The sequence below is a fragment of the Devosia sp. Leaf64 genome, assembly GCF_001421945.1.
In the GTDB taxonomy this organism is placed as follows: Bacteria; Pseudomonadota; Alphaproteobacteria; order Rhizobiales; family Devosiaceae; genus Devosia.
On record NZ_LMLO01000018.1, the window covers coordinates 114,135 to 170,730 of the forward strand.

The window sequence follows — 56,596 nt, forward strand, 5'->3', positions numbered from 1 at the left end:
CTCAAGGGGCTGACGGCTTATTATCTGCTGTTCATGACCTGGAAGGTTGAAGCCGGGCAGACCATCCTCTGGCACGCAGCTGCGGGCGGAACGGGCCAGATCGCGACACAATGGGCCAAAGCCCTGGGCGCAACGGTAATCGGCACGGCAGGCGGTGCCGAAAAAGTGGCGCTGGCGCGGGCCAATGGTTGTGATCACGTCATCGACTATCGGACCGAGGACTTTGCGGCGCGGGTCAAGGAGATTACTGCGGGCAGGGGCGTCGATGTCGTTTATGACGGCGTTGGCAAATCGACCTTCGATGCTTCGCTCGATTGCTTGCGGCCGCGCGGGCTCATGGTGAGCTTTGGTAACGCCTCGGGGGTCGTGTCGGTGCCCGATTTGGGCGTTCTCGCGCGCAAAGGCTCGCTTTACGTCACAAGACCGACAAGCGGGTCCTATCTCGGCGATCGGACAGTCTTGCTGGCCGGCTCTGAAGCCTTATTCGGGGCCATCCTTTCGGGCGGCATCAAGGTCGATATCTCCGCCCGCTTTCCGCTGGCCGATACCCGACAAGCGCATGAGGCGCTCGAAGGGCGGCAGACGACCGGCTCGGTTGTCCTCATCCCATGATTTCCCGCGTCGCGCCCTCTGGACAGGGCGGCGCGGCGCGGCTACACGGGCAGCCAACGGGTAGGTGGCAGAGCGGTTGATTGCTCCGGTCTTGAAAACTTACCGCGGTTTAGTGGTGAAGCCTAAAAGACGGAATAAACATAATCGCTTACACAATGCCTTTGTATCCGAGGCGTTTCTGGTATAGCGCACTATTAGCCGAAAGGCGAAACGGATGGGTGGCCGAGCGGTTTAAGGCTCTAGTCTTGAAAACTAGCGTGCGGGGAACCGTACCGTGGGTTCGAATCCCACCCCATCCGCCAATACCCTGTTGAACTTGCTTTGCTTAATCCTGTTGCCGGCCGGGTTTGTCCCATTTCGTTCTGTAGCGCCATTGACGCTCCGAGCGTGACCAAACCACATCGCCGTCAGAAGTTAGTTTGTTGAATGCTGCCAAGATTGGCTTTGCGATAGCTAGATTGCCGTTGGCATTACTATAGGTCAGAGACTGGTCCATCTTGTGAAGCTGCCAAGCGACCGTTTCCTGATCCAGATAACGCTTCGCGGCGAGCTGCTCCACCATCCATTGAGCAGCTTGTGCTGGAGTCATTTCTGGTCGTCCGAATAGATTTCAATGGATTCTTCGGTGAAATTTTCGGAGTTGTGTTTTGCCCCGGCAAACCACGAACAGCGATATGACTCGTTGTGAGGCGTGAACTTCTCCACGACCATCTTTGGGCCGCCGGCCTTCAGTTGAACGAGATCACCCGCCTTAAATTTCTTCCCTGCCATAATATACCTCATTCATTTTGAAAATATATGGAGAATATTGTGAGGGGATTCAAGATATTGCTCGGCAAATAATTTATTCCTAAAGTGTTATAGTCAGTTACAGAGGCGGCGCCCGATCTTTCCTTCCGGCTAGAGTAGCCTGCACCGGGGCATGCAACGCCGACAGCATAATCTGCTGACCACACGCGCCGGTTCGACCAAATCGCATTTGCCCTGCAACCTGAAACCCTATGTCGCGGTAGAGACGGAGGGGCATGCGCGCGAGCTTGAAAAATATTTCAAGTCGGGATCTGGTAAGGCAATTGCGTTGAAGCGACTTCTGCGCCTCGACCACCTCTCAGGCTAGATAGTGAGTTCACGACTTTGACCACGCTCTTCTCCGGCCTGCTCAATGTTCAATATGGCCAGTTTTATCTTGAGGCTGGAACACGGTTCGACGGCGATATGGCGCGCTGCTTCAAGGGTCAGAGCAATGGTCTGATGGGCGCCCGCGTGCCCGGTCTTCTCTATGCAACAACGGGCCTCCACACCGGCATAGTCGGCGTCACCGTTTTGCTCGAAGGGGCCGAGCCGAGCGTCGACAATAGCTGGGACGAAATCGTGGAAATTTCGCTGCAGGCCTCCGGCCGCGAAGTGGCGCTGCTGGAATGGGCGAGCGATGAGCCCATCCCGCTGGCTGTTATGGCTGGTCCTTATCGCGTTCGCTATTCCGCTCGCGCCATGGACGAAGCTGCGAAAGCCGACACCAACGACGGGCCGCACCCGATCGACACCTATAGAATCGTAATATGGCCCGCCGCGCCGGCGCCGGATCGGGTGATCAATCAGACCAGCGAGACGGCACGCTACTGGCACGATTGGGCTCGGGGGCTGGCCGAATAGCCAAAACCCCTTGAGCGGCCGGGCTTGATCGGGCTAAGAGGCGGCTTCACATCCCGCAGTGAGGACAGATCGCCATGAGCCGCAAGGAATTCGACGCTTCGCGCATGCGGCGCATGAAACGTATCGCCGGGCGTCATGGCCTGACAATTCTGACCAGCGAGAAGATGAAAGTGCTCGGCCAGCCGGGCGGTCACGCGCTGCGCGACGACAAGACATTTGCCATTGTTTACGGGGACATACCCAAGCCGTTCTCGGCGAGTCTCGACGATATAGAGACCTACATCGAAAAGCTTGAGGCGGGGGAAGAGTAAGCGGGACTGACCTTTCTGGCAACCGCCTCAATGCCCCGCACTGGGACATTCCGTTATTTATTCCGTAACAGGAATCGGCACACATTGGTCGGGTAAGCACTCGAGAGACGTTCATTGTTCTCTGAAACGCTGAACGGCCTTTGGTTGCTTGGATCGCGTTTTCGAACCGGGAAGGTGGTTTTCACGTTCCCCGAAGACGCTCTAATGGAGGCGCGCACCGTGTTTACCCTGATCAACGCAGACGCCGACGAAGACGACGCCGAAATCACCGATCCCCAAGAAATCGCAGAATTGTTCGCGGCCATCGCTGCCGTAGCAATCGAAACCATTGGCGCCGCCAATGTCCGCGAGCTTTTTGATGCGGTCGTCGAACAGGAGGGTCGCGATCCCAATTAGAGATTTAATTTTCAAACGACGTGCCGGATTGACGATCTGACACCATCATTCGGCCAAGCGCCGAACCTGCTTCCCGCCTTGGCGAAGTGTTTTCAAACACTTCGCCAAGGCGACAACGGACGGAAGGCAGATTTGACCGATCAAGCTCATATCTCGCCCGAACGGCCCATGCTTCAGCCCCTTGGCGACAGCGCGCTTCTCGTCCGCTTCGGCAGCCATCTCGATGAAGCTGCCAACAGCCGGGCGATAGCCTTCGCGCAAGCTGCGCAAGCCCATCCCATCGACGGCGTCGTCGAAATCGTCCCAAGTCTTGTGTCGGTTCTCATCCGATACAACCCAATCATCTCGCGCTATCAGGACATCGCCGGCACGGTTCGGCTGCTTCTCGGCCGCACCCAATTTAGCGCTGATGGTCGCGAGTGGCGGCTCCCAATCCGCTTTGGCGGCGAGCATGGCGCCGATCTTGATGAAGTCGCAGGCCTACTCAAAATGTCAGCGGAGGCTTTTATCGCCTACCACAACGCAAACCCGCTTCGCGTCCTGGCGACAGGCTTCGCGCCGGGCTTCGTCTATTGCGGTTTTCATCCAGACACGCTGATACTGCCGCGTCGCAATTCTGTGCGGCCACTGGTGAAGGCTGGAAGCGTTCTCTTCGCCGCCGGCCAGACGGCGATTGCCGCAACCGATGTTCCAACCGGCTGGCACGTGATCGGCCACACCGCCTTCAGCAATTTTGACCCCAAGGCGGTCCCACCGACACAGCTCAAAGCTGGCGATCGGCTGATCTTCGAGGCCGTGTGATGGTCGCCACCATCACCATCGAGCGGGCAGGGCCGCTCACAAGTATCCAGGATGCTGGCCGGTTTGGCCATCTGGCAGACGGCATCAGTGCCTCCGGCCCGATGGATCTTGCAGCGTTTCATCGTGCGGGATTGCTGGCGGGGAGCGGAGGCCAGGCGGGGATCGAGTTTTCGATGCTGGGCCTTGATATCCGCGTGGACGACAGCATTCTCAGCACCGGTTGGGACGGTGGCCACTTCGATATTTTTCTCAACGACACGCCGCTTTCATGGCCCGGTCAGGCCGAACTGCGCCCCGGAGACAGGCTGCGTATTGGTCCGGCAAAGGCAGGCAATTATGGCTATCTCCGCTTCGGCGGCGAGATCGACGTATCTGAAATCATGGGGAGCCGGTCGACCAGCTTGAGAGCGAAGCTTGGCGGGCTAGATGGACGCGCGCTGAAATCGGGAGATCGGCTGCAGATTTTTGGCTCCGGCGCCGAGCCGCAAACTGTGGCGCCGCTACTTCGAGAGCATGCTCCGATCCGTTTCATCTGGGGGCTGCATGCCGAAGTCTTCTCTTTGGACTTGCGACAGAAATTCGTAACCGAAGCGTTCCGCATTGCCTCGATGATGGACCGCATGGGCGTGCGCCTCAAAGACGAGGCCAGCGTCTTCGCCGATAGCCAAATCCTTTCGCTGGTTTCCGATCCGGTCATCTGCGGCGATATCCAGATCCTCGGCGATGGCACGCCGATTGTGCTCGGACGCGATCATCAGCCGACCGGCGGCTATCCGCGCATCGGCACCATAATTTCGGCCGATCTTGACCGTTTCTTCCAGCTCAGGCCCAATGCAACAGTCATGTTCCAATCGATTGGACTTGACCATGCGCAGGCGCTGTTGCGGAGCGGAACGCAGTGATCACCGTGGATCTCAACGCCGATCTCGGCGAAGGCATGGGCACCGACGAGGACCTGCTCGAACTCGTCTCGAGCGCCTCGATCGCGTGTGGCGGGCATGCCGGCGATGCGGCAACCATCCGGCACGTGCTGAAACTCTGCAAAGCGAGGGGCATCCAGGCCGGCGCCCATCCGGGCTATCCCGACAAGCCGCGCTTTGGCCGCTTCCGCCTCGTCATGCCACTCGATCAATTGATCGGCCAGGTGCGCAACCAGATCTTTCTCGTTCGCCACATTGCGGCCGAGGTGGACATGCCGCTTTCCTATGTGAAGCTGCATGGCGCGCTCGCCAACCAGACCGCCGAAGAGCTGACCATGGCTGTCGCGATTTTCGCCGGCATCCAGGCCATGGACCCAAAGCTTGCCGTGCTGGCCCTCGACAATTCCGAACAGGTCCGCGCCGCCAAGGCGGTCGGTGTGCCGCTGATCCGCGAAGCCTATGCGGATCGCGCCTATACGGCTGATGGTCTGCTCGTCCCGCGCAGCCAGGAGGGCGCGGTCATCCACGACATCGATGCGGTCATCGAGCGCTGTCTGCGGTTGGCGAAGGCCGAGGAAATCGTCGCCATTGACGGGACGGTGCTGAATTCCGGCGCGCGCTCGATCTGCCTTCATGGCGACACGCCGGGCGCCGTCGACCTGGCCCGCGAAGTGCGCGATGCGCTCGAAGGCGAAGGCATAAAGATCGCACCAGCACCGCTCGAAATGGAGTTACCCTGGGCCTCTCGGGAGGGAGAGGGTGAAATCGGCATCATGCCTTTGGGACCAAAAGACCCAGGGTAATTTTTTGGGCTTTTGGGCCCGTGTTTCTTTCACACACCACCGCCTGTCATCCCGGCCTTGAGCCGGGATCCATCTTGAGATCTCGGGATGGGCCCCGGCCTTCGCTGGGTGACAATCGAGTGTGGGGTTGTGTCGTGAAAACGCTAAATCGCCAGATACTCATGCCGCAGTTCGGCGTTATCGAGCACCTCCTTGGCCGTGCCGGCAAAAACCACTTCGCCTGTGTCGAGAATGACGGCCCGATCCGCCAGCTTCAGCGCCGCGACCGCATTTTGCTCGACGATGATCGTCGTGATCCCCAGCGGCTTGATCGAGTGGAGGATGCGTTCTATTTCCTGCACGATGACCGGGGCCAAGCCTTCATAGGGCTCATCGAGCAGCAACAGCTTCAGGTCCCGCGCTAGAGCGCGCGCAATCGCCAGCATCTGCTGCTCCCCGCCTGAGAGGGTGACACCTTCCTGCGTGCGCCGCTCGGCGAGGCGCGGAAAACTCTGGTAGATTTGCTCGAGGCTCCAGCCGTTGCCCGGCGCGACCTTGGCGAGCGTCAGGTTTTCCTCGACCGTCAGGCCCTGAATGATCCGGCGATCCTCGGGCACGAGCTGGATACCCGCCCGCGCCGCCTCAAAACTTTTCATCTGGTGGACCGGCGCGCCATCGAGCCAGATTTCGCCTTGCCGCATCTGCGGGTTATCGGTCCGGGCAATGGTGCGCAGAGTGGACGTCTTGCCCGCGCCATTGCGGCCGAGCAAAGCGAGAATTTCTCCCCGCCGCACATCGAGCGATACGCCCTGCACGATATAGCTCTCGCCGTAATAGGCGTGCATGTCGCGCACCAAAAAGAACGGGCGGGTGGCTTCGATCTCGCTGGCCTGGCTGACGGTGGTGTCTGCGGTCATGGCAATGGCGCTCATCAGTGGGCTCCCCCGAGATAGGCTTCCTGCACTTTGGGATTGCCACGCACCTGATCGGGCGTGCCATCGGCAATGATACGCCCCTGCGCGAGGACGGAGATTTTGTCGGCGAGCGAGAAGACGACATGCATGTCGTGCTCGATAATGACCTTGGTCATGCCGCGGGCCTTGATCTTCTTCAAGAGTTCGATCGTCGTATTGGTGTCATGCCGGCTCATGCCGGCCGTGGGTTCGTCGAGCAGCAGCAGGCGCGGATGCTGGATCAGGCACATGGCCAGTTCCATCCGCCGCTTGTCGCCACGGCTGAGGCTGCCCGCCAGCATGTCGCGGCGGTTGAGCATGCCGACATCTTCAAGCATGTGTTCGGCCTCGGCACGAATGCCGGTCTCGCTCTCGAGCGAGCGCATCATGTTGAGCGTAAACATGCCATCGCGCTTCGCGAGGGCTGGGATCATCACGTTGTGGAGCACCGAAAGGTCCGCGAAAATCTCCGGCGTCTGGAACACGCGGGCAATGCCGAGCTGGTTGATCTGATAGGGCGTTTTGCCGGTTAGCACATTGCCGTCGAACACCACCTGGCCGCTCGATGGCGCGAGTTTGCCGATGATGACATTGAGCAGTGTCGATTTGCCGGCCCCGTTAGGACCGATGATCGCGTGGGTCTTGCCTTCCTCGATCTGCAGATCGATGTCGGAGAGGGCGTGGAGGCCGCCGAAGCGCTTGTGGACGTCGGCAACATGAAGAACGACATTGGGATTGGCCATGGTGCGATCCTACTCTGCCGGTTGGGTTTGCGGGGCCGTCTTGGCGCCCGATGAGCCAGAGCGGCGGAAGAGGCCGGCGACGCGCCGCACGCCCTCCATGATGCCGCCGGGCAGGAAGATCACGACGATGACGAAGGCGAGGCCCAGCGTCAGGTGCCAGCCATCGCCGACGAACTTGCTCGTCACCTTGACGAGAACATCGGCCACGCCATCGGGCAGGAAGCTCCAGAAGCGGGCGAGGATATTGTCATTGAGCGCCGAGAGGATGTTTTCAAAATATTTGATGATCCAGGCGCCAATGACCGGCCCGACCAGCGTGCCCACACCGCCAAGTATGGTCATGAGCACCACTTCGCCCGACGCCGTCCACTGCATGCGCTCGGCGCCGGCCAGCGGATCGGTGACGGCGAGAAGCGCTCCGGCGAGACCGGCATACATGCCAGAGATCACGAAGGCCGATAGCGCATAGGGGCGGGTGTTGAAGCCGGTAAACTGCATGCGCGTCTGGTTGGATTTGATGGCTTTGAGCATCATGCCGAATGGCGAGCCGGCAATGCGCTGGGCGATGAAGAAGGCGAGGATCAGGAAGCCGGCGCAGAAATAGAACCCGGCATAGCCCGAGAGTTGCTGGCCGAGAATATTCGGCACCGGCTGGCCGACAAAGCCCTGGCCAACTGCCGCATCGATCACGCGCGGATCGCTGAGCGTCAGCTGCAGCCCGGTCTCGCCATTGGTGATCGGCGTCAGCACCGAATAGGCAAGATTATAGCTCATCTGCGCGAAAGCCAGCGTGAGGATGGAGAAGTAGATGCCCGAGCGCCGAAGGCACAGAAAGCCGATGACGAGGGCGAAGAGGCCGGAGATCACGACCGCGAAAATCATGGCCGGGATGGCATCGAGCGTCAAAAGCTTGAACGACCATACGGCGGCATAGGACCCAACACCGAAGAAGGCTGCGTGGCCGAAGCTGAGATAGCCGGTGAGCCCAAAAAGGATATTGAAGCCGACGGCAAATATCCCAAAAATCATGAAGCGCTGCAGCAGATCGGGATAGCCGGCGCCAAAAGGCGCCAGCCAGATCGGCATGGTGAGGACGACGAGGGAAAAACCGGCGAAAAGCAGAAGGTCGTTGCGGGACATGAATTTTGGCATGTCAGGCCTCCATTACGCCGCGCCGACCAAAGAGGCCGCGGGGGCGAACGAGAAGAATAATGACCGCCACCAGGTAGATGATGATCTGATCGATGCCGGGAAACACGGCTTTCACCTGGTTCATCGAGGCGAAGGACTGGAGAATGCCGAGCAGGAACCCGGCGGCAACGGCGCCGGGCAGGGAGCCCATGCCGCCCACGACGACGACCACAAAGGAGAGGACGAGAAAGTCCATGCCGAGGTGGTAATTGGGCGGGAGGAGGGGCGTGTACATGACGCCTGCGATGCCGGCTACGACGGCGGCTAGCCCGAACATGATGGTGAAGCGGCGGTCGATATTGATGCCGAGAAGCCCGACCGTTTCGCGATCCGCCATGCCGGCACGGACCACCATGCCGAAGGTGGTGAATTGCAGGAAAGCAAAGACCCCGCCGATGACGATCGCGGCGAAGACGAAATAGATCAGCCGCCAGATCGGGTAGGTGATGATATTAGCCTGCATGCCGAGGAAGGCGCCGATATCGGCAGCCCCGCGCAGATCCGTCGGCATGGGCTGCGGAATGGGATTTGGCCCGTAAACGGACTTGATGACTTCCTGCGCGACGATGGCGAGGCCAAAAGTGACGAGGATCTGTTCGGCATGGCTGCGCTTGTAAAAGTGCTTGATGATGCCGCGCTCGAGCGCAATGCCGACGACCAGCATGATCGGGATGGTGATGATGATCGAGAGCGGCACGGAGTAATTCACCAGCACCGCACCGAAATCGCCGAACCAGGCCTGCACCAGCGGCTCACGTACTTCGAGCGGCGAGCCCCAAGGCGAGAGCTTTTCGGGATCGACCGTCACGGTTTCCATGGTGAGGAACATGCGCACGGTGACAGCGCAGAAGGCGCCGAGCATGAACACCGCACCATGGGCGAAATTGACGACGCCCAGCGTGCCGAACACCAACGTCAGGCCAAGGGCGATCAGCGCATAAGCCGCGCCTTTATCGAGCCCATTGAGAAATTGCAGAAAGATGACTTCGAACATCGGATGCTCCGGGTCGACCGATAGGCACTGAATCTCACGAAGTCGTCACCGCCCGGCTTGTCCGGGCGGTCCATGGGCGCGGCGGCATCCCATGGATTTTTNNNNTTGAGAGTTTGACTACTGTTTTACGCGCACATCGGTACCGGTTCAGCTTCGCCGAGCTCGCCACCGAAAATGGTGGGATCATACGTCACCGTATCCCGATCGATTTCCTGGAACACGTTGAGCACGTCGAACTCACTCGTCGGGCTTTCATTGCCCTGAACGACGAGCACCGATTTGATGCATTGGTGATCGTCGGCGCGATAGAGCGTCGGTCCATTGCCCATGCCGTCGAATTCAAACCCTTCGAGCGCCTTGATGACTTCGCGCGGATAGAAGGTCCCGGCGCGTTCGACGGCATCTGCGTAGAGCAGCGCCTGCACATAGGCCGTGTGCGCGGCCTGGGATGGTGGGGAGCCATATTTGGCGCCAAAACTCTTGGTGAAGGCGATCGAGCCAGGGTCCTGCAGGTTCCAGTGCCAGTTCGAGGTGCCGAAAATGCCTTTGACGCTTTCGCCGGCGCCCTTGGCCATCAGCTCGGAAATCAGCGGCGTGACGATCTGGAAATCCTTGCCATTGGCCTGGCGGTCGCGCATGCCGAACTGCACGGCCTGGGTGAGCGAATTCACCATGTCGAGGCCATAGTGATTGAGGATCAGCACGTCTGCGCCGGAATTGAGGATCGGCGTCAGATATTGCGAATAGTCGGTGGCGCCGAGTGGCGTACGGACAGCCGCGACGGTTTCCCAGCCCAGCGCTTCGGTGGCGTTTTTGATCGATTCTTCCTGCGTCCAGCCCCAGGTATAGTCGGCCGTCAGGTGATAGGCGCGGCGATCCTTGCCATAGGAATCCCCGAGGACGGGCGCGAGGCCGATGCCGGACTGATAGGCGTTGAAGAAGTGGCGGAAGCCGTAGCGGCGCTTGTCCTTGCCGGTCGTGTCGTTGGAATGGGTGAGGCCCGCCATGAAGATGACGCCCATTTCCTGGCAAAGGCCCTGCACGGCGATGGCTTCGCCTGATGACGAGCCGCCCGTAATCATGATGGCGCCATCGCGCTCGATCATGCGGGTCGCGCCGGCGCGGGCCACGTCGGACTTGGTCTGGCTGTCCGAAGACACATAGGTGACCTTCTTGCCGAGGATGCCGTTCCCCTTGAGGGCGGAGGGCTGCAGCACGTTCAAGAGGCCGCCATCGCCTTCGCCGTTGAGATGGGCGATCGCCAGTTCATAGGCTTTCTGCTCATCCGCGCCTTCTTCGGCATAGGTGCCGGTCAGCGGCAGGTTGAGCCCGAAGACCACTGTGTCGCCGGTGGGATTGTTGCAGAACTCCTGGGCCCAGGCGCCCTTGGAGAAAACGACAGGGGCAACGCCGGAGCCGATGATGCCGGCCATGCCGGTCTGCAAGACACGGCGACGGGACAAGCCACGCTTCAAAATAGTCATTGATCTCCTCCTGATGCGCGGGCCACCGGTACATTGCCGGAGCCTCAGCGCTGCCCGATATTTGCCCCATTTGAAAACGCCCGCAATATCCCATTGTAATCGTTCGATTATTCTGTAAATACTTGTTCTGGATTGACTGTCTTTCAGTCAATTCGTTTGCAAATCGCAGTTTCGGGGAGGGAACAGCGATGCGGGCGCCGATTGGTTTCCGGATATCCAACCGCAGGAAATCGCTGGGCATTTCCCAGGCGGCTCTGGCGCGTCTCGCCGGCATTTCGCCGAGCTATCTCAACCTGATCGAAAACAACAAACGCGATGTCGGCGGCATCTTGCTGCAGCGGATCGCTCAGCAATTGCGCATCGAGATTGCCGATCTCACGGGCGACGACGAACAGAAGCTGCTGCAGGACCTGGAAGAGGCCTATGCGGATCCGGTGGTCGAGTCGCTGCGCTTCCAGCCCGAGGAACGCCGCCATCTCGTCGCGCAATATCCGGCGAGCGCTGCAGCGATTGCGCGGCTACATCGCGCCTATACTGGCGCCGTCGCCAATGCCGATATCTATGCCGACCGCCTGCGGTCTGACCCACTGCTCAGCCAGCTTCTGCACCAGATCCTGTCCGGCATTACCGCCGTTCGCTCGAGCGCCGAAATTCTCGAAGATGTGCCCGATCTCGACGATGCCGAGCGCAAACGCTTCGTCGACGCTATTGGGCGCGAGGCGCGGGCGCTCAGCGATGTGGCGCGGAGCCTCATCGGCCAGTTCGAAAGCAGCAGCAAGGTGATGGGCAAGGCTTCGGCTTTGCGCGAGATCGACGATCTCATCATCGAGCAGGAGAACTATTTTCCGACCCTTGAAGCTGTTGCGGCGGACCTGCGGTGGGAGTTGGAAAGCGAAGGTATATTCGGTCCCGCGCTACTCGTCGAAACGCTGGAACGCCGCTTTGGCGTCACGACCCGGATCGGCGGCGATAGCGGTGTTGCCGAATTTCCGGGTCAGTATCGCTTCGATTCCAGCGCTCGGGTCATGTGGTTTCAGGGCTCGACCACGCTCGCAACGCGCCAGTTCCAACTTGCTCGACTGCTCGGCGAACTGAGCGCCGCCGACGTGCTGCGCGAAACGCTCGATGCGGCCATGCTGACCCGTCCGACGACGCGACGCCTGGCAGCGCGGGCGCTGGGCTCCTATCTCGCTGGGGCCATCGCTTTTCCCTATGGGGCGTTTCACGAAGCGGCCGAAACGTTGGCCTACGACATCGACCAACTCCGGCAGACATTTAACGGCAGCTTCGAACAGGTGGCGCATCGGCTGGTTTCCCTGCGCAAGCCGGGCCAGGAGGGCGTTCCTTTCGGGTTCCTTCGGTCCGACCCTGCCGGGCGCCTCACCAAGCATTTTCCTCTGCCGGGCCTATTGCTGCCGAACTCTGGCCATGCCTGTCCGCTCTGGCCGATCTATAGCGCCTTTCGTCACCCCGAGACCCTCCAGCGCCAGGTGGTTCAGTTCACCGATCGCTCGCGCTATCTCTTCCTCGCCCGCTCTCTGCAGCGCCGCGCGGGCGCATTCCAGGAACCAGCGACCCATATCTCTATTATGCTCGCCTGCGATGTGCTCCACGCCGATCGCACGGTCTATGCGCGCGGCCTCGATCTCGCCTACCAGTCGGCCGATTTGCCGGTCGGTCCGACCTGCCGGCTCTGCACGCGAAAGAGCTGTCCGGCGCGGCAGGAGGAGATGCTGACGCCGGGCGAACAGCGCTCGGCAACGCGCCAGCCGCTGATCCCGCAAGAATTCGGCCTTGGCGATTCCGGCTGATTGCGCTTTAGTGACGCAGCTTGCGGAGGGGAGACCGCAGGCGAGGGGGGAGATTTGGCTATCGATATCCTGATTGCTGAGGATGAACCGTCGATTCTTGAATCGCTGGATTTCATCCTGCGTCGTGCCGGATGGAGCATCAGTTCGGTCACCGATGGCGACGCCGTGCTCGATGTCGTGCGGCGGCTGCGACCGCGCATGCTGGTGCTCGATGTGATGCTGCCCAAGCGCAGCGGTTTCGACATTCTGAAGCATCTACGCGCCGATGCGGACACAGCAAACTTGCCCGTCCTGATCCTCACCGCCAAGGGCCAGCAGCAGGATCGACGCACAGCCGAAGAACTCGGCGCCAATGGATTCGTGACAAAACCCTATTCCAATGCCGAGGTGGTGGGCGCGGTGCGCAGCCTTCTGGGTGAAGATGCCCGACCGGCATAGGATCGTCGGCGGCATGTTCCTGCTGACGGCAGGCGGGCTGTTGTTGCTCGTGCCGCCGCTGGTGCATGTCTTCAATCACGACATTGCCGTCTTTGGCGTACCGCAGATCGTTTTCTACCTTTTCGGCGTCTGGCTGGCGCTCATCGCAGGCACCGCCTGGCTGACCAACCGCATCCCAGCTGAGCCGCGGCAAGAGGAGGGCGAGGGGTAATGCTGTCGGCCGATTTCGTCATTGCGACCGCGATCGGCTATGTCTGTCTGCTCTTCGTTCTCGCCTATATCGGCGACCGCCGCGCCCGCATCAATCAGCGCTCCTGGCTCCATTCGCCCGCGGTCTATACGCTCTCGATCTCGGTCTACTGCACCAGTTGGACTTTTTACGGTGCCGTGGGAAATGCTGCTCGTAGTGGATTGGAGTTCCTCACGATTTACCTTGGACCAACCATAGTCTTCGTCGGTTGGTATTTCCTCCTCCGCCGCCTCGTCCGGATCGGCCATCTCTACCGCATTACGTCGGTAGCTGACCTCCTGTCGTCCCGTTTCGGCAAGTCGAGCCGGCTCGGCGTGCTGGTCACCTGCATCGCCGTCATCGGCATCGCGCCCTATATCGCGCTGCAGTTGAAGGCCGTCACCTCGTCGATCCAGGCGGTCGCCGGCTCCTCCGAGTTCGGCCAGGGTAGCCTCCGCGGCATCGACGATGTCGGCCTCGCGTTAGGCGTCGCCGCCGGCATGGCGCTCTTCACCATTCTTTTCGGTACGCGCCATGTCGATGCAAAGGAGCAGCACCATGGCGTCGTCGCCGCCATCGCTTTCGAGGCCGTCGTAAAACTCGCGGCGCTCGTCGCCGTCGGCATTTTCGTCCTCTATATCGGCGGCGGCTTCGAAGGCATTTTTAGCCAGGCGGCAGCGCGAGGCGTCGTGGTCGACACCTCGGCAAGCTTCGACAGCCGCTGGATGACCACGCTCGTCCTCTCCATCGCCGCCATAGTCTGCCTGCCGCGCCAGTTCCAGGTGACGGTCGTCGAGAACTCGAACGAAAACCATCTTCGCGTCGCCGGCTGGGCCTTCCCTGCCTACATGTTCCTCATGAGCATCTTCATCCTGCCCATCGCCATCTATGGGCTGACGGTGATGCCGGCCGATGCCAATCCCGACATGTTCGCGCTGACCCTGCCATTGGCTGCGGGCCAGAACGGTCTTGCGCTCTTTGCCTTCATCGGCGGCTTTTCCTCGGCCACCTCGATGATCATTCTCGAATCCATCGCGCTCTCGATCATGGTCTCGAACCACATCATCATGCCGCTGGTGCTGCGCTTCAGCCGCCCACAATTCGGGGAAGGCCAAGGCATGAGCCGCACGCTGCTTGTGGCCCGGCGCTTCTCGATCATGCTGATCCTCTCGCTCGGATTTTTCTATTTCTTCTTCACCCGCGACTCCAACGCGCTGGCGCCGATCGGCCTTATCTCCTTCACCGCCATCGCCCAGTTTTTCCCCGCGCTCCTCGCCGCCATCTTCTGGCGCGAGGCATCGCTGAAAGCCGTTACGGCCGCGATCTTGGCCGGTTTCGTCACCTGGGCCTGGTGCTGCTTCCTGCCGTCTTTCGAATCCGTTTCGCCTGCCGTCTCCCAGCTTCTGGCCGACGGTCCCGCGGGCATTTCCTGGCTACGGCCCGAGGCCATGTTTGGCCTAGACGGTTGGGACCCGCTCGCCCACGCCGCCTTCTGGAGTCTTTCGGTCAATGTGCTGACGCTGACCCTCGGCTCGCTGCTGACAACGCCTTCTGCCCTTGAACGCATCCAGGCGGCAGCCTTTGTCGATGTCTTCAAGCGCCCGAGCCTCGCTTTGCGCGGCGTTGCGCCGGGCTCTGCCACCGCAACCGATCTCTATTTCGTCGCCGAACGCGTCCTCGGCGAGCGCCGCGCTGCCGCGCTCTTTGAAGTCGCGGCGCGTGAGCGTGGCGTCGACCCGGTCCTTCTCGAACCGACGCCCGAATTCGTCGGCCGCCTCGAGCGCGAATTGGCCGGTTCGATCGGCGCGGCCTCAGCCCATGTCATGCTTTCAAAAGTTGTCGCTGGAGCAGATGTGTCGCTCGAAGAGATGATGCAGATGGCCGACGAAACGCAGCAGGCCATCGAATATTCCCAGGAGTTGGAGCGCACCTCGGCCGAACTCCGCATGACCGCACAAAAGCTCGAAGACGCCAATCAGCAGCTCCGCCAGCTCGATAGCCAGAAGGATGAATTCTTGAGCCAGGTCAGCCACGAGGTCCGAACCCCGATGACCTCCATCCGCTCCTTCTCGGAAATCCTGCTCGATGGCGATCAGCTCGACGACACCCAGCGCCAACGCTTCGTTTCGACGATCCATCAGGAAAGCCTGCGGCTTACCAAACTTCTCGACGAAATCCTCGATCTCTCGGCGCTCGAACGGGGTGAAAAGAACTGGACGAGCCAGGCCGTCGATGCCGACGCCGTGCTCGACCGTGCCATTTCGGTTTGTGACGCGCTGTTGCGCAAAAGGACCATTCGTCTTGACCACGGCCCGCGCGCCGGTCGCACCATGATCGAGGGTGATCCCGATCGGCTCTGTCAGGTCTTCATCAACCTGATTTCAAATGCCGTGAAATACAACACCTCGTCCGATCCCGTCGTCCGCATCAGCTCGGCCCTGCGCGCCGGAAATTTCGTCGCCGAAGTGGCCGACAATGGCCCCGGCATCGCCAAGGGCGAGCGCAAGCTGATCTTCGAAAAATTCTCGCGTGGCCGGCGCGGCGCTGCCGATCAGACAGGGGCGGGCCTGGGCCTCGCCATCAGCCGCCAGATCGTCAAGCGCATGAACGGCACGCTTGATCTCGCGCCCAGCACCTTGCCCGGCGCCTGCTTCCGCCTGCGCCTGCCAGTCATCCGCCGCTAGAGCCCATGCCCTTCGTCGGGAATGTTGAGAAGATGTCCGCACGCCTTGCAGTGCACCGCGTCCGGCTCATGCTTGGTCAGCCCACATTGTGGACAGGGAAAATGCACCTTGGCCGGCCGGAAAATGAGCTGCGCCAGCCGCACGAAGAGCGAAATGCCCATGATCATGATGACGATGGATACAAGTTTGCCAAACGTGCCGGGCAGGGTGAGGTCGCCAAACCCCGTCGTCGTCATGGCCGTGACGGTGAAGTAGAGCGCGTCGACATAGCCCGAAATGCCGGATTTTTCACCGACAAAAGCCGTGTAGACGAACCCTGTCACGACGAAAATGAACACCAAGAGGTTGATGACCGCCTGGATGGTTTCCTTATACCCATCAAGCCCGCGCTTGCTCAGCGGCCGCCAGATCAACGGCGATTTGCTCAGCGTCCAAAGCCTCAGAATTCGGAGAAAACCGAGATTGAAGAGCCAGGTGGGCGCGAGCAGCGTGATCAGGATAAAAATGTCGATGACGACGGGAAGCTGACGAATCCAGCGCGGAATATCGTTGGTCGCCAAGGCCCGCGCGCACAATTCGATGAACACCAGCGCAGCGATCGAATAATCGATCCAGAGAAAATATTCGCGCCCCTTCAGCAAGGGACTCGCGATGAAAAACGCGATGATGGCGAGGTCGACGACAAGGATCGTCGCCTGGAAGCGCAAGGCGGCCGGTTGCTGGCTGTGATACAAAATCCGGAGTTTTGAGCGCAGCCGCGGCAACCAGCCCATCTGCGTGTCGTCTTGGGCCGCGTCTGGTTTGGAGGCAGTCAGAATTCACCTCACGGACCACTCGGCCCTTGGTTGATTGAAATGCTTCTTAGCAAATGCCCCAAGGCATGGAAACTCGGGCCATTGCCTCACGCACCTGAAGGTTGCCCCGCTCCGCTTGTCGCGCTATGAGCAGCGCCACCCCAGCGCTGGCGGGTTTTGGCCGGCAGAAGGAGTGCCATGAAGCTGGCTTTCGTCATCCCGGCCTATAACGAAGAGGCCCTGATCGGAAAGTGCCTGGAATCGGTTCTGGCCGAAATCAAGCGCTCCGGCGTTCCTGCCGATGTGATCGTGGTCAACAATGCCTCGACCGACCGGACCGGCGAAATCGCCCGCAGCTTTGCTGGCGTCCGCGTCGTGGATGAACCCAAAAAGGGCCTCGTCAATGCGCGCGACGCAGGCTTTGCCGCCAGCGAAGGCTTTGACCTCATCGCCAATATCGACAGCGATACGATCGTGCCCGAAGGCTGGCTGACGACGGTCATGCGCGAGTTCGAGAAGGACGCAAAGCTCGTCTGCCTTAGCGGCCCCTATGTCTATTATGACATGGCCCCGCACAACCGGCTCATGATCGAGATGTTCTATGGCCTGACCTACGTGATTTACCTGCTCAATCGCTTTGTGCTGCGGGTTGGGTCGGTAGTGCAGGGCGGCAATTTCGTCTTCAAGCGCGAAGCCTGGGTCAAGGTCGGCGGCTATGACCGGACCATCGAGTTTTTTGGCGAAGACACCGATGTGGCCGTGCGTCTTTCTCGCGTTGGCGGGGTCAAGTGGCTCACGAGCTTCAAGATGAAGACCACAGGCCGTCGTCTCGAAAAAGAAGGCGTATTCCAGACCGCCGCGACCTATACGCTCAATTTCTTCTGGGTCACCTTCCGCGGTAAGCCCGCGACCATGGAATACAAGGACGTCCGCAAGGATTGACCCTCTGAGGAAACCTCGGTCTTCCACATTTTAGAGAATCATCGATAGGATCGATCTTGGCCGCATTTGGCGGCCAGGATGCGTTACGGATGTCGATTGCCTCGCAGTTCCCCGTCGTATCACCGGCCCAATCAGGCTCGGCCCTCCGTGCGCTCGCGCTGGCACCGGGGCAGGTGATCGAGGGGCGCGTGCTTGGCGCCGGGCAGGGCGGCGCAACGCTCGTCCAGATTGGCCGCCAGCCCATGGCCCTGTCACTGCCCGGGGGCGCGACGCCCGGCAGCATCCTCACGCTCAGCGTCCAGCAGACCGAAGGCCAGTTGCGCCTCGCGCTGGTGTCGAGCCGTCCACCGCCCACGACGCCCGCGCCCCAGGCTCCCGCAACCAGCGTCGAAATCGCTCAGCGCCCAGTCGTTCAGGGCCCGATCACCTATAGCCCGCCAAGCCTGACGCCGAGCGGCGGCAGCTCTTCGCCTGTCATCGCAGCGCCGATCACTGCCCAGCCTACACCCGCTGCTCCGCAGCCAGTGGCCCAACCCGCCATCGGCTCGCCAATGGCTACGCAGCCCGTCGCGCCAGGCATTCAGCAACGGCCGGGCGGTGCGCCTTATGGCATGCCGCAGATGACCGGGGCCCAACAGACCCCGGCGCCTGCCGCCCAACCGGGCCCGCAGGCGTCTCTCCTCGCCCAGATGGTCCAGCAGTCGCTCCCGATTCAAGGCAGCATCGGCGCGGTCACCAGTCTTCTGGTCGCGGTCGCCGGCAAGACCGCCTTGCCCGAGCCTGTGCTGAAAGCTGCGCGGCAAATTCTCGGCAATCAGTTGGACAGTGCCGGCAAGCTGGATGGCGCCACCCTTAAGGCCGCGATCCGCAATTCGGGCATTTTCCAGGAGGCGCAATTGGGCCAGGGCGCGCCGGGCGCGGCCGCGACCGATACGAAATCGAGCCTTATGGCCATGCGTCACGGGCTGGGGCAGTGGCTCGGCAACCAGGCGCAGATCGCGCCGGCAACGCAGATCCCGCCGCCCCTCAAGCATGTCTTGCCCCGCGCGCGTCTCCCCGAGGCTTTGCCCGATGAGCTTCCCGATGATGGCGAAGCGCTGGGCAAACTGCTCCTCGAGCGCACCGAAGGCGCTTTGGCTCGGGTCCGGCTGCATCAGCACGCTTCGCTGCCGGACGGCCAGAAGGCCGGCGATACGCAATGGAGCCTCGATTTGCCCGTGCTGGTCGGCCAGCAACAGGCCGTTTTGCAGCTTCAGATCCACCACGAAGGCAGCGGCAGCGACACGCGCAGCGAAGATCGCGGCTGGCAGGTGCAGTTCGCGATTAACTTGCCCGCTCTCGGCGAGGTCGGCGCGCAGATTTCCCTGCGTGGCCAGACGACCGGCATCCTGCTGTGGGCCGAAAACCGCGAAACCGCCAAGATCTTTTCCGAGACCATCGAGGAACTGCGCACAACGCTTGAAGCAGCGGGCCTATACCCCGGGGCGCTCGTCGTGCGCAGCGGTGCGCCCGCGGAAGACCCGACCGATCCCCGTCTCGGCCATTCTGTGGATGCCAGAGGATGAGCGAAGACCCCAAAACCCGCCAACTCGCCGTCGCCCTCCAATATGAAAAAGGCACGGACCACGCGCCCCGCGTCGTCGCCAAGGGAAGAGGGCTGATCGCGGAGCAGATCGTCGCACTCGCGGAAGAAAACGACATCGTCATCGAATCCAATCCGCTCCTCGCCGAAGCCCTCAGCCATGTCGAGGTCGACGACAGCATCCCCATCGAACTCTACGAGACCGTTGCCGCCGTCATCGGCTTTGTCCTCAAGCAAAATGCCAAGGCTCCGGCCCCCGCTAAGACGTCCTGAATTCGGCGTGATCGCGCTCTGCGCCATTGCGCCTCATCGTGCGGCTTCCCATGTCAATTTTGAAAGGGAGTTGATCATGCTGAGACAGGAAGACGAACGCGCCATCGAAGACCTCTTCGAACGCCTGCGTAATGTGGAGCGTAATAGCGCTGCGCGCGACGCCGATGCCGAGCAGCTGATCCGCCAGCGGCTCGCGGAAAATCCGACCGCTGCCTATTTCATGGCCCAGACGATCATCGTGCAGGAAGCAGCTCTGCGCGAGGCCCAACAGAAAATCGAACAGCTCGAATCAAAGCAAAGCCAGGGCGGTTTTCCCGGCGGGATCTTTGGTGGCGATCGCCCCGCGCAGGCGCAGACCTCGCAAGGTGGACCCTGGGGCCGGTCGGACGATCCGCGAGATGATCTCCGCCGCTCCCGCGGCAATGGCGGCTTTTTGGCTGGCGCTGCCCAGACCGCGCTCGGGGTCACGGGTGGCCTGCTGCTTGGCAGCATGCTGACCGGTCTCTTCACCGGCGATGCGCAGGCCGGGGAGGCACCGCCACCGGAGGATGCGCCTGAAGACCAAGGCTATGACGATGGCGGTGACATGGGCGACGATTTCGACGTCGGTGGTGACTTCTAGAGGCTAGTTCGTCCGCTTCTCGTAGAACTCGTTGCCGCCCGCTTCGAGCACGTAAAACATATTGTTGTATGGGAAACGGAGGCCCGCCGTGTGGAAATGCTGCGCATTCTGCACGCCGGGATGCCGCGCCCCATGCAGCACCTGATCGGCGACCTGCGCCGCGAGCACAGCGCCGCTATCGGTCATGGGCTTGGTTAGTACACCCTGCGCAAACTGGTTCTTTTGCCCGACAACGCCGCAGACATTTTTAGGATAGCGCGGGTCGTTCAGCCGGTTCATCACCACCGTTCCCACCGCAAGCATGCCTTCGGAGCTGGAGCGATTGGATTCGAAATACATGGCGCGCATCATGCATTCCTTCTCGCTCATCTGCGCCATGCCGAAATTGATGCCGAGAAAGCTGCAGCCCCCGAGACTGGTGGCGACAATCGCGACGGCTGACAATTTGATGGCGAGGCGAGCAAAAAGGGCCACGGTGCATCTCCGGAGTGTTGCCGAGTTGCGGCTTTCCCCGAAAATGCTCCGACAGCCCTAAGGAAGGTTTGACCGGTTTGGTAAAGAAACTCTTAGCGCCGACGGAAGAGCAAGGTGGTCAGCAAAAGCGTGGTGCCGAGAACCGCGATCACCGGCACTGGGTCGCGCTGCACAGCCTTCGCACTCTCCATGGCCTTGCGGCTTGCAACACCGGCAATCCACGCGCCTTGCTTGGCAGCATCGCGGCCCCATTCGGCGACCACGTCACCGACATCATCTGCGACTTCACTGGCATTATGCGACAGAGACCGTGCATTGCCGGACAGCGAACGGCCGAGATGGCGCGTCTGGCGACGCAGGTCATGCAGTTGTGCAGCAATCTGATCGAGTGGATCCTGACGGCGGCGGCGGGACGGGAACAGTTCTTCAAGAAGCATGGCTTACTCCATCTTTCGCGAGGGAACGCCACGTGCCGCGCGGAAGTTCCGTCCACCGTTTAACCAAGATTAATCTCTAGAGTTTGTTTCGAGAATGGCACTACCCGTTTCGGGATCGAGGCCTACATAAAGCAAGTCATCTAGCGCAGGAACGGAACGACAGATTGATGGAAACCAAGAGCGCCCGACGTCTCAACCGACTGTTCGATAGACTGGAGCGGAAAATACCGGCCAAGGCTGCCGGTTTGCTACAGCGTATCCGCCGGCCGGAGGCGCGCTTGATCCGCATCCCGCTCGGCATTCTGCTGGTCCTCGGCGGCATTTTCAGCTTCCTGCCGGTGCTTGGTATCTGGATGCTGCCGCTCGGCCTCCTGATCCTCGCGATCGACCTCATCTTCCTGCAAGGCCCGGTCAATCACGCCATCCTGCGCGGCGGCCGCCACTACACCAATTGGAGCCGCAAGCGCCGCGACAAGAAGGCCATGCCTAAGGCGTGAGATCGATGAGGCCGTCGGCATAGGCGGCCTCGATCAAATCTACAGCCTCGGCCAGTTTCTCGTCGATGATATGGAGATACTGCGTCCAGTCCTCGATCTTGCTGATCGTCTCTGTCCCGTCCGAAATGCCGCGAAGAGCTAGGAGCGGCACCCCAAAAGACTGGCAAGCGCGCTTGACCGCAAAGGTCTCCATATCGACCATGTCCTCGACGATGGCGTCATAGGCCGGTCCCGTAACCACATTGCCACCGGTTGAAAGCGTCGCTGCTGTAAGGCCCGGCAGGGCAGGGACCAGAGGCAGCGTTGCGGGCAGGTCTGTCAGCGGCGTTATTCCTTTGGCAAATCCCAGCGCCGAAGCATCCATGTCGCGATAGGACACAGAAATCGCCTGATAGACGGCACACTGCTCAAGCCTGTTTGAGCCTGCCGAGCCCAGACTGACAACGAGCTTTGGCAGGTTCTCGGCCCGTCGCGCCAGGGCGCGGGTCGTCGCCACCGCGGCCTCGACAGGACCAATCCCGATCATTTCCGGCTGGATGCGTGCGGCCAGATGTGGCCCGAATTCGGCCTTTGCGGCCATGAGATAGAGAATGGACATGCCGCCTTCTAGCATGGCTGCCATGCCGCTCAAGCTCTAGGCGTTACCGCTTATGTAACGGAATGATGACATATTGAATTGGTCGCCGCCCGATAGGCGATCCAACCAGGCAGATTGAAAGTGCGGTTCGCAGTCATCCAGGGCTCAAGAGAATGGACCGAGGCAATGCCGGAGCGCGCTGCCGCTCCTCAGGGCCTTGTGGTGGAAGATGTTCAGGCCGAAGCGCGCCGTCGCCTCCGATGCCTCAAGATCGAAGAGTGGCGGCTGCGCGAATTCGTCACCGGCACGCCAGTGCCCGACCATGTCAGCCACCTGGCTTTGCAGATCGAATTCGCCGCCCAGGCCATCGGCCGTCTCTCGCCAATCCCGTCGGACTATGCCGACGACGTCTATTGGCCCCGCATCTGGTAAAATAGAACAGGCGGCGCGAGATCCGCAGCGCCTGCTAAAATTTCAAAACACCTGAAGAATCAGGCGGCCTTCTTGACCCGCGGCGCGCGCTTGCGGGGCGGCTTGATCGTGGCGGCTGCTTCGGAAGCCAGTGCGGCGACAGCCTTGAACCAATAGGCCTGATCCTGCCCCTCGGGGCGGCCATCCGCGTTCCAGAGGTCATAGGCCTTGCGCTCGATCTGTTCGTGCATTCTCAGCTCCGGTGAAATGTAACTGATCGGTAGCGTGAGCCCGCAAGGTTAAGGTCAGGCTAATTCTTCGGTTTGCGAGCAGTATTGGGGCCCTGCGCAAGACGCATGGAACCGCTCAAGGCAGTTTAGACCAACAAAGATTATAGGGATCCGAATGGTGATCTCGACGGGATTCGAACCCATGACCCCCGGATTAGGAATCCGGTGCTCTATCCTGCTGAGCTACGAGACCAGCCGATTTCGACCTACCAGCCGGGCCGGCAACATGCAAGATGGCAGCCATGAGCACGTTCATCACCTATCCCGATCCCCGCCTTAGCGAGGCTGCAACGCCCCAGCCCGTCGACGCCGCCCTCCGCGCCATCGGCCAGCGGCTGCTCGCTGCTGGAACTGAGGCCAAGGCCTATGGCCTCGCCGCAGCCCACATTGGCGAAGTAGCCCCGATCGCACTGGTGAGCATCAGCGAACCCGACAAACGGGACTATCGTCTCCTCTATAATCCCACGGTCGTTTCATCCGCCCAAGAACAGGAAATCGGCACCGAAGGCTCGGTCTCGCTCCCCGGCATCGAGGTTGACGTGCTCCGGGCGCGCGCCGTCGAAATCACCTTCGACGACGAAAATGGCATTCGCCATACCCTCTCGCTTTCGGGCTTTGCCGCCCGCGTCGCCCAGCACGAAATCGATCAGGTCAACGGCGTCTTCTTCCTCAGCCGGGTGTCCCGTCTCAAGCGCGATGCGGCTCTCAAGCGTTTTGCCAAGCTCGGGCGCCGGGCGGGTTGATCCCCTTGCACGGCTCCGTTAAACGGGACGCACTGAACACAAGGAATTTTCAATGCGCGCGGAAATCGAAAAGACCGTCGCCGAAATCGAGCAGGTTCTGACCCTGCTGAGGAGGCATCTTTGACTGGGATACTGCACAACTCCGTCTCGACGCGCTGACAGCGCAAACTGAATCCCCCGACTTCTGGAACGATCCGGAAAAAGCGCGCGTCACCATGCGCGAGCGCGACGAACTCGATGTGGCGGTCAAGACCGTGCGCGAGCTCGAATCCGGCATTCGTGACAATGTCGAATTGATCGAACTCGGCGATGCCGAGGGCGACGCCGATATCGTGCGCGATGCCGAACAGGCGCTGATCGAACTCAAGCAATCGGCTCGCCGCCGGCAGATCGAAACGCTGCTTTCCGGCGAAGTCGATGCCAATGACTGCTATGTCGAAATCCACTCCGGCGCCGGTGGCACCGAGAGCCAGGATTGGGCCAACATGCTGCTGCGCATGTATACCCGCTGGGCTGAACGCCGGAAAATGAAGGTCGAAGTGCTCGAAATGCACGACGGCGAAGAAGCCGGCATCAAGTCCGCGACCATCCAGATCAAGGGCCACAATGCCTATGGCTGGCTCAAGACTGAGAGCGGCGTGCATCGCCTCGTCCGCATCAGCCCCTACGATTCGGCCGCGCGTCGACACACCAGCTTCTCGAGCTGCTGGGTCTATCCGGTGATCGATGATTCCATCGATATCGAAATCCGCGAAGCCGACCTCAAGGTCGACACCTATCGCGCTTCGGGCGCCGGTGGTCAGCACGTCAACACGACCGACTCCGCCATCCGCATCACCCACGTGCCCTCGGGCATCATCGTGGCGTGCCAGCAGGAACGCAGCCAGCACAAGAACCGTGCAACGGCCATGGCCATGCTGAAATCCCGTCTCTACGAGATGGAAATGCAGAAGCGCGAAGAAGCGGCAAACGCTCAGGCGGCCAACAAGACCGATATCGGCTGGGGCCACCAGATCCGATCCTACGTCTTGCAGCCCTATCAGATGGTCAAGGACCTCCGCACCAGCGTCGAAAGCGGCCAGCCTTCAGTGGTGCTCGACGGCGACCTCGACCAGTTCATGGAAGCGGCGCTTGCGCAGCGCGTTGGCGTCGCAACGGACGTGGCCAGCGAATAAAAAGTTTGGGAGGCTACGGACTCCCATTTTTTAACTGTCGTACGATGCTGAAACCTAACCCAGCACCGCAACCAACCGCTTCCCAGCGTCCAAAAACGCCTTGGGATTGATCGCCTCATCGGCCTTGCGGATTTCAAAATGCAGATGCGGCCCCGTCGAACGTCCCGTCGACCCGACTTTGGCGATGGGCGTCCCGGTATCGACCTTCTGGCCTTCTTGCGACAAATAACCGCTCAAATGCGCATAGCGAGTGAGCAGCCCATTCGCATGCGTCACCTCGACAACCATGCCATAGCCTGATCGCGTCCCGACATAGGTGACCACTCCGGCCGCAGCGCTCAGCACAGTCGTGCCTGTCGGCGCGGAGAAGTCGATGCCGGAGTGAAACGCCCGTGATCCCGTGAATGGATCGCGGCGATTGCCGAAGTTCGAACTTTGCCGGAACGTGCCGCTGATCGGCATATGTACCGGCGCATCATCGAGCGTTTCCCGCGCCATCTTGTAGCGCATCAGGGCCGACATGACCTCGTTGGCATCTTCAAGCATCGGCGTACCGGCCAGATCATCGCGCGCTGGCAGCAAAGGACCACCCATCGCTTCGTCATCGGCATCGGGCAGCGTCACCGGAATACCAAGCTGGCGCATCTCGGTGGCTATTTCGTCTGCGCGGGTCGAGGCGACCTGGGCAATGCCATCCATCGCCATTTGTGTCTCGCCCATCATTCGCTCGATGCTGAGCGCCGTCGCATCCACATCGGGATTGCCGGTCAGGCTCGCCAAGTCGGCCGATTGTGGAGCAGCCGGCGGCGCGATATCCGCGGCCGCAATGCCCAGCGCATCGGCTTTTTCCACCAAGACCTTGACCAGCTGGTGCTGCTCGAACAGCACTTCCTGCTGCTGCGATAGCTCCTGGAGCTGCAAGTTGATATCGCCCGTCTGGGCGAAGCTGCGCGAGTGGAGCCGGTCGATTTCGACCCGCATCTGCGCGATACGATCCTCATAGGCGCCGATCACTTCATCGGTCCGGCCATTGAGCATCCGCGTGATATCTGGGGAGAGATAGAGCGCTGTGCCGGCAAAGACATTGCCGCCGAACAGCACGGCAAACATGCCGTAAAACAGGGCAGGGTGGATGCCGCGCACCGGCGCTTTAGCTTTGTTTCCGCGGTTTCCGAAGCCGGCTTTCCCTACCACTTTGCGCCCCTCGCACTGCCACCTTATGGTAAGCAGACTATGAGCGCTCATGGTTAAGAAACCCCGAAAGATGGGGGTTTTCAGGCAGATGCCGTTTTTTCACGTAAGGCTTCGAGGACTTTTGCGGCATGTCCCTTGATGCGCGCGGCGCGGATGATCCGCTCGATTTTGCCGTCGGTGCCGATGATGAAACTGGTACGGATGAGCCCCATGAACTCCCGCCCATAAAGCTTCTTGAGCTGCCAGAGCCCGTAGGCTTCGATCGCTTGCCGCTCGGGATCGGCAACGAGCGGGATCCGCAGGTCATACTTGGCGCGAAATTTCTGGTGCTTGGCGATGTCGTCGGGCGAAATCCCCTGCAACACGGCGCCCGCCGCTTCATACTCGTCGAGCAGGTTGGAAAACTCGACATTCTCGTCGGTGCAGCCGCCGGAATCATCCTCGGGATAAAAGAACAGAACAACGCGCTTTCCCCGGTGCGCCGAAAGCGTGAACACGCTGCCATCGTCGCGCGGCAAGGTGAAGTCCGGGGCAAGGTCGCCTTGGTTCAGATGTGTCATCGTGGGTCTCCCAAGTCCCTGATCCAATAGAGGGTGTCGGCGCCACATTCCAGCCGGTATCATTGTGCAATTGCAGCCCGGCGGGTGAATGATTCTGTGAGGAATTCTGCGGTATTGTAGGTTTCCTCAAGCTGGATAGACGTGAGCGAGTGACAATTCCGGCCGATCAGCCCGCACCATCACTGACATCTACCCCTCCGCCTGCGCGCTCTCGCCGGCTGCTCAAAATACTGGGCTGGATCTTTGGCGGCTTCTTTGCGCTGCTTCTGGTTCTCTATCTCGTCCTTCTGGTCACCCCGATCCGTCTGCCATTCTCCGGCGATACCGTGCGGAACGTGGTTCAATCCATGTTGCCCCCGACGTCGAAACTCGAAATGGGCGATCTCTCGATTGCCGTTGAAAGTGGCGTCTGGCCGGTCGTCCGCTTTTCTCCCGTCGTGCTCGACGATACCCAGTCGGGCGCGCAAATCGCGATGGATGCGCTGGAGGTCGGCTTCTCCCCGCTCCGCGCGCTGATGGGGCAGCCGGGGGCCTCGGTCACAGTCGTCGGCCCGCATCTCCAATTGGTTCAGGATCTTCATGGGCCGCGCCTCGGCCATATGGAGCTCGTCGAAAACGCCGATGGCAGCGTCCCGACCCTCCGGGTGCTCGAGGGCGATCAGGCCTATTCACCCATCGGCATTGGCGAGAAGGGACTGGCTCTGGGCGCTGACGGCACCAAGCTGCGCTCCGACAACGATTGGCTCGTCTATAATCTTGAATCGACCGAGGTTGCGCTCAGCGACTTCGTCAAGATGAGCACGCAAGGCCAATTCTCCAAACTGATCGTGCGCGACGCGACCATCGACATGACCGATTCTGTCTATGGGCTCTATCGGCGCTTTGATCAGGTCGATCTCGAAATCGGCCCATCAGCGGACGGCAAGCAAACCGCGGGCACGTTTGCCGCCCAAGTCGGCGGCCGTCAGGTCTCCGGCACGATCGATCGTATCCTAGCTGATGATGGTACCTCCCGGCTCAAGGTCGATGTTCTCAATCTCGACTTCGCAGCGCTTCTGCCCTTCATCGACGACGCAACCAGCATGGCCGCGATGCGCGGCGCCGGCGCGCTTTCGATCGACATTGGCTTCGACCCGGCCGGTGGCAAGCTTGTCGATGGCCAGTTTCGCATCGATTTGACGGGCGTCGATCTGCGCATCGGTACGGATTATTTCCCCGTCGCCAGCTCGATCATGGAAATCGATTGGAGCCCCGAGACTGGCCAATTCGAATTGGCCGATTCCGCCATCCAGATCGGCCAGAGCGATGCGCGGATTTCCGGCACCTTCGCCATGGGGCTCGACGCCACTTATGGCCCGACCATCGGCATGTCGATCAAGGCGACCGATGTAACCCTTCACCCCAACGATATGGCCGCGCCCGAGTTGCCATTCGAGACCATGGACTTTTCCGGCTGGTCCGCACCGCTCTATGGCGCCTTGGGCATCGATCGCTTCGTGGCGCGAAAGGGCGACGCGATCATCGAGAGCAAGGGCCGCATGGACATGCTCCAGGCCGGCCTTTCCGCCAAGATCAGCGTGGCCGGTAAGGGCGTCAGCGCCGACGATATCAAGCGCATCTGGCCCTATTTCATGGGCCAGGAAAGCCGAGACTGGTTCGTCGCCAATGTCACCAATGGCCAGGTCGTCGAAGCGCGGCTCAATTTTGACTTCCCGGTCGGTTCGCTTGGACCTAATGCCGAAGGCAAGCCGCTACCCGATGGCGCCATGCAGATCGACATGACCGGCCAGAACGTCGCCGTGCGCGCCACCGAGGCCATGGACCCAATCAAGATCGACGGCATTACGCGCCTCCAGATCGACGATTCCAAGGTCACCATCTCGGCCGAAGGCGGCAACGTCGATACGGCCGAAGGCACGATCGATGTCCGCCGCCCCGCGATGATCTTTGACAGCTCTTCCCCTGATGACAGCATTTTCGAAGTTTCCGGCAATCTCTCCGCGCCCATTCCGGCGCTGCTGGCCATCACCAAGCAGTTGCAGCCCGATGCGTTGGCGCAAGTCGAATTGCCGATCGATCCGGCAACGCTGACCGGTACTGTCGATCTGGGTCTCGTCGCCACCATTGGCCTTGCCAATGAGGACACCGGCAAGCCGATGGAAATCGACTATGTCGTCAACGGCACCGTCGCCAATTTCGCCAGCAGCGCTCCGATCCAGGATCGCACCATTGCCAATGGCCAATTGAGCTTCTCCGCGACCCAAGAGGGTTATCATCTCGGGGGCTCAGCTGACATCGACGGCATGGAAGCCGAGCTATCTGTTGACGGCACACCGACGACCGACCCCGCGTTCAAGCTCGGTGCCACCGTCGAGGTCGCCGATCTTGCCGCCTTCGGCTTCGATGCCTCGTCCTTCCTGTCGGGAAGCCTTCGCTTCATCGCCGAACCCGCCGCTGACGGCAGCATCAAGATTTCTGCCGATCTTGCCGATGCCGGCCTCGACTTCAAGGATGTCGGCATCCGCAAAAGCGCCGGCACCCCGGGCAGCGTCGCCGCCACTGTCCGCCCGGACGGCGACGTCACCCATCTCGAAGACATCGCCGTCGGCTTCGGCTCCGTCCAACTGGCCGGCAAGGCGGATTACAGCACCAAGGATGGCCTCGTCCTCGCCGAGTTCAGTAAGGTCGCCTTGAGCGAAGGTGACAATGCCCAGGTGGCCCTCAAACCCGCCAATGGCGGTTTCGACGTGCAGATCCGCGGTGCCCAACTCGATTTGAAACCTGTCCTCAGCCAGTTCTTCAGCCTCGGGCAGGGCAGTGGCGGCGTACGCACCACGCAGATCAACCAAGCGCTCAGTCTCGACGTCAAACTCGACCGGGCGCTGGGCTACTATGCGACGACCGCCTTCAACGTCGATCTCAAACTCAGCCTTCGCGGCTCCAACCTCCGCCGTGCGACGCTCTCGGCCCAATTCAGCGAAGGCAACGCCCTTTCGGTCACCACCAATCCTGCGCCCAAGGGCCGCACGATGACCGTGGCCTTCAACGATGCTGGCACCGTCCTCCGCTTCCTCGGGGTCTATTCTCAGCTTGCCGGCGGCACCGGCAGCCTCGTCCTCACCACCGACAGCGACGCCGATGCCGAAGGCGGGCGCCTGTTGATGAGAAATTTCGCCATCGTCGACGAAGCCAATGTCGCCCAGGTGCTCGGTAACCATTCTGATTCCCGCGCCGCCATCGCGCGCAACAACCGGCTCGATTTCGAAGCCGGCGAGATCGACTTCATCCGCCGTAGCGATCGTGTCGAAGTCACCCGCGGCATTCTCTCCGGCCCAACGGTCGGCGGCACCATGCGCGGCTTCATCTATACCGATAAGCGCCAATACGATCTGACCGGCACCTATGTGCCGCTGTTCGGCCTCAACAACGCCTTCCAGCAGATCCCGCTACTCGGGCCGCTCCTCGGCGGCCGCGATGGCGAGGGCCTTGTCGGCGTCACCTTCGCCGTGCGCGGCCCGCTCGAGCAGCCACAGTTCCAGATCAACCCGCTCTCGCTGCTGCTCCCCGGCGCCTTCCGCGAGCTCTTCGAGTTCCGCGCCAACGAACTCCCGCAGCAATAAAAAAGGCGCCGCACCGAGGTGCGACGCCCAAATCCGAACCCACCCCTTCGTCGTCACCACCGGGACAAGCCCGGTGGTGACGATTGGGCGGGGGCTGGGTGAATCAGATCGGCTTGATCAGCGCATGCCGCTTCTTGCCGACCGAAAGCTTGATGACGCCTTCGTCGAGCAAGGCATTGTCGCCGAGGCTGAGCTTGTCATCGTCGACCGTCGCGTCATTGACCTTCACGGCTCCTGAGGCGACGTGACGGCGGGCTTCGCCGTTGGAAGCCGCGAGACCAGCCTTCACCAGCGCGTTCAAAATGCCGATGCCCGAAGCGAGCTCAGCATGAGTCACCTCGGCCGTCGGCAAGGACAGATCGATGGCCCCCGACTCGAAGGTCGCCAGCGCGGTTGCCGCTGCCTGGATCGCCGCATCCCGTCCGTGAACGATCGCGGTGATTTCGGTCGCGAGGATCTTCTTGGCCTCGTTGATCTCATTGCCGCCAAGCGCGCCGATGCGTTCGATTTCCGAAAGCGGCAGGCGCGTGAAAATCTTGAGGAATTTCACCACGTCGGCGTCTTCGGTATTCCGGAAATATTGCCAGAAATCATAGGGCGAGAAGAGATCGCCATTGAGCCAAACGGCGCCGGAGGCCGACTTGCCCATTTTCTCGCCGGACGACTTGGTGAGCAGCGGCGTCGTCAGCGCGTAGAGCTGCGGCCCGCCCATGCGATGGCTGAGGTCGACACCGTTGATGATGTTGCCCCACTGGTCCGATCCACCCATCTGCAACACGGTGCCATAGCGCCGGTTGAGTTCGGTGAAGTCGTAGCCCTGCATGATCATGTAGTTGAATTCGAGGAAGCTCAGCGACTGCTCGCGATCGAGCCGCAGCTTAACCGAATCGAAGGAGAGCATGCGATTGACCGAGAAGTGTCGGCCGACATCGCGCAGGAACTCGATGTAATTGAGCTTTAGCAGCCAATCGGCATTGTTCACCATCATGGCGGGGTTGGAGCCGCCATAGTTGAGGATATTGCCGTAGACGCGCTTGATGCTCTCGATATTGGTCTCGATCTGCTCGACCGTAAGCAGCTTGCGCTGATCGTCGCGGAAGGACGGATCGCCCACCATAGATGTGCCGCCCCCCATCAGGCTGATCGCCTGGTGACCGGTTTCCTGCAGCCAGTAGAGCATGGTGACGGTGATCAGATTGCCGATATGGATCGAGGTCGCCGTCGCGTCGTAGCCGACATAGCCGGTGATCTTCTGCGTCGCCGCGAGTTGATCAAGCCCTTCGGGATCGGAAATCTGATGGATGAAACCGCGCTCATCGAGGACGCGGAGGAAGTCGGATTTGTATTTGGTCATTGGTGCGATCCGGAAATGTCGTGTTCTTCGCCGCGTCGGTCCATTTTCCGCTGCGTCATCCCCGCGCAAGCGGGGATCTCATGCGATGCGACAGGAGATTCCCGCTTGCGCGGGGATGACGTCGTGAATGTCTGGGCGCGGTAGTGAATGACCGCCCGAAAATGCGCTCTCTTTAGCGCCCGCCGCCGTCCGCGATCTCCTGACGGCGACGGTCGAGATACTCCGCGCAGGCCGTCGTCAGTTCATCCACCTTACCTTCGTAGAAGTGGTTGGCTCCTTCAACGATCTGCTGTTCGATGGTGATGCCCTTCTGCGTCTTGAGCTTATCCACCAGCTTCTGAACCGATTGCGGCGGCGCCACGCGGTCCTTGTCGCCATGGATGATCAGGCCCGACGACGGGCAGGGGGCGAGGAACGAGAAGTCATAGAGGTTTTCCGGCGGCGACACCGAAATAAAGCCTTCGACTTCCGGGCGGCGCATCAGGAGTTGCATGCCGATCCAGGCGCCGAACGAGAAGCCGGCGATCCAGCAGCCACGCGACTCGCGGTTGATGATCTGCAGCCAATCGAGCGCGGCAGCCGCGTCCGAAAGCTCACCGATCCCGTGATCGAAGACGCCCTGCGAACGGCCGACGCCGCGCGAATTGAAGCGCAGGACCGAAAAGCCGCGCTGAGCGAACATATAGAAGAGATTGTAGACGATCTGATTGTTCATCGTCCCGCCGAACTGCGGGTGCGGATGCAAAACGATGGCGATCGGCGCGTTCGGTTCCTTGCCCGGCTGGTACCGGCCTTCGAGGCGCCCCTCGGGGCCATTGAAGATAACTTCAGGCATGGTGTTTTCTGGCCTTTTTCGGCTCTGTCACTAAGCTGATCCGACTGGTCAGGAAATCGTCTGCGCCGCTTGACTATGGGCGGGACGATCCCTAAAACATGGGTCGAAAAAACCAGTTTAGAATGGTTCGAAATTCGGTTTTTGGCCGCGAGCGGCCACGTTGAGCGCCCCTTGTAATGAAAGTGGGCGGCAAATTTCAAGAAGTGTTTGGTTTCCGGGCCTTTCCATTGGCTCATTCCAGACATGCGGTTCTTTCGGGCATATGGGCCCAAGAAGGCAGATGGCGAAAGAGAGCATCTATCTCGATCATAACGCCACCGCCCCGCTTCGTCCCGAAGCGCGCGCGGCGCTTCTTGCTGCGCTTGATATGACGGGCAATCCATCCTCAGTTCATGCCCATGGCCGCAAGCAGCGCGATCTCATCGAGACTGGCCGCGCCCAGGTCGCCCGCCTAGCCGGCGCCGAAACCCGCCAGGTCGTTTTCACCGGTTCTGCAACTGAAGCTCTGACCCAAGCCATCGTTGGTGGCGCCAGAGCCTTTTCGGCAGGCGCCGTGGCGATCAGTGCTGGGGAGCATGCTGCGGTCGCCAAGGCGGCCGAGGCCACGGACCTGCCTGTCCATACCATCGGTCTTCTGCCCGATGGCAGCATTGATCTCGATCAACTGCGCGCTGTGCTCACTAGAGCTGACGAAGACGGCACGACGCTCCTCGTTGCGGTGCATTGGGTCAATAATGAAACCGGCGTCGTCCAGCCCATCGGCGCGATCTCGGTGCTCGTTGGTCCGACCCGTCACACACTTGTGGTCGATGCGGTCCAGGCGCTGGGCAAGCTCGATCTGGATTTCGCTGCTTCGGCTGCCGATATGGTGGCCATCAGCGGCCACAAGATCGGCGCGCCGGCTGGGATCGGTGCGCTCTTGGTCAAAGGCCACGCCGACACGGTCCGCCTGATCCCTGGTGGTGGCCAGGAACAGGGCCGTCGCGGCGGCACGGAATCGGCAGCGCTGATTTCCGCCTTTGGCGCGGCGGCCGCGGCAGAGCGCATGGATATGAGTGCCCTTGAGGTTTTGACCAAGCGCGTCGAGGACGGGTTGAAGGCCATGGCGCCCGATACTGTCATCTTTGGCGAGGCAACAAGCCGCGTCGGCAATGTCGTCAATTTCGCCGTGCCGGGTATTCGCAGTTCGACGGCGATGATGGCGCTGGACCTTGCGGGGCTTTCCGTTTCGTCCGGCTCGGCCTGTTCTTCGGGCAAGGTCGGCGCGAGCCATGTGCTTCTTGCCATGGGCGTCTCGCGCGATCTCGCCGAATGCGCCCTGCGCGTCAGCTTCGGCTGGAATTCCACACTGGCGGATGCCGATGCATTCCTTGCCGGATTTGAAACGATCCTCGTTCGCCAGCGGCGCGCGGGAAAAGCGGCCTAGCCGCTTATAGATAGAGACTTCGTTCGCGGCGGCCTTGAACCGTCGATGGGCACAAAGGAGAAGCCTGATGGCGGACTACGATATTCCGACGCTCAAGGAAGAGATCGATCGCGAAACGGTTGAGCAGGTGCTCGCCCTCGACGTCGACAAATACAAGTACGGCTTCGAATCCGATATCGAGTCCGACGTGCTGCCGCCCGGCCTCACCGAAGAAACCGTTCGCTTCATCTCGGCCAAGAAAGAAGAGCCGGAATGGATGCTGGAATGGCGCCTCGACGCTTTCCGACGCTTTCAGACGCTTGAAGAACCAAACTGGGCCAAGCTCCACTATCCCAAGATCGACCTGCAGCAGATCAGCTTCTACGCGGCTCCAAAGAGCTTCAAGGGTCCGAAGAGCCTCGATGAAGTCGATCCTGAACTGCTCAAGACCTATGCCAAGCTCGGCATTCCGCTGAAAGAGCAGGCGATTCTCGCCGGTGTCGAAGGCGCTGCCGAATCCGTCGGCACGCCTTTTGGTGCCAATGTCGCTGTCGACGCTGTGTTCGACTCGGTCTCCGTCGTCACCACCTTCCGCGAAGAACTGGCCAAGGTCGGCATCATTTTCTGTTCGATCTCGGAAGCCGTGCGCGAGCACCCCGAGCTCGTAAAGCAGTATCTCGGCACCGTCGTTCCGGTCTCGGACAATTACTATGCGACGCTGAATTCGGCCGTCTTCACCGATGGGTCCTTCGTCTACATCCCCAAGGGCGTCCGCTGCCCCATGGAGCTGTCGACCTATTTCCGCATCAACGAAAAGAACACCGGCCAGTTCGAGCGCACGCTGATCATCGCCGACGATGACAGCTATGTCTCCTATCTCGAAGGCTGCACCGCACCGTCGCGCGACGAAAACCAGCTTCACGCCGCCGTTGTCGAGCTGGTCGCCCTCGACAATGCCGAGATCAAGTACTCCACCGTCCAAAACTGGTATCCGGGCGACAAGGACGGCAAGGGCGGCATCTACAATTTCGTCACCAAGCGTGGCGATTGCCGTGGCGTCAATTCGCACATTTCCTGGACCCAGGTCGAAACCGGTTCGGCCATCACCTGGAAATATCCGAGCTGCATCCTGCGCGGCGACGGTTCGCGTGGCGAATTTTACTCGATCGCCATTTCGAACGGCTATCAGCAGGTCGATAGCGGCACCAAGATGATCCACCTGGGCAAAAACACGTCGAGCCGTATCATCTCCAAGGGTATCGCCGCCGGCTTCTCGGACAATACCTATCGCGGGCAGGTCTCGGCGCATGCCAAGGCCAGGAACGCCCGCAACTTCACCCAGTGCGACTCGCTCCTCATCGGCGACAAGTGCGGCGCCCACACGGTTCCCTATATCGAAAGCCGCAACGGCACCGCCGTCTTCGAGCACGAAGCGACGACCTCGAAAATCTCCGACGACCAGATGTTCTATTGCCTCCAGCGCGGCCTCAACGAGGAAGAAGCTGTGGCTCTGATCGTCAACGGTTTCGTTCGCGACGTGCTCCAGCACCTGCCGATGGAATTCATGGTCGAAACCCAAAAGCTGATCTCGATCAGCCTCGAAGGTTCAGTCGGCTAAAACAAAAATCGCGGCCAACTCCACCTCTCCCTCTGGGGGAGAGGTCGCCCGAAGGGCGGGTGAGGGGGCTTTCAGACAAACACCGGCGACTAATTGGCGCCACGGAGAAGCAAATGACCACTCCCGTTCTTGAAATCCGCAACCTGCACGCCCGCATTGAGGATCGCGAAATCCTCAAGGGGGTCAATCTCGTGATCCCGCAGGGCGAAGTCCACGCCATCATGGGCCGCAACGGCTCGGGCAAGTCGACCCTGTCATATGTCCTTGCGGGCAAGGAAGACTATGAGATCACCGAGGGCGAAATCCTCCTCAATGGAGAAAGCATTCTTGAGATGGAGCCTGCCGAGCGCGCTGCTGCCGGCATCTTCCTCGCCTTCCAGTACCCGATCGAAATTCCTGGCGTCGCGACCATGACCTTCCTCAAGGCCGCCATCAACGCCCAGCGCAAGGCGCGCGGCGAGGGCGAACTCTCGACGCCCGATTTCATGCGTGCCGTCAAGGAAGCCGGCGCTCAGCTCAACGTCGATAGCGCCATGCTCAAGCGCCCGCTCAATGTCGGCTTCTCTGGCGGGGAAAAGAAGCGCGCCGAGATCATGCAGATGGCGCTCCTCAAGCCAGCTCTGGCCGTGCTCGACGAAACCGATTCCGGTCTCGACATCGACGCGCTGCAGGTCGTTTCGAAGGGTGTGAATGCGCTCCGCGATGGCAAGCGCTCCATGCTCGTCATCACCCACTACCAGCGCCTCCTCAACCACATCGTCCCCGATGTCGTGCACGTCTTCTCGGATGGCCGGATCGTCGAAAGCGGCGACAAGGATCTGGCGCTGCAGCTCGAAGCCAAGGGCTATGCCGATTATGACGGTCAGGCGGCGTAACCAACCATGCGCCCAGCTTTTCCAGTTCGTCTCGGCGCTGCCGAGGAAACCCTGATCGCCCAGCTCAAGGCTGTCGGCGCTGACCAGGTCGCCGAGCGCGTCACCGTGGCTGGCCTTCCGACCCGCCGCGTCGAGGCCTATCACTATACCGACCTCAAGACGCTGCTGCGGACCATTCCGCCGCTGGCCCAGCCGGCCAATGAAGCGACGGGCACGGGTCTTCGTATCCCCGGCGCCTTTGCGCTCTCGATCGTCAATGGCGTCGTCCAAAATGCTGCGACGGCCCCCGAAGGCGTCATCGTCGGCAAGACCCATGGCGGCGTTTTGACCAATCGCGACGATCTGCTCGTCAATGTTAACGGAGTGCTAACGAAAGACGCCCTCAGCGTAACGCTTGAAGGCCAGGTGCAGCAGGTCATCCAGATCGATCACCGTATCGAGGGCGAAGCCGCCCATGTCGTTGATGCCACAAAGATTTTCGTTGCTGATGGCGCCTCTGTCGTCATCCTCGAAACCTTCTCCGGTTCCGAAGCTGCCCATGTCGGCAACCACGCGACCTATATTGCGCTCGGCAAGGACACCAATGTCACCCACGTGACGATCGATCTAAGTGCCCGTGCCACCTCGCATTTTGCGACCAACGAATATCATTTGGCCGATGGTGCCCAGCTTCGCACGCTCGTCGTCCACGCTGGTGCCAACCTTGCTCGCACCCATCTTTTCCCAAAGATGTCCGGTGCCGGTGCGCATGCCAACGTCACGGGCCTCAATCTGGTCTCCGACGGTCAACATGCTGATATCACGATGGAAACCACCCATGCGGTGCCGCACACCTCGTCGCAGCCGCTGTTCAAATCCATCACCCGCGGCCGCTCCAAGTCCGTGGTTCAGGGCAAGCTAATCGTCGCTCGCGATGCGCAGAAGACCGATGCCAAGTTTATGCATCAAGGACTTATGCTCTCCGACGACGCGGAAATCCTCAGCAAGCCCGAACTCGAAATCTATGCCGACGACGTCGTCTGCGGCCACGGTTCGACGTGCGGCAAGCTCGACGAGGATAGCCTGTTCTACCTCCTTAGCCGCGGTATCCCCAAGGCCGAGGCGGAGACCATGCTGGTCCGCGGTTTCATCGCCGAACTCATTGATCCGATTGAAGATGAAGCGCTGAACGAGGCCCTGCAGGGCATCGTCGACACCTGGCTTCTCGGGAAGTAATCCCCGGGTCGCTGGCTTTCTGTTAAATTACTGGATGTGACGCGTTACTGCGCCACGTCCCGACCCACTCCAATCGTGGATTTGGGCCAGCGGCGACGACAGTCGCCACGGGACGAAACATGACCATCGACCTCGAAAAAGCGCGCGCCGATTTTCCGATCCTCTCGGAAGTCATCCACGGCCATCGCCTGGTCTATCTCGACAGCGGCGCTTCGGCGCAGAAGCCTGTTCAGGTCCTCGACCGGATGGATTACGCGTTCCGGCACGAATATGCCAATGTTCACAGAGGCTTGCACACGCTCGCCAATCGCGCGACCGAAGCCTATGAGGCCGGGCGCGAGGCGGTGCGCAAGTTCCTGAACGCCGGCCGCATCGAGGAAATCATCTTTACCCGCTCGGCGACTGAAGCGATCAACCTCGTCGCCCAATCCTTTGCCGGTCCGCGAATTGGGGCAGGGGATGAGATCGTCACGACGATCATGGAGCACCACTCCAATATCGTCCCTTGGCATTTCCATCGCGAGCGCAAAGGCGCTGTCATCAAATGGGTCGATGTCGGCGACGATGGCAGCTTCAGCCTTGATGCGTTCGAAGCGGCGCTGACCGACAAAACGCGTATCGTTGCTGTTACGCATATGTCCAACGTCTTGGGCACTATAGTCCCGATCAAGCAAGTCATTGAAATTGCACACGCTCGGGGCATTCCCGTGCTTGTCGATGGCTCCCAGGGCGCGGTCCACACCAAGGTCGACGTGCAGGACCTTGGCGCCGATTTCTATATCATGACAGGCCACAAGCTTTATGGGCCGACCGGCATAGGTGTGCTCTATGGCCGCTACGATCTCCTCGCCGAAATGCAGCCCTATCAGGGCGGCGGCGAAATGATAGAGACAGTCAGCCTCGACACCGTCACCTATAATGAGCCGCCGCACCGTTTCGAGGCAGGTACACCCCCAATCGTGCAGGCCATCGGACTTGGCGCAGCGCTGACCTATATGGAATCGCTCGGTCGCGACAATATCGCGGCGCATGAGCATGACGTGGCCAACTACGCCCACGAAAAACTCAGCCGCATCAATTCACTACGCATGATCGGCACGGCGCCGGGCAAGGGCGGCATTTTCTCCTTCGAGATCGCCGGCGCCCATGCTCATGACGTCGCGACCATCCTCGACCGTTACGGCATTGCCGTCCGTGCCGGCACCCATTGCGCACAACCGCTGCTCAAACGATTTGGCGTTACCTCTACCTGCCGGGCGTCGCTCGCCCTATATAACGGCAAGGATGATGTGGACGCTCTGGTCGATGGCATCGAGCGCGCCCGTAAATTTTTCGCCTGAGAGGCTCAATATGAGCGAAGACACAACACCTGCCGCCGACGAACAGATCGATGTGCGCCTACAGCCGACCATGCCCGAAAACCTCGGCGATGGAGAAGTGCTACGCATCACCTCCGATCTGATCGGCGCGCTGAAAACCGTCTATGATCCGGAAATTCCGGTCGATATCTATGAGCTTGGCCTGATCTATAAGGTCGATCTCGATGACGACCGCAACCTGACGATCGACATGACGCTAACCGCGCCGGGTTGCCCGGTGGCGGGCGAAATGCCGGCCTGGGTGGAAAATGCGGCGCGTGGCGTCGAAGGCATCCAGGATGTCACCGTGAACATGGTCTTCGATCCACCATGGGACGCGAGTCGCATGAGCGAAGAAGCACAAGTTGCGTTGAACTGGTGGTAGGATCGCGCGTTCACTGCTATATATCGTGAACTACCGATAAAGGCGGAAGACACCATGGCCTTCAAGATCATGTCCCTGACCGATGCTGCTGCCGAGCGCATCCGTGAAATCATGGAAGATTCCGACAAGCCGGTCATCGGCCTCCGCGTCGGCATAAAGAATGCCGGCTGCGCGGGCGTTTCCTATACGATGGACTATGTCAGCGAGCCGCTGAAGGGTGATGACCACGTTACCGATCAGGGTGTCGATGTCTGGGTCGACCCCAAGGCAACGATGTATCTGCTCGGTACCGTCATGGATTTTGAAGAATCCAAGATGAGCGCTGGGTTTACGTTCAAAAACCCTAACCAGACCGGCGCTTGCGGCTGCGGCGAGAGCGTCACGCTCAAGGCTGCGGATTTGAAGGCTATCGCCGAGGCGCGTGCAACCGCCTGATGGCGATTGCCTCTTTGGGCGCTTTGTCCTAACACCACGGCATCATGCCGAAAACGCTCCCGCCTGCCTACACCATCGTCCCGCCCGGCCGCCCGCTTTCGGGGCGCGTGTCGCCGCCGGGCAGCAAATCCATCACCAATCGCGTGCTGCTGCTGGCGGCGCTTGCCGAGGGCACGAGCCGGTTGACCGGCGCGCTCAAGAGCAAGGACACGGTGCTTATGGCCGAAGCACTACGGCAGATGGGCGTGACAGTCGAAGAACCAGACAGCACAAGCTTTCTCGTCACCAGCAGCGGCAAACTGGCAGCGCCGAACACACCACTTTTTCTCGGCAATGCGGGCACCGCTACGCGTTTCCTCACGGCTGCCGTCGCGACCATAGACGGCACTGTTGTGGTTGATGGCGACGAAGACATGCACCTTCGCCCCATCAAGCCCTTGGTCGACGCCCTTCAGTCTCTCGGCATCGACGCCACCGCGCCAACCGGCTGCCCACCTGTGACCATCCATGGCACGGGCCGGTTCGGGAAGGGCAGGGTGGAGATCGATGCCTCTCTGTCGAGCCAATATGTGTCAGCGCTTCTCATGGCCGCGCCGTTCGGCGAAGGCCCGATCGAAGTCTCATTGGCGGGCCAGGACATCGGCGCCCGCGGCTATGTGGATCTGACGCTCGCCGCCATGCGCGCCTTCGGCGCCAAGGTCGAAGAATCAGCGCCGGGGACATGGCAGGTCGAGCCAACCGGCTACGTGGCGACCGACTTCCACATCGAGCCCGACGCTTCGGCCGCCACCTATCTCTGGGGCATAGAGGCGCTCACTGGCGGCAAGATCGACCTCGGCGTGGCCGCAGACGCCTTTACCCAACCCGACGCTGCTGCACAGGCCGTCATCGCGCAATTCCCGAATATGCCTGCTATCATTGATGGCTCGCAAATGCAGGATGCCGTGCCAACCATCGCGGTCGTCGCCGCCTTCAACAATTCACCTGTGCGCTTCGTCGGCATCGCCAATCTACGCGTCAAGGAGACCGACCGCGTCCGCGCCGTCGCCAACGAGCTCAACCGCATTCGTCCTGGCCTTGCAGTCGAAGAAGGCGATGATCTCTTGGTCAATGCCGATCCAGCGCTGCTCGACGCCGCTCAACGCAATGCGACATCGCGGATCGAGACCTATCACGATCATCGCATCGCCATGAGCTTTGCGCTTGCTGGCCTTCGTATTGGTGGCGTGACCATTTTGGACCCTGCCTGCACCGGCAAGACCTATCCTGAATATTGGGAAATGCTGACTAGCCTCGGGGTCGAGCTCAAGCCCGCGGAATGAACTTTATGCCGCCGAGACGCCGGTTTTTGGGGCCTCGGCGAGGTCGGCAATGGTGTTTTCCGTAACGACGCAATTTCGCCCGGCATGCTTGGCAGCATAAAGGCAGCGATCCGCGCGCTCGATCAGCGAGCCGGCGGTATCTGATGGCCGGAAGGCGGCAATGCCGAAGGACGCGGTGATGCGGCCGAGCTTTTCATTGGTAGAGCGTTTCAGCAATTCCTTGCCATGGATCGCGGCGCGGACATTTTCCGCAACGATCGAAGCGCCGTTGATATCGGTATTGGGCAGGATGGCGACGAATTCTTCGCCACCATAGCGCGCCGCAAGATCGCGACCCTTGATATTGGACTTGATCGTCATCGCCACAAGCCGGAGCACCTGGTCACCCGTCTGGTGGCCGTAAGTGTCGTTAAAGCTCTTGAAGTGGTCGATGTCGATGAGGATGAGGCAGAGCGGCCCGCCGGTCTGTCGCGCCTCAGCAATGCCTGCACGGAGCCCCTCGTCAAAGCTTTTGCGATTGGCGATCTTGGTCAGCGGATCGAGCAAAGATTCGCGCCGCACATCGTCGAGATCGCGCTGGAGGGACGCGATATCTTCGCGAGATGCTTCCAGCTTTTGTTCAAGGGTGCGGTTGGTATCCTGCATCCGGCGCGTTTCGGCCAAGAGCCGTGTGGCGAGCGCCTTCAGCGCCTCCGGCCCGATATCGCGTTCAAGGTCGCCCTGGGCCGATTGCAGCGAACCAGAATAGGCGTTCGCCGTCGTCATGGCGTGGTCAATCGCCGAATGGACAGCCTCGATACGCACCTGCATGCGCTCGGAAACCGTCGACATTCGGTCATTGACGTCGGATTTCAGAAATTCGTTGTAGAGCGTTTCCGCCAAGCTCGCCGATGGCGAGTTGCCCGTCGCGAAAATGGCGTTGATGCGATGGTTGAGCGACGGGTTTACGCCCGTCGCATAGGTGTAGAGCAGCTCATAGAACTGCGGGTAGGGTGGAATAGAACTCTTCTTCAAAAGCTCGAGCGCTGCGTTCGCATAGCCCAATGCTCGTGTGAATTCGTGATCCGACACAGCCGTCCCCGCGCCTCGTTGCGCCAACCATCAGCAAATCAGTCTTACGTCAAAGTCATTTACAAGTCATACCAATTGCAAGACAAGCGCGCTGGTAGCAATTTTCCAACCCGGCCAGTAATTTATTCCGCTTCTTGTTCGGCAATCCGCGCCGAACGAAGCAGAAACGCGGGAATCGGTCCTGCATCACCGAATGGCGATCCAGGCACGATATCGGACGATACCGCTGGCGTGTCTTTAGGCCGCTGCCGACTCTGGCGCTTTGGCGCTGGTTCGCTGGCGGCAACAGGCGCCTCGGCTGGTTCGCCACGGCGCGACGAGCGGCGGCGCGAGGTCCGTGCAGGTTTTTCTTCGCGCGGCTCTTCCTCGGCATCCTGCGACGAGGCTACCGGCGCAACATCAAGGTATTCGATAGGCTTCTGGATCAGCTTTAGAATGGCGTCGAGATGCTTTTCGTCGCTGGGGCCGACAAAGGTGTAGGCCGTGCCGGCACGACCGGCGCGACCCGTGCGGCCAATGCGGTGCACATAATCTTCGGCGTGGACAGGCACATCGAAATTGAACACGTGGCTAACCGCCGGAATATCGAGGCCGCGGGCCGCGACGTCACTGGCGACGAGCAACGAAAGATTGCCGGATTTGAAAGCATCCAGCGTTTCCATGCGGCTCTTCTGATCCATGTCGCCATGCAGCGAACCGGCGCTATAGCCGTGGCGCTGCAGCGAACGGGCGAGGGTGGCCACGTCGCGCTTGCGATTGGAGAAGATGATGGCGTTGGTCAGCCCTTCGGCTGCATCGATCCGGGCGCGCAGCATGGCGCGCTTCTGATCGGGCCGCGACGAAACTTTCACCAGCTTCTGGTCGATCGTATCAGCCGTCGACGCCGTCCGCGAAACCTGCACGTGTACGGGATCGCGCAGGAATTTCTTGGTCAGGCGCTCGATCTGCGGATCCATCGTCGCCGAGAACAGCATGGTCTGGCGACGCGGCGGCAGGCGCGAACAGATCTTTTCGATATCGTCGATAAAGCCCATGTCGAGCATGCGATCGGCTTCGTCGATAACGAGGATTTCGACGCCCGTCAGCAGGATCTTGCCGCGATCGAATTGGTCGAGCAGACGACCTGGTGTCGCGATCAACACGTCGACGCCGCGATCGAGCTTCTTGTTCTGGTCCTCGAACGATACGCCGCCGATGATCAGCGCCATCGAGAGGCGATGGTTTTTGCCGTACTTTTCAAAATTCTCCGAAACCTGCGCCGCAAGTTCGCGCGTCGGTTCGAGAATGAGCGTGCGCGGCATGCGGGCCCTGGCGCGCCCTGCTTCGAGCAGCGTCAGCATGGGCAGAACGAACGAAGCCGTCTTCCCGGTGCCGGTCTGCGCGATGCCGATCAGATCCTTCTTCTGCAGAAGGTGCGGAATGGCCTGCGACTGAATTTCAGTCGGTTTTGTATACCCCGCAGCGGAGACTGCGTCGGTAACTTTGCTCGAAAGGCCAAGGCCAGAAAAATCGTCTGTCAACGTCAGAGAATCCACTCAGCGTGTCATCCGGGAAACGGGCCGGAGCGAAATGCTCGGGGCGGCTTACCGCGGAAATCAAATGCAAAGCCCGTGTCGGGGTCCGTGGCCCAAAACCCAACACTTCGGCAGACCGAAGCCCTAGTAAACGCGAGCAATAGTGATACTTGCGCCCAGTAAATATTTGAGCCCGGTCGAACCTTGCGGCGCGGACCATAGCGCAAAGCCCTTGAGTGTCAACGGTCTTGGCCTATTTTAGCTGCTTTGGTGAATGCCGCCTGACCACGAAGACTTCGTGCGAAAGACAGTTCAATGGCTCGGCGTGTCGAAAGCGAGGCCTCACATTCGTCTTGGGAGAGACGCTGACACGATCTGTCAGCCGGGATAATCTATCTTTGGCAAAGACGATCAGACTTCAGTGAGGATGATCATGCGGCCTTTCCACCATCTGCTGGCGAATAATCTTGTCGCCAATATTACAAATTTTACCGTGTGGTTCGCGGTGACATTTTGGGTCTTCCTCGAAACCCAATCGGTTTTCGCCACGGGCATGGTGGCCGGGATCTATCTGGTCTTCACCGCGGCCTTTGGCTTCTGGTTCGGCTCGATCGTGGACCATAATTCCAAGCGCCTGAGCATGCTCGGCTCGAGCCTCGCCTCAGAAGCATTTTACCTGATCGGGTTCATCCTGGTGCTGACCGAGCCGGAGGGCGCGTTTCGCGACCCCTATGGGATTTATTTTTGGGCGTTTATTCTGACCGTCATGCTCGGCGTGATTGCCGGCAATATCCGCTCCATCGCCTTGCCAACCTTGGTGACCATTCTCATTCCGGAACCGGAGCGCGATAAGGCCAATGGTCTGGTTGGCATGGTGTCGGGCATCGGATTCCTGACGACCTCGGTGATCTCGGGTCTGCTCGTGGCCTATGGCGGCATGCTGGGCGTGTTGGCTCTTGCGCTCTCGGCGACGGCTCTTGCCTATCTGCACCTGCTATCCGTGAAAATCGATGAGGGCAGGGCGCCTGTCGACGGCGATCAGCCATCAGAGCCCAAGCGTGTCGATATCGCTGGCACCATAAGAGTCATTGCTGGCGTGCCCGGACTTTTCGCGCTGATCTTTTTTGCTACTTTCAACAATTTCCTCGGCGGCATCTTCATGGCGCTGCTGGACGCCTATGGATTGTCGCTGGTTTCGGTCGAGGTATGGGGTCTCCTGTTTGGCGTGCTGTCGACGGCATTCATTGCCAGCGGGATCATCATTTCCAAAACCGGGCTCGGCAAAAATCCATTGAAGACACTGCTGATGGTGAATGCGATTACCTGGGCGGTCTGCTGCGTGTTCACGCTGCAATCCTCCATCTGGCTTCTGGCCGCTGGATGTTTCGTCTGGATGCTGCTGGGGCCATTTGCTGAAGCTGCGGAGCACACGACACTGCAAAAAGTGGTGCCGCTCGAGCGTCAGGGTCGCGTTTTTGGGTTTGCCCAATCGGTTGAACAGGCGGCCTCGCCGTTGACGGCATTTCTCATCGGGCCGCTGACGCAGTTCGTCGTTATCCCCTTCATGACGGATGGGGCAGGGGCCGCTACGATCGGGGCATGGTTCGGCACAGGGCCGGCGCGCGGCATTGCGCTGGTTTTTACGATCGCAGGCTTTGTGGGACTTCTCGTCACCATCCTTGCGTTCAACTCGCGCTATTATCGCCAGCTCTCGGCGGCGTATCGCAACAACAAGGATGATGATGAGGATGGCGGGACGGCTGTCGCCAATCCCGCCTGAACGAGGCTAGGCTGGGATAGCTTCTGCCGGCGGCTCATCGACGCTTTTGGGCGGGAAAGCCAGCGCCAGCGCGGCGCCGGCGAGCCCAACAGCGGCCGAAGCGACGTAAAGCCAATGGTAGTCGCCAAAAGTATCAAACAGCCAACCGCCGCCGACTGGGCCAAAGGCCATGCCGATCGACGACGTCATGGTAATGCCGCCAAGAACGGTGCCCATGACATTGGGGCCGAAATAGTCGCGCGCCAGCACCGAATAGAGCGGCATGACGCCGCCATAGACCATGCCGAGCACGGCGGCCAACATGTAGAACTGCTGCAACTCGCCGACATAGATATAGCAATAAATGCCGATCGATTGCAGCGCCAAGCCGCCGACGATCACCCGCTTCACGCCGATCTTGTCAGCAAGCACGCCAAAGATCAGGCGGCCGAACAGCCCCGCAACGCCTTCGACACTGTAAATGCTGGCTGCCGCAAGAGCCGACGCGCCGCAAAGCATCGCATAGCTGACTGTGTGGAAGATCGGCCCGGAATGTGCCGCACAGCAGAGAAAGAAGACGCCGGCAAGAATGAAGAATTGCGGCTTGCGGAAGATCGCCGCCATATTTGTCGGAGCGGGTTCTGCTGGCGCAACATCGCTGCCGGGCGTTGGCGCGGCCATGCTGGCGGCAGGCGCGCGCCGGATGAGGAACGCTGCTGGGACGATCAGCGCCGTCGCGGCGACCGCCGTATACATCATCGCATCGCGCCAACCGATCGCGCCGATCAATACTGTCGCCAGAGGCGTTATAACCATGGGTGCGATGCCGCCGCCCAGCGACACAAGCGAAACGGCGAGGCTACGGTTCTTATCGAACCAGCCCAAAGTGGTCGCGATCAACGGCGCAAAAAACGCGCCGCCCGATGCGCCGACCAATCCGCCATAGGCGATCTGGAACACCAGGAGGCTCGTCGCTCGGCTGGCCACGAACAATCCGAGCCCGAGCATGACCGCCGCGATCAGCACTACGGGCCGCGCGCCGATGCGATCCGTCAACGTGCCCCACAAAAATCCGGCAACGCCCATGACGACGAAGCCGATGGTCATGGCGCCGGAAATGCCGGCCCGCGTCCAGCCGGTTTCGTCAGCGATAGGCTGTAGATAGACTGGCAGGGCAAACATGGCGCCCATTGCCAAACAGGTGATGACTGCGCCTGCAGCGACAATCACCCAACCATAGTGCCGTTCCATTCCGAAGGTCCTCCACATGGAATATGCCTTCAAGACGAACGAGAGCGCTCATTTTCGACGCGAGCAAGCAAATAGTTTGAGCCGAGGCAGGTTCAAGGAGATAACCGGTGGCAGGCTCGGGTGGGTTTGTCCAAGGCGGCGAAATTCGCGTGCCCATATCAAACGCGCAATTCAGAGCCAAATAACTGAGAAACCAGCAGTTTCACAGATAAAAGTTCCATAATATATATTATGCGAATGAAGTGCGCTTGGCTTTTGGGTGACGGCCCCCCGCCTTTGATGTAACGACGCCGAGGTCGATCCACCGTCCTTGGAGCCCAGCATGCAACCGTCTCGCGATATCGCCCGGCTCATCGAGATCATGGCGGCCCTGCGCGATCCTGTTTCCGGATGTCCGTGGGATCTGGAGCAGGATTTTTCGACGATCCGGAACTACACGATCGAGGAAGCCTATGAAGTTGCAGATGCGATCGAGCGTCAGGATTTTGACGATCTGCGCGAGGAGCTTGGCGATCTGCTCTTGCAGCCAATCTTCCACGCTCAGATGGCCAAGGAAGTCGGCCATTTCGATATTGGCGATGTGATTTACGCCATCACCGAAAAGCTCATCCGCCGCCATCCGCACGTCTTTGGCGATCAAACTGCCGATAGCGCCGCTGGTGCTCAGATCAGTTGGGAAAGCGTCAAAGCGGCGGAAAAGAAGGCCAAGGCCGCGCGCCAGGCAGCCAAATCATCGTCGGCGATTGACGACGTACCCCAGGTACTCCCTGCCCTGACACGTGCAGAAAAGCTCACGAAAAAGGCCGCGAAAGTTGGCTTCGACTGGCCAGATTTTGATTCCGTAATGGCAAAGGTTCGCGAGGAACTGGCAGAGGTCGAGGAGGCCAAGGCCGCCGCCGATCAGCACGCCGTCCATGAGGAAATCGGCGATCTTCTCTTTGCGATCAGCAATTTGGCGCGCCACGCCGGCGTTGATCCGGAAGCCGCACTGCGCGACGCCAATGCTAAGTTTACGCGCCGATTTCACTATGTCGAAGCCCGCTGCCGCGAGGACGGCATTGCAGCCCCCGACGCCGGTCTTGAGCGGCTCGACGCTTATTGGAACGAGATCCGCGCTGCGGACAAGCAGAAAGCCCCGTCAGAGATCTGACAAGGCAATCCGGCCGTTGAACCTCTCCAGAAACGCTGCCTTGTGCCGGGGATCGACACGCACGACGTAGTCCTGACCCTGTTCGGTCGGCTCATCGCGCGAAATGACTTCGGCATTGCCATGCAGCCAACCGATATCGCTGCCGGCGCTGTGTGGCACATGGACATGGTAGGTCCGGCTCTGCTCGCCAAGGGACCGCTCGATCAGTTCGAGCAGTTCCGTTATGCCCGCGCCGGTATGGGCCGAAACCGGCATGCTCGCCAGCACCTTGCCGGCCGGCGCCGCTGCAGCCAAGGTCAGCTGGGGCTCTTCGAGCAGATCGATCTTGTTCCAGACCTCGACCACTGGCGTGTTTTCCGATGACACACCAAGCTCATCGAGCACGGTGAGCACATCTTCAGCCTGGGCGGCATGATCGGGATTGGCTATGTCGCGCACGTGGAGAATGATATCGGCGTCCACGACCTCTTCCAGCGTCGCGCGGAACGCGGCCACAAGGTCGTGCGGCAGGTCCGCAACGAACCCGACCGTGTCGCTCAGCATCACCTCGCGGCCATGGGGCAATTCGATCTTGCGCACCGTCGTATCTAGCGTCGCAAAGAGCAGGTCTTCGGCAAAGACCCCTGCCCCCGTCAGCCGGTTGAACAGCGTCGATTTGCCGGCATTGGTGTAGCCAACGAGCGCGACGACCGGGATCGCCGCGCGAGTACGCTGTTGCCGCTGCTGGGCGCGCGTCTTCTTGACCTTATCGAGCCGATCTTCGAGCAAGACGATACGATCGGTGATCTGCCGGCGGTCGCTTTCGATCTGCGTTTCGCCGGGACCACCCATAAAGCCTGTGCCGCCGCTGCCACGCTGGCGTTCAAGGTGGGTCCAGGAGCGCACCAGGCGCCCCTTCTGGTAATTGAGATGGGCGAGCTCGACCTGCAACACGCCTTCGCGGGTCGCGGCGCGTTCGCCAAAAATTTCAAGGATCAGCGCTGTCCTATCGAGCACCTTGGTGGCGGTTTCGCGTTCGAGATTGCGCTGCTGGATAGGTGTGAGCGCCGCATCGACCAGCAGAAGCTCGATATCCTCGGCCTTCACCTTTTCAGCAAGGGACTGGACATGGCCGCCGCCAAGGTAAGTCGCAGGCCGGATTTCCCGGACCTTCATGATCTCGGAAAATTTGATATCGAGCCGAATGGCCTCTGCCAGACCCTCGAATTCAGCCTTGCGGGACTCGATGCTGTGGCTGGACGATTTGCCCCTCACATCAGGGCAGACGAGGCCAGTGCGCGTGGGCTGCTCTTGCCTGTCAATATAGGGTTTGGGGCCGCCTGGGTGGCGACCATCCTCCTCGTCGAAATCGTCCATATGATCCGTCAGTCGTGGTCGTTGTTTTGTTCTGGATCGAACAGCTGGATTGGCGCGCCCGGCATGATCGTCGAGATGGCGTGCTTATAGACCAGTTGGGACTGCGCGTCACGGCGCAGCAACAGACAGAAATTGTCGAACCAGGTGATCACGCCCTGCAGCTTGACGCCATTCACGAGAAATATCGTGACCGGCACCTTCTGCTTGCGCACGTGATTGAGAAAGGAATCCTGCAGATTTTGCTGCTTCTCGCTGGGCATTTAGGCCTCTTTGCCGCGGCATTTATTGTCGCTGTTATGTCGCAATCGCTTGCGTCCGAATATCACGAAAACTGCCGCCCAGTCGTCGTCCATCCGGAATTATGATACAATTACAACTATGCCACACATCCCCGTCTCTGCCTACCCGCGGCGGATGCATGGCACACTGCCGATTTAGTGCGCCATCACAGCCCTAGTGACTTGATCTTGCGGTGCAAAGCGCTGCGCTCCATGCCCACAAACTCTGCGGTCTTGGAGATGTTTCCGCCAAACCGTTCGATTTGCGCGAGGAGATATTGGCGCTCGAACACTTCGCGCGCATCGCGAAGCGGCAAGCTCATAAGGTGCGCCGAGGTGTCGGTGTCTCCAACCGTCGGCAGCACCTCGCCTATGTCCGAAGGCAACATGGTCGCGGTAATTACACCATTCTCCGGCTGCTGATCCTTCATCAGGATGAGAAGCCGCTCGATGGAATTTCGGAGCTGGCGCGCATTGCCCGGCCAGTCCTGCGCCTGGAGAACAGCGATGGCGTCTTCGCCGATACTGATGCGCTGCAGGTTATGCATGCGGCAGATCTGCTCGATGAAGACGCTGACCAGCGGCGGAATATCCTCGCGGCGTTCCTTGAGGGGCACAAGCTGAACCGGCACGATGGCGAGCCGATGGAAAAGATCGGAGCGGAATTCGCCGCCCTCGGTCAGCGCCGAAATATTCTGCGAACTGGACGAAATGATGCGCACATCGATTGGTACAGCTTGGGCACCGCCCACGCGGTTGAACCGGTTTTCAACCAGCGTGCGCAACAAGGCGGTCTGTACTTGCGGCGGCAGTGTGGTCACTTCCGACAGATAGAGCGTGCCACCATGTGCCCGCTCGAGCGCGCCCACCTCGACCTGCAGAAGTCCCGACTTGTCCCTGGCTTCCCGCCCGAACAGCACCACGGACACCTCATCGGGCGCGTAGAGCGAAGCGTTGATCTCCACAAAGGGAGCGTCGCTGCGCGGGCTGCGCTGATGGATCAGCCGCGCCACTAGGCCCTTGCCGGCGCCGGACGGGCCCGCAATGAAAATGCGCGAATTGGTCGGCGCTGACTTCTCGATCAGGCCGCGGATTTGCTGGAGAGAGGGGGAGTTACCGACCATGTCGGCATTTTTTCCAGCCGAACGCTCCTTGAGCTCGGCCACTTCGCTCCGAAGCCGCGTGGCTTCCATCGCCCGCTGGGTTACGTGGAGCAGCCGGTCGATCTTGAATGGCTTTTCGATATAGTCGTAGGCGCCACGCCGGATGGCCGAAACCGCTGTTTCGACATTGCCATGGCCCGAAATCATCACCACCGGCATGTCGGGATGCTGGCTCTGGAAGACGTCGAGCAGCTGCAACCCGTCGAGGCGCGAGCCCTGCATCCAGATGTCGAGGAACACGAGGCTTGGTCGCCGTCGCGCAATTTCGTTGAGCCCGCTGTCGGCGTCGTGCGCCTGTCGCGTGTCGAAGCCTTCATCCTCTAGGATACCGGCGATCAGATCGCGAATATCGTCTTCGTCGTCGATGATCAGAATGTCTAGTGCCATTACTCGTGAACAATCGCTGGCATCAGCGATTCCTCCTTCTGGGGCAATTCAGAGCCGCGCTCCGGATTGTCCTTCTCGTTGGTCTTTTGTGGGGCACGCAGTGGCAGCGTGAATGTCACGCAAGCCCCCACCCTGCCCTGTTCATCAGGTTCAGCGTCGATCAGTTCAGTTATGCCGCCATGTTGTTCGATGATGCGCGCAACGATGGCGAGACCCAGGCCCGTGCCTTTTTCCCGAGTCGTCATGTAAGGCTCGAGCAGCCGCTGGCGGTTTTCCGCCGGCCACCCCTTGCCATTGTCAGATACCGACACCCGGGCGTGATTGCCCTCATAGTGGGCTTCCACTTTTATCGTGGGCTGCCAGTCGGCCCCCAAATCCAGCCCTTCGAATGCCTCGACCGCGTTTTTGATCAGATTGGTGAGGGATTGCGACACGAGCCGCGTGTCGAACCAGGCATAGACCGTGTCATCCGGCAATTCGGTGACAATTGCAACTTCCGGCAGCCGAACGCTTTCGAGAAACACAGCTTGCCGGATTGTGTCGGATAAGTCAGCCACCTCGGGCGCTGCCTCAGGCATGCGCGCAAAGGCGGAGAACTCGTCGACCATCCGCCCGATATCGCCCACCTGCCGCACGATCGTATTGATGCATTTATCAAAAACATCGCGATCGTCTTCGAGCTTGGCGCCATAGCGCCGCCGCAGGCGCTCGGCGGAAAGCTGGATTGGCGTCAGCGGGTTCTTGATTTCATGCGCAATGCGGCGCGCAACGTCGGCCCAGGCGCTGGTGCGCTGCGCCGATTCAAGTTCGGTGATGTCGTCGAAGGTGAGGACATAGCCCTTGGATTCGGTGATCGACCCTTCGCGGGTGAGCTGGATCTGGTAGATGCGCCGGTTGGTTTCGTTGCCAAGCTGGATTTGGTCGCGCACCTGCCCGCGCCGCGCCGATTTCGCTTTGTCGATGGCCTGCGCGATTTCGGGAAGGATGTCTTCCATCCGCTCGCCCATCATCTCGATTTCAGAATGGCCCAGCATTTCACAGGCCCGCGCATTGGCCAGCGTTACCGCGCCAAATGGATCAAGCCCGATAATCCCGGCTGACACGCCTTCCACCACGGCCTCGGTGAACTGGCGTCGCTTTTCGTTGACCTCGTTGGCCATCAGCAGCTCTTCGCGCTGCGTCTTGAGCTGCTGAGTCATGCGGTTGAAGCCGTTGGAGAGGTCGCGGAGATCGCCCCGCCCCTCCTGCACCGGTACGCGCACATCGAGATCGCCGCCACTCACCCGGCGCGATGCGATCATCAGGTTTCTGATCGGGTCGACGAAGCGGTTGGCGAGCGCAATACCAATCCAAAGCGCTGACAGCAGCAGCACCACCACAAGGCCGACATACATGATGGTGAAGGTAATCTGGAACACCAGCCGGTTCGACGCATATTGCCGATATTCGGTGATATTGTCGTCGGTCAGCCGCATATATTGCAGCACTTCGGCGTCCACAGGCCGCGCCACGAACAGGAACACATTGTCATAGCCGCGCAGCTTGATGATCGAGCCGACGAACTGTGTCGACCCGGGCGCAATCTGCGTCGGGATGCCCTCGACAACGCCCTCCGTTACCCCTGCCGGTGGCTTGGGATAAGACCCGCCCACGCTGATCTGCGCCCGCATGATTTCGTTGCCATTGCTGTCGAGCAGCGAGGAAAATGGCAGCGAACGCGTCACGGCAAGCGCGGTCAGAATGCGCTCGAACCGCTGGCGATCCGCAAGATAGGTAGAGTGGGATTGCTCGAGTTCGCTGGCTACCCATATGATGTCGTCGCGCAAAACCTGGGCGTGTTCGAGCATATAGGAGCGCGCGACAAGTCGGCTGCTCTCCACCATCGACCGGGTGCGATCCGAGAACCACTGATCAAGGCCCTGGTTAAGCGCAATGGTGGCCACGATGGCCACGAGAATGGCCGGGATGCCGGCCACGACGGCAAACATGGCGACCATGCGAACCTGAAGCGCTGAACCCGGCTGCTTTTGCATCCGCGCCTGAAACAGCAAGACTGCCTCGGTCACCACCAGCGCAAGCACCAGCAGCACGAGCAGCCCGGTAACGACCCAGATGATCGTCCAGACTTCGGCGGACGGCTCGATATTGGTCGTGCCCGAAAGGATCAGGAACGACACCGAAGACATGAGCACGGATGCAAAGACGACAAGGAAGCCGAGCACACGCAATGGCCCATTCCCCTCGCCGGAGAACAGAGAACGCTGATCCGCCGTCCGCGCCTTGGTGTCGGCTTGTGCGGCTATGTCATCGCTGACCAACTCAGTCATGCACTAATCGGTTCGCTCCGGCTGGTTGTGGCAATACCTGCAGCACGATCAAAGCGCGGCACACGGCATCCTAGGCAGCAAAGCCTGACTGAAATCGCCGCACCCTTCAAGATAATTGTTGCCGAAATGTGACACTGCCCCGTGAGCTGGGGAAATCCTCCGGCTGGACAAGTCCGGCATCCCAGCGCAAACAGACGCTCTCCCTCGAGCATCGAAATTGACCACCCCCGCTTTTCCCGCCACCGATTCCGCCAGCCTCAAGGGCATGGCCATGGGCATTACGGCCTATACACTTTTCGCGGTCCATGACGCCTTCATCAAAGGCATTATCCACGCCCTGCCGGCCGCCCAAATTCTCTTTGTCCGCGGCGTCATCATCGTCATTCTCTGCATGGTGATCGGCAAAAGCTGGATGTTCCCGCGGCTCGTTGCGTCGTCCAATCGCGGCATGATCCTCGGCCGCGGCCTGCTCACACTGGCGGCCTGGGTGATGTACTATAGTGCCGGCCGCGACTTGCAGCTCGCCGAGATGACGACGCTTTATTATTTCGCGCCAGTTCTCACCACCATCCTGGCGGTCATCTTCCTCAAGGAGCGGCTGACCCTCGCCCGTGTCGGCGCCGCCGCCATCGGCTTTTTCGGCGTCGTCGTCGCGGCAAATCCCAGCGGCTTCACGCTGACCCTGCCTGTTATCATGGTGCTGCTCGCCGCTCTCAGTTGGGCCGTGTCCATGATCCTCATGCGCACCATCTCCAAGTCGGATAGCGCCCTCGTGCAGGTCTTTGCCCAAAACCTCATCCATGCCGTGGTGATGGGCGTCGTCAGCATCCCGCTTTGGCAGGGTATGGGACCAACGGAGCTTGCCTTCGTCCTGGCCGCCGGTCTCGTCGGCGGCTCCGCCCAGTTCATCCTCGTCGAATCGGCAAAACTGGTGCCGGCCAGTGTGCTGGGAACGGTCGAGTACGGCGCCCTCATCTGGGCCTTCGTCTTCGGCTATCTTTTCTGGGGCGAGACGCCGCTGCTCAACGTCTATGTCGGCGCCGGCTTTGTTGTTGCGGCTGGTTTTGTCCTGGCATTGACCGAACATAGAACCCGCCGCAATCAGATGCGGCGCTAGTTCCTGCGGCTATGTTTGACGATCTCGATCGAGTGCGTCCGGATCTTCTTGCGCAAGGTGTTTCGGTTGAGACCTAGCAGGTCCGCCGCCTTGATCTGGTTGCCACCACACGCGTTGAGCGCCATGGCGATCAGCGGCGCCTCGACCCGGTCGATCACCCGCTGATAGAGCCCGGCAGGCGGCAGGTTCGGCTCGTACTCGCGCAGCAATTGCCCGACATGGCTTTCGACCGCCGTCGAAACGTCCACCGGCCCAACTCCCGCAACCGCCACTGGACGATCGGAAATGTTGAGTTCGTTCTGCACGATCTCCGCCGAAATGCTCTCGTCGGCATAAAGCGCCGACAGGCGTCGCACGAGGTTTTCCAGCTCGCGAATATTGCCCGGCCAGGAATAGTTCTGCATCAGCCGAATGGCATCGGGCGCAATCGTCTTTGGCGCCTCGCCTTCGCGCTCCGCCGCGCGCAGGAAATGCTGCACCAGATCGGAGATGTCGTCTATGCGCTCGCGCAGCGGCGGCAGGCGGATGGGCACGACATTGAGTCGGTAGTAGAGATCTTCGCGGAACAAGCCCTGACGGATCATCTGGCTAAGATCGCGGTGCGTCGCCGCGACGATGCGTACATTGGTCTTGATGGCGCTCCGGCCACCCACCATCGTATATTCACCCTCCTGCAACACGCGTAGCAGACGTGTCTGCGCGTCCATCGGCATATCGCCGATCTCGTCGAGGAAAAGCGTGCCGCCCTCGGCCTGTTCGAACCGGCCCGAAGAGCGCGTGTTCGCCCCCGTAAAGGCGCCCTTCTCATGCCCAAATAGTTCGGCTTCGATGAGATCACGCGGGATGGCGGCCATATTGATGGCAACGAACGGCCCATTGCGGCGCTTGCCGAAGTCATGGAGCGCGCGCGCTACCAATTCCTTGCCGGTGCCGCTTTCGCCCGTGATCATCACCGTGAGGTCGGTCTGCATCAATCGGGCAAGAGCGCGGTAAATGTCCTGCATGGCGGGCGAGCGGCCCACCAGCGGCATGGAATCGCCCTGCTCTTCAGCCTTGCGCTCCGCATTGCTGGGCTTCTTGGCGTCCGCCAGTGCGCGAGAAACGACCGACAGCACTTCGGTAATATCGAACGGCTTCGGCAGATATTCGTAGGCGCCAACTTCCGATGCGCGGATGGCCGTCATGAACGTATTCTGCGCCGACATCACGATCATCGGCAGATCGGGCCGCAGCTTCTTGATCTTGGGCATCACCTCAAAGGCATTGCCATCGGGCATGGCGACGTCGGTGATCAGCACATCCCCTTCCCCACGGCTCACCCAATTCCACATCGTGGAAATATTGCCCGTCGGGCGCACTTCGTAACCGGCGCGGGTCAGCGCCTGGTTGAGCACCATGCGGATCGCGGCATCGTCGTCAGCGAGCAAGACAACATGGCTCATTTCGTCGATACCTCTTCAGGGCTTTGTTGGAAGGCGCCGCTCGCAACGGGCAGGAGAATACGGAACCGCGTGCGGCCCGGCCGGCTGTCGCAGTCAATGACACCGCCATGATCGCCGACGATTTTTGCGACCAAAGCCAGACCGAGACCCGAGCCATTGGTCTTCGTCGTGACAAACGGATCGAAGAGGAAAGGCAAAGTGTCTGGGGATACGCCAGGGCCATTGTCCTCGATGACGATCTCGAGCGGCAGCGAAATACGCTCAGCGACGCCAGCAACACTAATGCGAATGCCAGGACGGAACGCGGTCGAGAGGCTTATCTCGGGTTTCTGTGTACGCTCAAGGGCTTCCGCGGCATTCTTCACCAAGTTTAGGAACACCTGGATCAGTTGATCCCTGTTGCCAAACACCGGCGGCAGCGACGGATCATATTCCTCGGAAAAGGTAATCCCGCGCGCGACACCGTTGCGCGCCAGAAGCTTCACGCGGTCGAGCACGACGTGGATATTGATCGGCTCGCGCTCCATCGGACGCTCGTCACCGAACACCTCCACTCGATCGATCAAGCCAACGATCCGGTCCGTCTCCTCGCGGATCAGCCGAGCCAGCGGAATTTCATCCGCCGAAACCGTCTGCTCCAAGAGTTGCGCCGCACCGCGAATACCAGAGAGCGGGTTCTTGATCTCATGCGCCAGCATGGCCGCGAGACCCGTCACCGACCGCGCTGCACCGCGCGAAACCATCTGGCGGTCGATCTTGTCGGCCATGGTCCGTTCCTGGATGAGA

General features: G+C 60.5%; 55 protein-coding genes, 2 tRNA genes and 1 pseudogene (2 of these 58 only partly in view). 32 read left to right on the plus strand and 26 right to left on the minus strand.

Features of this window, described 5'->3' with window-relative positions:
• Together ASE94_RS09685 and ASE94_RS09690 are read left to right on the plus strand one after the other, a co-directional pair.
• Positions 1–612, plus strand: the 3' portion of a protein-coding gene (locus ASE94_RS09685) for a quinone oxidoreductase (protein WP_062630239.1). It extends 360 nt beyond the left edge of the window; only the last 612 of its 972 coding nucleotides appear in the window; the start codon falls outside the window, past its left edge; its stop codon occupies positions 610–612.
• Between the two features lie 212 nt (positions 613–824).
• Positions 825–914 (plus strand) — tRNA-Ser (locus ASE94_RS09690).
• 23 nt (positions 915–937) lie between these two features.
• Here the strand turns inward: ASE94_RS09690 and ASE94_RS09695 are convergent.
• Both ASE94_RS09695 and ASE94_RS09700 read right to left on the minus strand, forming a co-directional pair.
• Positions 938–1,201 carry a hypothetical protein gene (locus tag ASE94_RS09695; protein ID WP_062630240.1) on the minus strand — a complete coding sequence of 88 codons (264 nt, stop codon included), beginning with the start codon at positions 1,199–1,201 and terminating at the stop codon, positions 938–940.
• Positions 1,198–1,383: a DUF2158 domain-containing protein gene (locus tag ASE94_RS09700; RefSeq protein WP_062630241.1), complete on the minus strand. Its 186-nt coding sequence runs from the start codon at positions 1,381–1,383 to the stop codon at positions 1,198–1,200. Before ASE94_RS09700 ends, ASE94_RS09695 begins: the two co-directional genes overlap by 4 nt.
• Before the next feature lie 363 nt (positions 1,384–1,746).
• Between ASE94_RS09700 and ASE94_RS09710 the strand changes: the two genes are divergently transcribed.
• The 6 genes from ASE94_RS09710 (at position 1,747) to ASE94_RS09735 (ending at position 5,496) form a co-directional block, all read left to right on the plus strand.
• Positions 1,747–2,265, plus strand: a complete 519-nt coding sequence (locus tag ASE94_RS09710; RefSeq protein WP_062630243.1) for a hypothetical protein — start codon at positions 1,747–1,749, stop codon at positions 2,263–2,265.
• Positions 2,266–2,339: 74 nt separating this feature from the next.
• Positions 2,340–2,576, plus strand: a complete 237-nt coding sequence (locus tag ASE94_RS09715) for a hypothetical protein (RefSeq protein ID WP_061907343.1) — start codon at positions 2,340–2,342, stop codon at positions 2,574–2,576.
• Between the two features lie 204 nt (positions 2,577–2,780).
• Positions 2,781–2,972 carry a hypothetical protein gene (locus ASE94_RS09720; protein ID WP_046143849.1) on the plus strand — a complete coding sequence of 64 codons (192 nt, stop codon included), beginning with the start codon at positions 2,781–2,783 and terminating at the stop codon, positions 2,970–2,972.
• A gap of 132 nt (positions 2,973–3,104) precedes the next feature.
• Positions 3,105–3,773, plus strand: coding sequence for a carboxyltransferase domain-containing protein (locus ASE94_RS09725; protein WP_062630244.1), 669 nt, complete (start codon positions 3,105–3,107; stop codon positions 3,771–3,773).
• Positions 3,773–4,675 (plus strand): biotin-dependent carboxyltransferase family protein, encoded by a 903-nt coding sequence (locus ASE94_RS09730; RefSeq protein ID WP_062630245.1) that lies wholly within the window; start codon positions 3,773–3,775, stop codon positions 4,673–4,675. The genes ASE94_RS09725 and ASE94_RS09730 overlap by 1 nt, the downstream gene beginning before the upstream one ends.
• On the plus strand, positions 4,672–5,496 hold the full coding sequence (locus tag ASE94_RS09735) for a 5-oxoprolinase subunit PxpA (RefSeq protein WP_062630246.1): 825 nt from the start codon (positions 4,672–4,674) through the stop codon (positions 5,494–5,496). Before ASE94_RS09730 ends, ASE94_RS09735 begins: the two co-directional genes overlap by 4 nt.
• Positions 5,497–5,639: 143 nt before the next feature.
• On the opposite strand, the gene ASE94_RS09740 is transcribed toward ASE94_RS09735, so the two are convergent.
• The 5 genes from ASE94_RS09740 to ASE94_RS09760 form a co-directional block, all read right to left on the minus strand.
• Positions 5,640–6,407, minus strand: coding sequence for an ABC transporter ATP-binding protein (locus tag ASE94_RS09740; protein ID WP_156352095.1), 768 nt, complete (start codon positions 6,405–6,407; stop codon positions 5,640–5,642).
• Positions 6,407–7,171 carry an ABC transporter ATP-binding protein gene (locus ASE94_RS09745; protein ID WP_062630247.1) on the minus strand — a complete coding sequence of 255 codons (765 nt, stop codon included), beginning with the start codon at positions 7,169–7,171 and terminating at the stop codon, positions 6,407–6,409. Before ASE94_RS09745 ends, ASE94_RS09740 begins: the two co-directional genes overlap by 1 nt.
• 9 nt (positions 7,172–7,180) lie before the next feature.
• Positions 7,181–8,323, minus strand: coding sequence for a branched-chain amino acid ABC transporter permease (locus ASE94_RS09750; RefSeq protein WP_062630248.1), 1,143 nt, complete (start codon positions 8,321–8,323; stop codon positions 7,181–7,183).
• 1 nt (position 8,324) lies between these two features.
• On the minus strand, positions 8,325–9,356 hold the full coding sequence (locus tag ASE94_RS09755; protein ID WP_062630249.1) for a branched-chain amino acid ABC transporter permease: 1,032 nt from the start codon (positions 9,354–9,356) through the stop codon (positions 8,325–8,327).
• A 125-nt stretch (positions 9,357–9,481) separates the two neighbouring features.
• A complete protein-coding gene (locus ASE94_RS09760) occupies positions 9,482–10,840 on the minus strand; it encodes a substrate-binding protein (protein ID WP_062630250.1) in 1,359 nt (452 codons plus the stop codon).
• Positions 10,841–11,028: 188 nt separating this feature from the next.
• Here ASE94_RS09760 and ASE94_RS09765 point away from each other — a divergent pair, with 188 nt between their 5' ends.
• From ASE94_RS09765 to ASE94_RS09780, 4 genes are read left to right on the plus strand one after another with little or no spacing between them, the layout of a single operon-like run.
• Positions 11,029–12,651 (plus strand): XRE family transcriptional regulator, encoded by a 1,623-nt coding sequence (locus ASE94_RS09765; RefSeq protein WP_062630251.1) that lies wholly within the window; start codon positions 11,029–11,031, stop codon positions 12,649–12,651.
• 54 nt (positions 12,652–12,705) lie between these two features.
• A complete protein-coding gene (locus ASE94_RS09770; protein ID WP_061907334.1) occupies positions 12,706–13,089 on the plus strand; it encodes a response regulator in 384 nt (127 codons plus the stop codon).
• A gap of 13 nt (positions 13,090–13,102) precedes the next feature.
• A complete protein-coding gene (locus tag ASE94_RS09775; RefSeq protein ID WP_156352096.1) occupies positions 13,103–13,300 on the plus strand; it encodes a hypothetical protein in 198 nt (65 codons plus the stop codon).
• Entirely contained in the window at positions 13,300–16,002 is a 2,703-nt protein-coding gene (locus ASE94_RS09780) for a sensor histidine kinase (protein WP_062630253.1), read from the plus strand. The genes ASE94_RS09775 and ASE94_RS09780 overlap by 1 nt, the downstream gene beginning before the upstream one ends.
• Here ASE94_RS09780 and ASE94_RS09785 read toward each other — a convergent pair.
• A complete protein-coding gene (locus ASE94_RS09785) occupies positions 15,999–16,775 on the minus strand; it encodes an ion channel (RefSeq protein ID WP_156352097.1) in 777 nt (258 codons plus the stop codon). The two genes, ASE94_RS09780 and ASE94_RS09785, sit on opposite strands and share 4 nt — an antisense overlap.
• Before the next feature lie 219 nt (positions 16,776–16,994).
• Here ASE94_RS09785 and ASE94_RS09790 point away from each other — a divergent pair, with 219 nt between their 5' ends.
• From ASE94_RS09790 to ASE94_RS09805, 4 genes are all read left to right on the plus strand, one after another.
• On the plus strand, positions 16,995–17,738 hold the full coding sequence (locus ASE94_RS09790; RefSeq protein WP_062630255.1) for a glycosyltransferase family 2 protein: 744 nt from the start codon (positions 16,995–16,997) through the stop codon (positions 17,736–17,738).
• A 56-nt stretch (positions 17,739–17,794) separates the two neighbouring features.
• Positions 17,795–19,303, plus strand: coding sequence for a flagellar hook-length control protein FliK (locus ASE94_RS09795; RefSeq protein ID WP_156352098.1), 1,509 nt, complete (start codon positions 17,795–17,797; stop codon positions 19,301–19,303).
• Positions 19,300–19,593 (plus strand): EscU/YscU/HrcU family type III secretion system export apparatus switch protein, encoded by a 294-nt coding sequence (locus tag ASE94_RS09800; protein ID WP_061907328.1) that lies wholly within the window; start codon positions 19,300–19,302, stop codon positions 19,591–19,593. Before ASE94_RS09795 ends, ASE94_RS09800 begins: the two co-directional genes overlap by 4 nt.
• Positions 19,594–19,669: 76 nt before the next feature.
• Positions 19,670–20,215 carry a DUF2076 family protein gene (locus tag ASE94_RS09805; RefSeq protein WP_082461164.1) on the plus strand — a complete coding sequence of 182 codons (546 nt, stop codon included), beginning with the start codon at positions 19,670–19,672 and terminating at the stop codon, positions 20,213–20,215.
• Between the two features lie 9 nt (positions 20,216–20,224).
• On the opposite strand, the pseudogene ASE94_RS09810 reads toward ASE94_RS09805, so the two are convergent.
• Both ASE94_RS09810 and ASE94_RS09815 read right to left on the minus strand, forming a co-directional pair.
• A pseudogene (locus ASE94_RS09810) lies at positions 20,225–20,581 on the minus strand (cell wall hydrolase); the annotation flags it as partial.
• A gap of 200 nt (positions 20,582–20,781) precedes the next feature.
• Positions 20,782–21,126: a hypothetical protein gene (locus tag ASE94_RS09815; RefSeq protein WP_061907325.1), complete on the minus strand. Its 345-nt coding sequence runs from the start codon at positions 21,124–21,126 to the stop codon at positions 20,782–20,784.
• A 167-nt stretch (positions 21,127–21,293) separates the two neighbouring features.
• Between ASE94_RS09815 and ASE94_RS09820 the strand changes: the two genes are divergently transcribed.
• Positions 21,294–21,623 (plus strand): hypothetical protein, encoded by a 330-nt coding sequence (locus ASE94_RS09820; protein ID WP_061907324.1) that lies wholly within the window; start codon positions 21,294–21,296, stop codon positions 21,621–21,623.
• Here the strand turns inward: ASE94_RS09820 and ASE94_RS09825 are convergent.
• Positions 21,613–22,245, minus strand: a complete 633-nt coding sequence (locus ASE94_RS09825) for a 5'-methylthioadenosine/S-adenosylhomocysteine nucleosidase (protein WP_062630454.1) — start codon at positions 22,243–22,245, stop codon at positions 21,613–21,615. The genes ASE94_RS09820 and ASE94_RS09825 overlap by 11 nt on opposite strands.
• A 141-nt stretch (positions 22,246–22,386) precedes the next feature.
• On the opposite strand from ASE94_RS09825, the gene ASE94_RS09830 reads away from it, so the two are divergent.
• A complete protein-coding gene (locus ASE94_RS09830) occupies positions 22,387–22,632 on the plus strand; it encodes a hypothetical protein (protein ID WP_061907322.1) in 246 nt (81 codons plus the stop codon).
• 59 nt (positions 22,633–22,691) lie between these two features.
• On the opposite strand, the gene ASE94_RS20645 is transcribed toward ASE94_RS09830, so the two are convergent.
• Both ASE94_RS20645 and ASE94_RS09835 read right to left on the minus strand, forming a co-directional pair.
• Positions 22,692–22,862, minus strand: coding sequence for a DUF2934 domain-containing protein (locus tag ASE94_RS20645; RefSeq protein ID WP_082461139.1), 171 nt, complete (start codon positions 22,860–22,862; stop codon positions 22,692–22,694).
• Positions 22,863–23,017: 155 nt separating this feature from the next.
• Positions 23,018–23,094: transfer RNA gene (locus ASE94_RS09835), tRNA-Arg, on the minus strand.
• 49 nt (positions 23,095–23,143) lie between these two features.
• Here ASE94_RS09835 and ASE94_RS09840 point away from each other — a divergent pair.
• Together ASE94_RS09840 and prfB are read left to right on the plus strand one after the other, a co-directional pair.
• Positions 23,144–23,644 carry a peptide deformylase gene (locus ASE94_RS09840; protein ID WP_162236078.1) on the plus strand — a complete coding sequence of 167 codons (501 nt, stop codon included), beginning with the start codon at positions 23,144–23,146 and terminating at the stop codon, positions 23,642–23,644.
• Positions 23,645–23,696: 52 nt separating this feature from the next.
• Positions 23,697–24,819, plus strand: a protein-coding gene (gene prfB, locus ASE94_RS09845) for a peptide chain release factor 2 (RefSeq protein ID WP_156352099.1) whose coding sequence is annotated in 2 segments (ribosomal slippage) — positions 23,697–23,765 and positions 23,767–24,819 — 1,122 coding nt in all. Because the reading frame shifts where the segments join, the coding sequence is not laid out codon by codon here.
• Between the two features lie 54 nt (positions 24,820–24,873).
• On the opposite strand, the gene ASE94_RS09850 is transcribed toward prfB, so the two are convergent.
• Together ASE94_RS09850 and ASE94_RS09855 are read right to left on the minus strand one after the other, a co-directional pair.
• Positions 24,874–25,962, minus strand: a complete 1,089-nt coding sequence (locus ASE94_RS09850; RefSeq protein WP_162236079.1) for a peptidoglycan DD-metalloendopeptidase family protein — start codon at positions 25,960–25,962, stop codon at positions 24,874–24,876.
• A 131-nt stretch (positions 25,963–26,093) separates the two neighbouring features.
• A complete protein-coding gene (locus ASE94_RS09855) occupies positions 26,094–26,573 on the minus strand; it encodes a peroxiredoxin (protein WP_062630260.1) in 480 nt (159 codons plus the stop codon).
• 149 nt (positions 26,574–26,722) lie between these two features.
• Here ASE94_RS09855 and ASE94_RS09860 point away from each other — a divergent pair, with 149 nt between their 5' ends.
• Entirely contained in the window at positions 26,723–30,193 is a 3,471-nt protein-coding gene (locus ASE94_RS09860) for a DUF3971 domain-containing protein (RefSeq protein ID WP_062630261.1), read from the plus strand.
• A 103-nt stretch (positions 30,194–30,296) separates the two neighbouring features.
• Here ASE94_RS09860 and tyrS read toward each other — a convergent pair whose 3' ends face one another.
• Positions 30,297–31,547 (minus strand): tyrosine--tRNA ligase, encoded by a 1,251-nt coding sequence (tyrS, locus tag ASE94_RS09865; RefSeq protein ID WP_062630262.1) that lies wholly within the window; start codon positions 31,545–31,547, stop codon positions 30,297–30,299.
• Between the two features lie 172 nt (positions 31,548–31,719).
• Positions 31,720–32,382 (minus strand): alpha/beta hydrolase, encoded by a 663-nt coding sequence (locus tag ASE94_RS09870; RefSeq protein WP_062630263.1) that lies wholly within the window; start codon positions 32,380–32,382, stop codon positions 31,720–31,722.
• A 280-nt stretch (positions 32,383–32,662) separates the two neighbouring features.
• Here ASE94_RS09870 and ASE94_RS09875 point away from each other — a divergent pair, with 280 nt between their 5' ends.
• The 8 genes from ASE94_RS09875 to aroA all read left to right on the plus strand — a co-directional run bounded on the left by ASE94_RS09875 (position 32,663) and on the right by aroA (position 40,995).
• Positions 32,663–33,808, plus strand: a complete 1,146-nt coding sequence (locus tag ASE94_RS09875) for an aminotransferase class V-fold PLP-dependent enzyme (RefSeq protein ID WP_062630264.1) — start codon at positions 32,663–32,665, stop codon at positions 33,806–33,808.
• Between the two features lie 67 nt (positions 33,809–33,875).
• The gene (sufB, locus tag ASE94_RS09880) at positions 33,876–35,405 is read left to right on the plus strand and encodes a Fe-S cluster assembly protein SufB (RefSeq protein WP_062630265.1); all 1,530 of its coding nucleotides are present in this window, start codon (positions 33,876–33,878) and stop codon (positions 35,403–35,405) included.
• Positions 35,406–35,518: 113 nt separating this feature from the next.
• Positions 35,519–36,280: a Fe-S cluster assembly ATPase SufC gene (sufC, locus tag ASE94_RS09885; RefSeq protein ID WP_061907312.1), complete on the plus strand. Its 762-nt coding sequence runs from the start codon at positions 35,519–35,521 to the stop codon at positions 36,278–36,280.
• Positions 36,281–36,286: 6 nt separating this feature from the next.
• Positions 36,287–37,495: a Fe-S cluster assembly protein SufD gene (gene sufD / locus ASE94_RS09890; protein WP_062630266.1), complete on the plus strand. Its 1,209-nt coding sequence runs from the start codon at positions 36,287–36,289 to the stop codon at positions 37,493–37,495.
• 119 nt (positions 37,496–37,614) lie between these two features.
• Positions 37,615–38,835, plus strand: a complete 1,221-nt coding sequence (locus tag ASE94_RS09895) for a cysteine desulfurase (RefSeq protein WP_062630267.1) — start codon at positions 37,615–37,617, stop codon at positions 38,833–38,835.
• A 70-nt stretch (positions 38,836–38,905) separates the two neighbouring features.
• On the plus strand, positions 38,906–39,238 hold the full coding sequence (locus tag ASE94_RS09900) for an SUF system Fe-S cluster assembly protein (protein WP_062630455.1): 333 nt from the start codon (positions 38,906–38,908) through the stop codon (positions 39,236–39,238).
• Positions 39,239–39,292: 54 nt separating this feature from the next.
• Positions 39,293–39,673, plus strand: a complete 381-nt coding sequence (locus ASE94_RS09905; RefSeq protein ID WP_061907308.1) for an iron-sulfur cluster assembly accessory protein — start codon at positions 39,293–39,295, stop codon at positions 39,671–39,673.
• A 44-nt stretch (positions 39,674–39,717) separates the two neighbouring features.
• Positions 39,718–40,995 (plus strand): 3-phosphoshikimate 1-carboxyvinyltransferase, encoded by a 1,278-nt coding sequence (gene aroA / locus ASE94_RS09910; RefSeq protein WP_062630268.1) that lies wholly within the window; start codon positions 39,718–39,720, stop codon positions 40,993–40,995.
• Between the two features lie 3 nt (positions 40,996–40,998).
• Here the strand turns inward: aroA and ASE94_RS09915 are convergent, their stop codons facing one another.
• Together ASE94_RS09915 and ASE94_RS09920 are read right to left on the minus strand one after the other, a co-directional pair.
• On the minus strand, positions 40,999–42,066 hold the full coding sequence (locus ASE94_RS09915; protein WP_156352100.1) for a GGDEF domain-containing protein: 1,068 nt from the start codon (positions 42,064–42,066) through the stop codon (positions 40,999–41,001).
• A gap of 122 nt (positions 42,067–42,188) precedes the next feature.
• Positions 42,189–43,586: a DEAD/DEAH box helicase gene (locus ASE94_RS09920; RefSeq protein WP_061907380.1), complete on the minus strand. Its 1,398-nt coding sequence runs from the start codon at positions 43,584–43,586 to the stop codon at positions 42,189–42,191.
• A 427-nt stretch (positions 43,587–44,013) separates the two neighbouring features.
• On the opposite strand from ASE94_RS09920, the gene ASE94_RS09925 reads away from it, so the two are divergent.
• Positions 44,014–45,360: an MFS transporter gene (locus tag ASE94_RS09925; RefSeq protein WP_062630456.1), complete on the plus strand. Its 1,347-nt coding sequence runs from the start codon at positions 44,014–44,016 to the stop codon at positions 45,358–45,360.
• 6 nt (positions 45,361–45,366) lie between these two features.
• Here the strand turns inward: ASE94_RS09925 and ASE94_RS09930 are convergent, their stop codons facing one another.
• Complete coding sequence (locus ASE94_RS09930; RefSeq protein WP_062630269.1) at positions 45,367–46,590, minus strand: MFS transporter; 1,224 nt, start codon at positions 46,588–46,590, stop codon at positions 45,367–45,369.
• A 322-nt stretch (positions 46,591–46,912) separates the two neighbouring features.
• On the opposite strand from ASE94_RS09930, the gene mazG reads away from it, so the two are divergent.
• Positions 46,913–47,740, plus strand: a complete 828-nt coding sequence (mazG, locus tag ASE94_RS09935) for a nucleoside triphosphate pyrophosphohydrolase (protein ID WP_062630457.1) — start codon at positions 46,913–46,915, stop codon at positions 47,738–47,740.
• On the opposite strand, the gene hflX is transcribed toward mazG, so the two are convergent.
• The 4 genes from hflX to ASE94_RS09955 all read right to left on the minus strand — a co-directional run bounded on the left by hflX (position 47,729) and on the right by ASE94_RS09955 (position 53,251).
• The gene (gene hflX, locus ASE94_RS09940; RefSeq protein WP_062630270.1) at positions 47,729–49,096 is read right to left on the minus strand and encodes a GTPase HflX; all 1,368 of its coding nucleotides are present in this window, start codon (positions 49,094–49,096) and stop codon (positions 47,729–47,731) included. The genes mazG and hflX overlap by 12 nt on opposite strands.
• Positions 49,097–49,104: 8 nt before the next feature.
• Positions 49,105–49,356, minus strand: a complete 252-nt coding sequence (hfq, locus tag ASE94_RS09945; protein WP_035078721.1) for an RNA chaperone Hfq — start codon at positions 49,354–49,356, stop codon at positions 49,105–49,107.
• 185 nt (positions 49,357–49,541) lie between these two features.
• On the minus strand, positions 49,542–50,924 hold the full coding sequence (locus ASE94_RS09950) for a sigma-54 dependent transcriptional regulator (protein ID WP_061911581.1): 1,383 nt from the start codon (positions 50,922–50,924) through the stop codon (positions 49,542–49,544).
• Complete coding sequence (locus ASE94_RS09955) at positions 50,924–53,251, minus strand: PAS domain-containing sensor histidine kinase (protein WP_062630271.1); 2,328 nt, start codon at positions 53,249–53,251, stop codon at positions 50,924–50,926. The genes ASE94_RS09950 and ASE94_RS09955 overlap by 1 nt, the downstream gene beginning before the upstream one ends.
• Before the next feature lie 217 nt (positions 53,252–53,468).
• Here ASE94_RS09955 and ASE94_RS09960 point away from each other — a divergent pair, with 217 nt between their 5' ends.
• Positions 53,469–54,368, plus strand: coding sequence for a DMT family transporter (locus ASE94_RS09960; RefSeq protein ID WP_062630272.1), 900 nt, complete (start codon positions 53,469–53,471; stop codon positions 54,366–54,368).
• Here ASE94_RS09960 and ntrC read toward each other — a convergent pair.
• Complete coding sequence (gene ntrC / locus ASE94_RS09965) at positions 54,365–55,810, minus strand: nitrogen regulation protein NR(I) (RefSeq protein ID WP_061911575.1); 1,446 nt, start codon at positions 55,808–55,810, stop codon at positions 54,365–54,367. The genes ASE94_RS09960 and ntrC overlap by 4 nt on opposite strands.
• A protein-coding gene (locus ASE94_RS09970; RefSeq protein ID WP_244484014.1) for an ATP-binding protein crosses the window boundary here: on the minus strand, positions 55,807–56,596 show its 3' portion. It continues 341 nt past the right edge of the window; only the last 790 of its 1,131 coding nucleotides appear in the window; its start codon lies off the right edge, out of view; it ends in the stop codon at positions 55,807–55,809. The genes ntrC and ASE94_RS09970 overlap by 4 nt, the downstream gene beginning before the upstream one ends.

Bases quoted from the DNA above. Each gene is read 5' to 3' on its own strand.
- ASE94_RS09695 (WP_062630240.1), bottom strand. From the start codon at position 1,201: ATGACTCCAGCACAAGCTGCTCAATGGATGGTGGAGCAGCTCGCCGCG.
- ASE94_RS09700 (WP_062630241.1), bottom strand. From the start codon at position 1,383: ATGGCAGGGAAGAAATTTAAGGCGGGTGATCTCGTTCAACTGAAGGCC.
- ASE94_RS09715 (WP_061907343.1), top strand. From the start codon at position 2,340: ATGAGCCGCAAGGAATTCGACGCTTCGCGCATGCGGCGCATGAAACGT.
- ASE94_RS09720 (WP_046143849.1), top strand. From the start codon at position 2,781: ATGGAGGCGCGCACCGTGTTTACCCTGATCAACGCAGACGCCGACGAA.
- ASE94_RS09730 (WP_062630245.1), top strand. From the start codon at position 3,773: ATGGTCGCCACCATCACCATCGAGCGGGCAGGGCCGCTCACAAGTATC.
- ASE94_RS09740 (WP_156352095.1), bottom strand. From the start codon at position 6,407: ATGAGCGCCATTGCCATGACCGCAGACACCACCGTCAGCCAGGCCAGC.
- ASE94_RS09745 (WP_062630247.1), bottom strand. From the start codon at position 7,171: ATGGCCAATCCCAATGTCGTTCTTCATGTTGCCGACGTCCACAAGCGC.
- ASE94_RS09750 (WP_062630248.1), bottom strand. From the start codon at position 8,323: ATGCCAAAATTCATGTCCCGCAACGACCTTCTGCTTTTCGCCGGTTTT.
- ASE94_RS09755 (WP_062630249.1), bottom strand. From the start codon at position 9,356: ATGTTCGAAGTCATCTTTCTGCAATTTCTCAATGGGCTCGATAAAGGC.
- ASE94_RS09760 (WP_062630250.1), bottom strand. From the start codon at position 10,840: ATGACTATTTTGAAGCGTGGCTTGTCCCGTCGCCGTGTCTTGCAGACC.
- ASE94_RS09765 (WP_062630251.1), top strand. From the start codon at position 11,029: ATGCGGGCGCCGATTGGTTTCCGGATATCCAACCGCAGGAAATCGCTG.
- ASE94_RS09775 (WP_156352096.1), top strand. From the start codon at position 13,103: ATGTTCCTGCTGACGGCAGGCGGGCTGTTGTTGCTCGTGCCGCCGCTG.
- ASE94_RS09780 (WP_062630253.1), top strand. From the start codon at position 13,300: ATGCTGTCGGCCGATTTCGTCATTGCGACCGCGATCGGCTATGTCTGT.
- ASE94_RS09785 (WP_156352097.1), bottom strand. From the start codon at position 16,775: ATGGGCTGGTTGCCGCGGCTGCGCTCAAAACTCCGGATTTTGTATCAC.
- ASE94_RS09790 (WP_062630255.1), top strand. From the start codon at position 16,995: ATGAAGCTGGCTTTCGTCATCCCGGCCTATAACGAAGAGGCCCTGATC.
- ASE94_RS09800 (WP_061907328.1), top strand. From the start codon at position 19,300: ATGAGCGAAGACCCCAAAACCCGCCAACTCGCCGTCGCCCTCCAATAT.
- ASE94_RS09805 (WP_082461164.1), top strand. From the start codon at position 19,670: ATGCTGAGACAGGAAGACGAACGCGCCATCGAAGACCTCTTCGAACGC.
- ASE94_RS09815 (WP_061907325.1), bottom strand. From the start codon at position 21,126: ATGCTTCTTGAAGAACTGTTCCCGTCCCGCCGCCGCCGTCAGGATCCA.
- ASE94_RS09820 (WP_061907324.1), top strand. From the start codon at position 21,294: ATGGAAACCAAGAGCGCCCGACGTCTCAACCGACTGTTCGATAGACTG.
- ASE94_RS09825 (WP_062630454.1), bottom strand. From the start codon at position 22,245: ATGGCAGCCATGCTAGAAGGCGGCATGTCCATTCTCTATCTCATGGCC.
- ASE94_RS09830 (WP_061907322.1), top strand. From the start codon at position 22,387: ATGCCGGAGCGCGCTGCCGCTCCTCAGGGCCTTGTGGTGGAAGATGTT.
- ASE94_RS20645 (WP_082461139.1), bottom strand. From the start codon at position 22,862: ATGCACGAACAGATCGAGCGCAAGGCCTATGACCTCTGGAACGCGGAT.
- ASE94_RS09840 (WP_162236078.1), top strand. From the start codon at position 23,144: ATGAGCACGTTCATCACCTATCCCGATCCCCGCCTTAGCGAGGCTGCA.
- ASE94_RS09855 (WP_062630260.1), bottom strand. From the start codon at position 26,573: ATGACACATCTGAACCAAGGCGACCTTGCCCCGGACTTCACCTTGCCG.
- tyrS (WP_062630262.1), bottom strand. From the start codon at position 31,547: ATGACCAAATACAAATCCGACTTCCTCCGCGTCCTCGATGAGCGCGGT.
- ASE94_RS09870 (WP_062630263.1), bottom strand. From the start codon at position 32,382: ATGCCTGAAGTTATCTTCAATGGCCCCGAGGGGCGCCTCGAAGGCCGG.
- ASE94_RS09875 (WP_062630264.1), top strand. From the start codon at position 32,663: ATGGCGAAAGAGAGCATCTATCTCGATCATAACGCCACCGCCCCGCTT.
- sufB (WP_062630265.1), top strand. From the start codon at position 33,876: ATGGCGGACTACGATATTCCGACGCTCAAGGAAGAGATCGATCGCGAA.
- sufC (WP_061907312.1), top strand. From the start codon at position 35,519: ATGACCACTCCCGTTCTTGAAATCCGCAACCTGCACGCCCGCATTGAG.
- sufD (WP_062630266.1), top strand. From the start codon at position 36,287: ATGCGCCCAGCTTTTCCAGTTCGTCTCGGCGCTGCCGAGGAAACCCTG.
- ASE94_RS09895 (WP_062630267.1), top strand. From the start codon at position 37,615: ATGACCATCGACCTCGAAAAAGCGCGCGCCGATTTTCCGATCCTCTCG.
- ASE94_RS09900 (WP_062630455.1), top strand. From the start codon at position 38,906: ATGCCCGAAAACCTCGGCGATGGAGAAGTGCTACGCATCACCTCCGAT.
- ASE94_RS09905 (WP_061907308.1), top strand. From the start codon at position 39,293: ATGGCCTTCAAGATCATGTCCCTGACCGATGCTGCTGCCGAGCGCATC.
- aroA (WP_062630268.1), top strand. From the start codon at position 39,718: ATGCCGAAAACGCTCCCGCCTGCCTACACCATCGTCCCGCCCGGCCGC.
- ASE94_RS09925 (WP_062630456.1), top strand. From the start codon at position 44,014: ATGCGGCCTTTCCACCATCTGCTGGCGAATAATCTTGTCGCCAATATT.
- ASE94_RS09930 (WP_062630269.1), bottom strand. From the start codon at position 46,590: ATGGAACGGCACTATGGTTGGGTGATTGTCGCTGCAGGCGCAGTCATC.
- mazG (WP_062630457.1), top strand. From the start codon at position 46,913: ATGCAACCGTCTCGCGATATCGCCCGGCTCATCGAGATCATGGCGGCC.
- hflX (WP_062630270.1), bottom strand. From the start codon at position 49,096: ATGGACGATTTCGACGAGGAGGATGGTCGCCACCCAGGCGGCCCCAAA.
- hfq (WP_035078721.1), bottom strand. From the start codon at position 49,356: ATGCCCAGCGAGAAGCAGCAAAATCTGCAGGATTCCTTTCTCAATCAC.
- ASE94_RS09950 (WP_061911581.1), bottom strand. From the start codon at position 50,924: ATGGCACTAGACATTCTGATCATCGACGACGAAGACGATATTCGCGAT.
- ASE94_RS09955 (WP_062630271.1), bottom strand. From the start codon at position 53,251: ATGACTGAGTTGGTCAGCGATGACATAGCCGCACAAGCCGACACCAAG.
- ntrC (WP_061911575.1), bottom strand. From the start codon at position 55,810: ATGAGCCATGTTGTCTTGCTCGCTGACGACGATGCCGCGATCCGCATG.